The organism is Tractidigestivibacter sp. (assembly GCF_050946515.1).
GTDB lineage: Bacteria > Actinomycetota > Coriobacteriia > Coriobacteriales > Atopobiaceae > Tractidigestivibacter.
On the sequence record NZ_JBMNUX010000001.1, the window covers coordinates 57,672 to 115,040 of the forward strand.

General features: G+C 61.9%; 45 protein-coding genes and 7 tRNA genes (1 of these 52 cut by a window edge). 35 read left to right on the forward strand and 17 right to left on the reverse strand.

Going from position 1 to position 57,369, the window contains the following annotated elements; genetic code table 11:
* From ACOYJL_RS00245 to thrC, 3 genes are all read right to left on the reverse strand, one after another.
* Window positions 1-551, reverse strand: partial view of a hypothetical protein gene (locus tag ACOYJL_RS00245; RefSeq protein WP_433568190.1) — the 5' portion only. Its footprint begins 193 nt before the window's first position; 551 of the gene's 744 nt are visible here — the first part of the coding sequence; its start codon is at window positions 549-551; the stop codon falls past the left edge of the window.
* A 960-nt stretch (window positions 552-1,511) separates the two neighbouring features.
* Entirely contained in the window at window positions 1,512-2,597 is a 1,086-nt protein-coding gene (locus ACOYJL_RS00250) for a homoserine kinase (protein ID WP_433568191.1), read from the reverse strand.
* Window positions 2,594-4,078 (reverse strand): threonine synthase, encoded by a 1,485-nt coding sequence (gene thrC / locus ACOYJL_RS00255; RefSeq protein ID WP_433568192.1) that lies wholly within the window; start codon window positions 4,076-4,078, stop codon window positions 2,594-2,596. Before thrC ends, ACOYJL_RS00250 begins: the two co-directional genes overlap by 4 nt.
* 126 nt (window positions 4,079-4,204) lie before the next feature.
* Between thrC and ACOYJL_RS00260 the strand changes: the two genes are divergently transcribed.
* From ACOYJL_RS00260 to ACOYJL_RS00270, 3 genes are read left to right on the forward strand one after another with little or no spacing between them, the layout of a single operon-like run.
* Window positions 4,205-5,341: a homoserine dehydrogenase gene (locus ACOYJL_RS00260; RefSeq protein ID WP_433568193.1), complete on the forward strand. Its 1,137-nt coding sequence runs from the start codon at window positions 4,205-4,207 to the stop codon at window positions 5,339-5,341.
* Between the two features lie 12 nt (window positions 5,342-5,353).
* Window positions 5,354-6,697, forward strand: a complete 1,344-nt coding sequence (locus ACOYJL_RS00265) for an aspartate kinase (protein ID WP_433568194.1) — start codon at window positions 5,354-5,356, stop codon at window positions 6,695-6,697.
* On the forward strand, window positions 6,697-7,710 hold the full coding sequence (locus ACOYJL_RS00270) for an aspartate-semialdehyde dehydrogenase (protein ID WP_433568195.1): 1,014 nt from the start codon (window positions 6,697-6,699) through the stop codon (window positions 7,708-7,710). The genes ACOYJL_RS00265 and ACOYJL_RS00270 overlap by 1 nt, the downstream gene beginning before the upstream one ends.
* Before the next feature lie 142 nt (window positions 7,711-7,852).
* On the opposite strand, the gene ACOYJL_RS00275 is transcribed toward ACOYJL_RS00270, so the two are convergent.
* Entirely contained in the window at window positions 7,853-9,175 is a 1,323-nt protein-coding gene (locus ACOYJL_RS00275; RefSeq protein WP_433568196.1) for a CHAD domain-containing protein, read from the reverse strand.
* A 132-nt stretch (window positions 9,176-9,307) separates the two neighbouring features.
* Between ACOYJL_RS00275 and ACOYJL_RS00280 the strand changes: the two genes are divergently transcribed.
* Window positions 9,308-10,033, forward strand: a complete 726-nt coding sequence (locus ACOYJL_RS00280; protein ID WP_433568197.1) for a GyrI-like domain-containing protein — start codon at window positions 9,308-9,310, stop codon at window positions 10,031-10,033.
* 43 nt (window positions 10,034-10,076) lie between these two features.
* Here ACOYJL_RS00280 and ACOYJL_RS00285 read toward each other — a convergent pair whose 3' ends face one another.
* The 3 genes from ACOYJL_RS00285 to ACOYJL_RS00295 form a co-directional block, all read right to left on the reverse strand.
* Window positions 10,077-10,904 (reverse strand): amino acid ABC transporter ATP-binding protein, encoded by an 828-nt coding sequence (locus tag ACOYJL_RS00285; RefSeq protein ID WP_433568198.1) that lies wholly within the window; start codon window positions 10,902-10,904, stop codon window positions 10,077-10,079.
* Window positions 10,897-11,550, reverse strand: a complete 654-nt coding sequence (locus ACOYJL_RS00290) for an amino acid ABC transporter permease (RefSeq protein ID WP_433568199.1) — start codon at window positions 11,548-11,550, stop codon at window positions 10,897-10,899. Before ACOYJL_RS00290 ends, ACOYJL_RS00285 begins: the two co-directional genes overlap by 8 nt.
* A gap of 99 nt (window positions 11,551-11,649) precedes the next feature.
* Complete coding sequence (locus ACOYJL_RS00295; protein ID WP_433568200.1) at window positions 11,650-12,543, reverse strand: transporter substrate-binding domain-containing protein; 894 nt, start codon at window positions 12,541-12,543, stop codon at window positions 11,650-11,652.
* Window positions 12,544-12,769: 226 nt separating this feature from the next.
* On the opposite strand from ACOYJL_RS00295, the gene ACOYJL_RS00300 reads away from it, so the two are divergent.
* From ACOYJL_RS00300 to ptsP, 7 genes are all read left to right on the forward strand, one after another.
* A tRNA-His gene (locus ACOYJL_RS00300) sits at window positions 12,770-12,845 on the forward strand.
* Between the two features lie 15 nt (window positions 12,846-12,860).
* A tRNA-Lys gene (locus ACOYJL_RS00305) sits at window positions 12,861-12,936 on the forward strand.
* Between the two features lie 147 nt (window positions 12,937-13,083).
* The gene (locus tag ACOYJL_RS00310; protein WP_433568201.1) at window positions 13,084-13,317 is read left to right on the forward strand and encodes a hypothetical protein; all 234 of its coding nucleotides are present in this window, start codon (window positions 13,084-13,086) and stop codon (window positions 13,315-13,317) included.
* 898 nt (window positions 13,318-14,215) lie between these two features.
* Complete coding sequence (locus ACOYJL_RS00315; protein WP_433568202.1) at window positions 14,216-14,833, forward strand: NUDIX hydrolase; 618 nt, start codon at window positions 14,216-14,218, stop codon at window positions 14,831-14,833.
* A 116-nt stretch (window positions 14,834-14,949) separates the two neighbouring features.
* A tRNA-Arg gene (locus ACOYJL_RS00320) sits at window positions 14,950-15,026 on the forward strand.
* A 421-nt stretch (window positions 15,027-15,447) separates the two neighbouring features.
* Window positions 15,448-16,461 carry a 1-phosphofructokinase family hexose kinase gene (locus ACOYJL_RS00325; RefSeq protein WP_433568203.1) on the forward strand — a complete coding sequence of 338 codons (1,014 nt, stop codon included), beginning with the start codon at window positions 15,448-15,450 and terminating at the stop codon, window positions 16,459-16,461.
* A gap of 119 nt (window positions 16,462-16,580) precedes the next feature.
* Window positions 16,581-18,290: a phosphoenolpyruvate--protein phosphotransferase gene (ptsP, locus tag ACOYJL_RS00330; RefSeq protein WP_433568204.1), complete on the forward strand. Its 1,710-nt coding sequence runs from the start codon at window positions 16,581-16,583 to the stop codon at window positions 18,288-18,290.
* Window positions 18,291-18,536: 246 nt separating this feature from the next.
* Here the strand turns inward: ptsP and ACOYJL_RS00335 are convergent, their stop codons facing one another.
* The 3 genes from ACOYJL_RS00335 to ACOYJL_RS00345 form a co-directional block, all read right to left on the reverse strand.
* Window positions 18,537-19,469, reverse strand: coding sequence for a diacylglycerol/lipid kinase family protein (locus tag ACOYJL_RS00335; protein WP_433568205.1), 933 nt, complete (start codon window positions 19,467-19,469; stop codon window positions 18,537-18,539).
* Between the two features lie 69 nt (window positions 19,470-19,538).
* Window positions 19,539-19,614: transfer RNA gene (locus ACOYJL_RS00340), tRNA-Gly, on the reverse strand.
* A 3-nt stretch (window positions 19,615-19,617) separates the two neighbouring features.
* Window positions 19,618-19,694 (reverse strand) — tRNA-Pro (locus ACOYJL_RS00345).
* A gap of 324 nt (window positions 19,695-20,018) precedes the next feature.
* On the opposite strand from ACOYJL_RS00345, the gene gdhA reads away from it, so the two are divergent.
* The 4 genes from gdhA (at window position 20,019) to selB (ending at window position 28,337) form a co-directional block, all read left to right on the forward strand.
* Window positions 20,019-21,350: an NADP-specific glutamate dehydrogenase gene (gene gdhA / locus ACOYJL_RS00350; RefSeq protein WP_433568206.1), complete on the forward strand. Its 1,332-nt coding sequence runs from the start codon at window positions 20,019-20,021 to the stop codon at window positions 21,348-21,350.
* A gap of 340 nt (window positions 21,351-21,690) precedes the next feature.
* The gene (gene carA / locus ACOYJL_RS00355; RefSeq protein WP_433568207.1) at window positions 21,691-22,944 is read left to right on the forward strand and encodes a glutamine-hydrolyzing carbamoyl-phosphate synthase small subunit; all 1,254 of its coding nucleotides are present in this window, start codon (window positions 21,691-21,693) and stop codon (window positions 22,942-22,944) included.
* The gene (carB, locus tag ACOYJL_RS00360; RefSeq protein ID WP_433568208.1) at window positions 22,945-26,181 is read left to right on the forward strand and encodes a carbamoyl-phosphate synthase large subunit; all 3,237 of its coding nucleotides are present in this window, start codon (window positions 22,945-22,947) and stop codon (window positions 26,179-26,181) included.
* A gap of 221 nt (window positions 26,182-26,402) precedes the next feature.
* Window positions 26,403-28,337 carry a selenocysteine-specific translation elongation factor gene (gene selB / locus ACOYJL_RS00365; protein WP_433568209.1) on the forward strand — a complete coding sequence of 645 codons (1,935 nt, stop codon included), beginning with the start codon at window positions 26,403-26,405 and terminating at the stop codon, window positions 28,335-28,337.
* A gap of 18 nt (window positions 28,338-28,355) precedes the next feature.
* Here selB and ACOYJL_RS00370 read toward each other — a convergent pair whose 3' ends face one another.
* Window positions 28,356-29,123 (reverse strand): acyl-CoA dehydratase activase, encoded by a 768-nt coding sequence (locus ACOYJL_RS00370; RefSeq protein ID WP_433568210.1) that lies wholly within the window; start codon window positions 29,121-29,123, stop codon window positions 28,356-28,358.
* Window positions 29,124-29,327: 204 nt separating this feature from the next.
* Between ACOYJL_RS00370 and selD the strand changes: the two genes are divergently transcribed.
* The 3 genes from selD to ACOYJL_RS00385 all read left to right on the forward strand — a co-directional run bounded on the left by selD (window position 29,328) and on the right by ACOYJL_RS00385 (window position 31,738).
* The gene (selD, locus tag ACOYJL_RS00375; protein WP_433568211.1) at window positions 29,328-30,371 is read left to right on the forward strand and encodes a selenide, water dikinase SelD; all 1,044 of its coding nucleotides are present in this window, start codon (window positions 29,328-29,330) and stop codon (window positions 30,369-30,371) included.
* Window positions 30,372-30,379: 8 nt separating this feature from the next.
* Entirely contained in the window at window positions 30,380-31,582 is a 1,203-nt protein-coding gene (locus ACOYJL_RS00380) for a glycosyltransferase family 4 protein (protein ID WP_433568212.1), read from the forward strand.
* 57 nt (window positions 31,583-31,639) lie between these two features.
* A tRNA-Sec gene (locus tag ACOYJL_RS00385) sits at window positions 31,640-31,738 on the forward strand.
* Window positions 31,739-31,774: 36 nt separating this feature from the next.
* Here the strand turns inward: ACOYJL_RS00385 and ACOYJL_RS00390 are convergent.
* Window positions 31,775-32,437, reverse strand: coding sequence for a TetR/AcrR family transcriptional regulator (locus ACOYJL_RS00390; RefSeq protein ID WP_433568213.1), 663 nt, complete (start codon window positions 32,435-32,437; stop codon window positions 31,775-31,777).
* A gap of 181 nt (window positions 32,438-32,618) precedes the next feature.
* On the opposite strand from ACOYJL_RS00390, the gene ACOYJL_RS00395 reads away from it, so the two are divergent.
* The 10 genes from ACOYJL_RS00395 (at window position 32,619) to clpX (ending at window position 42,467) form a co-directional block, all read left to right on the forward strand.
* Window positions 32,619-33,527 carry a selenium metabolism-associated LysR family transcriptional regulator gene (locus tag ACOYJL_RS00395; protein ID WP_433568214.1) on the forward strand — a complete coding sequence of 303 codons (909 nt, stop codon included), beginning with the start codon at window positions 32,619-32,621 and terminating at the stop codon, window positions 33,525-33,527.
* Between the two features lie 224 nt (window positions 33,528-33,751).
* Entirely contained in the window at window positions 33,752-35,056 is a 1,305-nt protein-coding gene (locus ACOYJL_RS00400; protein WP_433568215.1) for a double-cubane-cluster-containing anaerobic reductase, read from the forward strand.
* 127 nt (window positions 35,057-35,183) lie between these two features.
* Window positions 35,184-36,674, forward strand: a complete 1,491-nt coding sequence (gene selA, locus ACOYJL_RS00405; protein WP_433568216.1) for an L-seryl-tRNA(Sec) selenium transferase — start codon at window positions 35,184-35,186, stop codon at window positions 36,672-36,674.
* Between the two features lie 28 nt (window positions 36,675-36,702).
* Window positions 36,703-37,323, forward strand: a complete 621-nt coding sequence (yedF, locus tag ACOYJL_RS00410) for a sulfurtransferase-like selenium metabolism protein YedF (RefSeq protein WP_433568217.1) — start codon at window positions 36,703-36,705, stop codon at window positions 37,321-37,323.
* 9 nt (window positions 37,324-37,332) lie between these two features.
* Entirely contained in the window at window positions 37,333-37,572 is a 240-nt protein-coding gene (locus tag ACOYJL_RS00415; RefSeq protein ID WP_433568218.1) for a DUF3343 domain-containing protein, read from the forward strand.
* 22 nt (window positions 37,573-37,594) lie between these two features.
* A complete protein-coding gene (locus ACOYJL_RS00420; protein ID WP_433568219.1) occupies window positions 37,595-38,740 on the forward strand; it encodes an aminotransferase class V-fold PLP-dependent enzyme in 1,146 nt (381 codons plus the stop codon).
* Window positions 38,741-38,924: 184 nt separating this feature from the next.
* Window positions 38,925-39,011: transfer RNA gene (locus ACOYJL_RS00425), tRNA-Leu, on the forward strand.
* Window positions 39,012-39,077: 66 nt separating this feature from the next.
* A complete protein-coding gene (gene tig, locus ACOYJL_RS00430) occupies window positions 39,078-40,448 on the forward strand; it encodes a trigger factor (protein WP_433568220.1) in 1,371 nt (456 codons plus the stop codon).
* A gap of 84 nt (window positions 40,449-40,532) precedes the next feature.
* Window positions 40,533-41,153 (forward strand): ATP-dependent Clp protease proteolytic subunit, encoded by a 621-nt coding sequence (locus ACOYJL_RS00435; RefSeq protein ID WP_433568221.1) that lies wholly within the window; start codon window positions 40,533-40,535, stop codon window positions 41,151-41,153.
* 3 nt (window positions 41,154-41,156) lie between these two features.
* Window positions 41,157-42,467 carry an ATP-dependent Clp protease ATP-binding subunit ClpX gene (gene clpX, locus ACOYJL_RS00440; RefSeq protein ID WP_433568222.1) on the forward strand — a complete coding sequence of 437 codons (1,311 nt, stop codon included), beginning with the start codon at window positions 41,157-41,159 and terminating at the stop codon, window positions 42,465-42,467.
* Between the two features lie 134 nt (window positions 42,468-42,601).
* Here the strand turns inward: clpX and ACOYJL_RS00445 are convergent, their stop codons facing one another.
* The 3 genes from ACOYJL_RS00445 to ACOYJL_RS00455 all read right to left on the reverse strand — a co-directional run bounded on the left by ACOYJL_RS00445 (window position 42,602) and on the right by ACOYJL_RS00455 (window position 45,451).
* Complete coding sequence (locus ACOYJL_RS00445) at window positions 42,602-43,726, reverse strand: glycosyltransferase family 8 protein (RefSeq protein ID WP_433568223.1); 1,125 nt, start codon at window positions 43,724-43,726, stop codon at window positions 42,602-42,604.
* Window positions 43,727-43,913: 187 nt separating this feature from the next.
* Window positions 43,914-44,684: a TatD family hydrolase gene (locus ACOYJL_RS00450; protein ID WP_433568224.1), complete on the reverse strand. Its 771-nt coding sequence runs from the start codon at window positions 44,682-44,684 to the stop codon at window positions 43,914-43,916.
* On the reverse strand, window positions 44,681-45,451 hold the full coding sequence (locus ACOYJL_RS00455; RefSeq protein ID WP_433568225.1) for a tRNA threonylcarbamoyladenosine dehydratase: 771 nt from the start codon (window positions 45,449-45,451) through the stop codon (window positions 44,681-44,683). Before ACOYJL_RS00455 ends, ACOYJL_RS00450 begins: the two co-directional genes overlap by 4 nt.
* Window positions 45,452-45,579: 128 nt before the next feature.
* Between ACOYJL_RS00455 and ACOYJL_RS00460 the strand changes: the two genes are divergently transcribed.
* The 3 genes from ACOYJL_RS00460 (at window position 45,580) to ACOYJL_RS00470 (ending at window position 50,099) form a co-directional block, all read left to right on the forward strand.
* Window positions 45,580-46,854: a glutamate-cysteine ligase family protein gene (locus ACOYJL_RS00460; RefSeq protein WP_433568226.1), complete on the forward strand. Its 1,275-nt coding sequence runs from the start codon at window positions 45,580-45,582 to the stop codon at window positions 46,852-46,854.
* Between the two features lie 46 nt (window positions 46,855-46,900).
* Window positions 46,901-47,230: a putative quinol monooxygenase gene (locus tag ACOYJL_RS00465; protein ID WP_433568227.1), complete on the forward strand. Its 330-nt coding sequence runs from the start codon at window positions 46,901-46,903 to the stop codon at window positions 47,228-47,230.
* Between the two features lie 181 nt (window positions 47,231-47,411).
* The gene (locus ACOYJL_RS00470; RefSeq protein ID WP_433568228.1) at window positions 47,412-50,099 is read left to right on the forward strand and encodes a valine--tRNA ligase; all 2,688 of its coding nucleotides are present in this window, start codon (window positions 47,412-47,414) and stop codon (window positions 50,097-50,099) included.
* Window positions 50,100-50,254: 155 nt separating this feature from the next.
* Here ACOYJL_RS00470 and ACOYJL_RS00475 read toward each other — a convergent pair whose 3' ends face one another.
* Window positions 50,255-51,259, reverse strand: coding sequence for an aldo/keto reductase (locus tag ACOYJL_RS00475; RefSeq protein ID WP_433568229.1), 1,005 nt, complete (start codon window positions 51,257-51,259; stop codon window positions 50,255-50,257).
* Between the two features lie 244 nt (window positions 51,260-51,503).
* On the opposite strand from ACOYJL_RS00475, the gene ACOYJL_RS00480 reads away from it, so the two are divergent.
* Together ACOYJL_RS00480 and ACOYJL_RS00485 are read left to right on the forward strand one after the other, a co-directional pair.
* Window positions 51,504-52,952, forward strand: coding sequence for a PTS transporter subunit EIIC (locus ACOYJL_RS00480; RefSeq protein ID WP_433568230.1), 1,449 nt, complete (start codon window positions 51,504-51,506; stop codon window positions 52,950-52,952).
* 28 nt (window positions 52,953-52,980) lie between these two features.
* Window positions 52,981-53,751, forward strand: a complete 771-nt coding sequence (locus ACOYJL_RS00485) for a ChbG/HpnK family deacetylase (RefSeq protein WP_433568231.1) — start codon at window positions 52,981-52,983, stop codon at window positions 53,749-53,751.
* An 88-nt stretch (window positions 53,752-53,839) separates the two neighbouring features.
* On the opposite strand, the gene ACOYJL_RS00490 is transcribed toward ACOYJL_RS00485, so the two are convergent.
* Window positions 53,840-54,730, reverse strand: a complete 891-nt coding sequence (locus tag ACOYJL_RS00490) for a LysR family transcriptional regulator (protein WP_433568232.1) — start codon at window positions 54,728-54,730, stop codon at window positions 53,840-53,842.
* 201 nt (window positions 54,731-54,931) lie between these two features.
* Here ACOYJL_RS00490 and iorA point away from each other — a divergent pair, with 201 nt between their 5' ends.
* The gene (iorA, locus tag ACOYJL_RS00495) at window positions 54,932-56,764 is read left to right on the forward strand and encodes an indolepyruvate ferredoxin oxidoreductase subunit alpha (RefSeq protein WP_433568233.1); all 1,833 of its coding nucleotides are present in this window, start codon (window positions 54,932-54,934) and stop codon (window positions 56,762-56,764) included.
* Window positions 56,764-57,351, forward strand: a complete 588-nt coding sequence (locus tag ACOYJL_RS00500) for an indolepyruvate oxidoreductase subunit beta (protein WP_433568234.1) — start codon at window positions 56,764-56,766, stop codon at window positions 57,349-57,351. The genes iorA and ACOYJL_RS00500 overlap by 1 nt, the downstream gene beginning before the upstream one ends.
* The last annotated feature ends 18 nt before the right edge of the window (window positions 57,352-57,369 follow it).

Genomic DNA, 57,369 nt, shown 5'->3' on the forward strand with positions numbered 1-57,369 from the left:
CCAAGCTTCCTGTTTACGGTCTTCGCTACGGCAGCCAGCTGCTTCTGGTTGTAGACTTGCTGCTTTACAAGCGGCAGCGTCTCGCCCCCATCATGCCTGATGGCGAGGTCACGGACGGTGTCTCGCTGAAGATCATCGTGAAATCCTGAGCCGAGATACTCATAGCCAAACAGGGCTCGCTCCCAGAAAACATCGATGAGGCAATAGGGCATCCCTGCGATTTGGGCCGCCTCTTGGCTAAAGTCCCACCGTTTGTTAAGAACCGGGCGCTCGATTCCGTAGCCGCCTCTCCTCTTGGGAAGGGTCAGCAACAGTGCGAGCCTTGTCTCCATCGGCGATCGAGAGCCATCGATTACCTGCGCAATTGCCCTCTTTGCCTTCCTCAGTCCATACGCATGATTCGGCACCCGAGACAGGTAGCGCTGGACGCGCTCGACGCTGGTTATCGGCTTATGCGATATGAATCCCTTTTCTATGGTTGCCGGGATGTACTCCCCGCAAAGCGCGTATCCGAGAAGGGTCAGGTCGAGCTGGGACAGCGAGCCCGCCATTTGCAGAAAGCAGAACTCCGGGCTCGAGAGATAGAGGCTGTCAGCAAGTCGCATGAACGAGTGCGATGGGACCTCGCTCGACCAGCAATGCGGACAGGCTCCTCTTGAGGTCCGACGATTGGAAATCTCTCGAGCGAGAAGATCGACCTCTCCGCTTGGGAGGCTGCTCCCAAGGATTGCGGACAGCGAAGAGCGGATTTCTGAGACTGAGCATGAACCGGGGCTGGGGACTTTGGCAAGTCGCAATGGCCGTGAAGTGAGGGGCTGCTGCTCTGCGAGGGCAACCAATATCCATAACGCCGTGGTATGTGAGATGAATGCGTTCATGGCTCGTATTGTGGCATTGGGCCCTTTCGGCATTTTCTCTGCTGGCTTTCGGCTATCTATCACGAGTCTTTCCGGTTGAGGCCTGCGCGCAGGTAGAAGTCGCGGCTCCTGAAGCGAGACGCGAATCTTTGTCATGGTCGGTTACGAAGGCTCCACAATTGCCTTCCGCAATGGGGCGTCGAGTTCAGAAGAAAATGCTGGTTGAGGGGCTGGGGGAGAAGGACGAGCCCCACGGCGCGCAAGAACGAACCCCTGAAACCCGCGCGTTTGTGCGCTGCCAGGTTGCGCGACTTTTGCAGCATCAGAAGTCGCATAACTTGGCAGGCACGGCATCAGAAGTCGCGCAAGTTGGCAAAACCAGCATCAGAAGTCGCGCAAGTTGGCAGGGGCGAGCATCAGAAGTCGCGCAAGTTGGCTCAGCCCATCGTGTGGGCATCAGAAGTCGCGCAAGTTGGCTCAGCCCATCGTGTGGGCATCAGAAGTCGCGCAAGTTGGCAGGGGCGAGCATCAGAAGTCGCGGAAGTTGGCAGGGGCGGGCATCAGAAGTCGCGGAAGTTGGCGCAGCCCGTTGTGTGGTCATCAGAGGTCGCGCAACCTGGCAGCGGGGGGCTCGGCGCCCCAACGCGCGGCTTGCTACACGAGGCGCTTAACGGCGACGCCTTGGGGCTCGGAGCGCAAAACACGTACCCAAAGCGTTGGCATGAGCTCTTGAACGGCGTCAGCGACGCGGCTTGCGACCTCCTCGCCCCTTGCGATGGCAAGCATCGTTGCTCCGGAGCCGGAGATTAAGAACGCACAGGCGCCAGCCTCAAGAGAACGCGCGCGCAGCCGCTCGTAATCCGCGATGAGCTTTGCGCGATACGGCTCATGCACGCGGTCGTTGCAGCAGCTTGCAATGGCTTCCTCGTCGCCCGACTCAAGCGCACGGACAAGCGCGAGGCAGCGTCCGACCTGCCAAGAGACCACTTGCAGGGGGACTTCTTTGGGCAGCGCCTCGCGCGCTTCGCTCGTAAGCACGCGATAGGGGGGAGCCATACAGACAAACCGCAGGTCATCGGAGACGTTCCAGCTGAGCGAATGCACCTGCATGCCACCACTGCGGCCCTCGCCTTTCTCGATGAACGAGCTCACGAGCCCGCCGAGTATGGCAGGGGCCACGTTGTCAGGGTGCCCTTCGATTGCCGCGGCAACGGACAGCATGGTCTTCCTGTCAGCCTCGATCGGGGTCGGCTCGTCCGGAATTGGGCCGTTGCGCGGGGTCAGCCTGTCTCCTGCGGCAGGCATGCTTTGGCCGGACAGTGCCTGAGCGGCGCAGATGCCAGCGACAACGCAAGCCGAGCTTGACCCCATCCCTCCCGACATGGGGATGGGGCAGTCCTCGACAATATGAAGCACGTGCGCGGGAAGGCCAAGCTGCTTTGTCGCAGCAAGGTAGCTCGTCCACACAAGATTGTCTTCGCCGGCAAACTGAGCAGGGCATCCGTCAATCTGCAGCCTGTCGGCAACCTCGAACCTGAAGTTCGCGCGCAGGCTAAGCGCCATTCCCAGCACGTCAAAGCCTACCCCAAGGTTGGCCGTCGTTGCCGGGACGCTCACCGTGATGACCCTGGGGGCGTTGGAGCTGGGCTCACCTGCGCCGCCAACCGTTGCGGTCGGGTCGGATGCCCCCCTTGACAGGTCGGTCGCGCTGGTCCCGGTTGCTGAGGGCTCGCCGCTCACAGGAAGATCCTCGCGCAGGCGGACTCGACAAAGGCGCCCATTTTGTCTTGGTCGCAAACGTCGTCGTGGATGACCTCCCCCTCGCGCAGGCTCGAAAGCTGCTTCGGGGCTTGGGTTCCGGTGACATGCTCCAGGGCATCCATGCAGGCGAAGCCGTTCATGCCAGAGGTGTCGGTGTCAAGCGCTCCCAGCACATCGGCCGGGAACTTGTAGGGGCTTGCGGTGGAAAGGCAGACGCGCTGGGTGCCGTCTTTCGGCAACTGGTCAAGGACGTGCTTTGCGACGGCGGTGTGCGGGTCGATGACCTTGTGGCAGTCCTGCCAGGTCTCGCGAATCGTCTCGCGCGCGTCGTCGTCATCGGCGCGGCCGCAGCCAAAGAGCTCCGTTATGCGAGAGAAGACGCTCGCGGGGACCGTGTACTCGCCCTTCTCGGCAAGGTCGCCCATCAGACGAGAAACAAGCTCGCAGTCTCCGTCGGAGGCGTAGTACAGCAGGCGCTCCAGGTTGGAGGAGACGAGGATGTCCATCGAAGGAGAGATGGTCTTCACAAACGGGCGCTTGCGGTTGTAGCGACCCGTGGTCAAAAACTCGGTCAGCACGTCGTTGGCGTTTGACGCAACGACAAGGCGGCGCACGGGGAGCCCGAGGCGCTTGGCGAAGTAGCCAGCGAGCACGTCGCCAAAGTTGCCGGTGGGAACCACGAAGGTGACCTCGTCGCCCATCCGAACGGCACCGGAGCGCACCAGCTGCGCATACGAGTCGAAGTAGTAGGTGACCTGAGGCGCCAGGCGACCGACGTTGATGGAGTTGGCACTCGAGAGGCGAACGTTGCGCGCAACGAGCCGCTTGCCGAGCTCAGGGTCGGAGAAGATCCTCTTGACCTCTGACTGGGCGTCGTCAAAGTTGCCGCGGATGGCGCAGACGGCAACGTTGCCACCAATCTGCGTGACCATCTGGAGGCGCTGGATGTCTGAGACCTTTCCCCACGGGTAGAACACGCACACTCCGCACCCCTCGACGTCAGAAAATCCGTCAAGGGCGGCCTTTCCCGTGTCGCCCGAAGTGGCCGTCACGATCATCACGTTGCGGCCGTCACCAGCGCGTGCCACGCTCATGAGCTGAGGCAGCATCTGCAGCGCCACGTCTTTGAAGGCGCAGGTGGGGCCGTGGAACAGCTCGAGCAGCCAGTCGTTTCCAAGCGGGGTGACCGGGCAGATTGCGGGGGAGTCCCACTGGGGGCCATAGGCGTTCTTCACACAGGCATCGATCTCGCTAGCCGTGTAATCATCGAGGAGCGTGCCCAGCACGAGCTTCGCGGTCTCTTGGAAACTCTGGCCACAAACAGTCTTCAGGTCGAGTGTTGTCTCTCCGAGCTGATCTGAGACGTAAAGGCCGCCATCGGGCGCGAGGCCCGTCATGATAGCTTGCTTACTTGTTACCAAATCCGCGTTCGAGCGGGTGCTGTGGTAGAACGTTTGCACAGTTGGCTCCTTGCCGGTTGCCGGTAGATATTGCCTCATGCAGGTATGATAACGGCAGCGTGGGCTTTGGGCCCAGCTCGAAACAGAGTTGACAGACATTGGACTCGAGAGATTGGATTTCTACCGATGAAGATCGCCATCCTCGGGTACGGAACGGTTGGTCGCGGGGTAGACCGAATCATCACGGAGCGGGTGCCCTCCGTAGAGGTCGCTCGCATTCTTGAGCTGCCCGACCGTATTACCGACCCTCGCATGACGGCAAGCTACGACGACATAGTCTCCGACCCAGACATCGACCTTGTCGTTGAGTGCATGGGAGGCCTTGAGCCCTCGCACACTTACATCCTTTCCGCGCTCAACGCGGGCAAGCATGTCGTGACCTCCAACAAGGCGGTCGTCGCCGCCTATTTCAACGAGTTCGCGACCGCGGCGACGAAGACCGGGGTCGCGTTCCTGATCGAGGCCACAACGGGCGGCGGCATTCCGTGGATCGCCGGCATCGAGAAGGTCCGCCGCATCGAGGACGTCAACTCCTTCTATGGCATCATGAACGGCACGACCAACTACATCGTCTATTCGATGCTGAAGGACGGCTCTGACTTTGGGGAGTCGCTTAGCAAGGCGCAGGAGCTTGGCTATGCCGAGCGCGACCCCTCGGCCGACATCGATGGCATCGACGTGCGCAACAAGACGATCATCTCCGCAACGGTCGCGTTCGACGTCGCATGCACGCAGGACCTTCCTGTGACCGGCATCCGCACGCTCACGAAGTACGACCTCGACCTCTTTGGCAGCCGCGACATGACGGTAAAGCTCATCGGTCGCGGGGTGCAGAAGGACGGTCGCTACGCCGTGGCCGTCGAGCCCATGGCGCTTCCGACGGCGTCCCTGGAGGCAAACGTGCCCACCAACTTCAACCTGGTCACGCTTGACGCGCCCTCAATCGGCACGCTCAAGTACTACGGCCAGGGCGCGGGCAGCCTCCCCACCGGCAACGCCATCGTCCAGGACATCATTGACTGCGAGCAGGGCCGCCGCCCCGTCTACGACTTCTCGCGCGGCCTTGCCTATGACCCTGACCTGCTTCGCTCGGACTACGTCTTTCGTACCGACGCCAGCGTCTCCGGCGCGTCGTTCTACGAGCCAGGAGCAGTCGTTGTCAAAGGCCTCACGGCCGTGGAGGCCAGAGCCAAGTTTGAGGAAGCGCTCAAGGCCGACCCAACCACGTTTATGGCAGCCCTCGTTGCGGGCCAAGAGAGCTAGGAGCAAATCCCTATGATCAAAATCGCAAAGTTTGGCGGGTCGAGCGTCGCCTCTGCCGAGCAGTTCAAGAAGGTTAAGAAGATCGTCGAGGCAGATCCCGACCGCCGCTTCATCGTTGTCTCCGCGGCGGGCAAGCGCTTTCCGGACGACAACAAGATCACGGACCTTTTGCTGCTCGTTAACGCCCACGTGCAGTATCACGTCGATTGCACCGCCCTTCTCGCCGACATCGAGCAGCGCTTTGTGGACATAGCCGACGAGCTGGGCGTCGAGTGGCCCGTGGCCGAGAAGTTCGAGACCTTCGCCTCCAACATCAAGAAGCACTCGCCCGAGTACGTGGTATCGCGCGGCGAGTGGTTCACGGCTCACATCATGGCCGAGTACCTGGGAATCCCCTTCGTGGACGCAGCCGATGTGATCGTGTTCCACCACGACGGCACCGTCGACATGGAGCGCACCTCCGCGCGCATCAAGGAGACCGTCGTTCGCCACGGCGCTTTCGTGCTGCCCGGCTTCTATGGGGCGACGGTCGATGGGGCAATCAAGCTCTTCCAGCGTGGCGGCGGCGACATCACGGGGGCAATAGTCGCGCGCTGCCTGGACGCCAACGTCTACGAGAACTGGACCGACGTCTCGGGCTTCCTCTCCGCAGACCCGCGCATCGTCGAGAACCCGCGCTCCATCCGCCGCATCACCTTCGACGAGATGCGCGAGCTCTCCTACATGGGCGCGTCGGTCCTGCAGGAGGAGGCAATCTTCCCCGTGCGCGAGGCCAACATCCCCATCCAGATCAAGAACACCAACCGTCCCGACGATCCCGGCACCACCATTCGCGAGACCGCTGAGGGCTCGGAGGACGAGCACCTGATCACGGGCATCGCGGGTCGCAAGGACTTCATGGCGGTGCACGTCAAGAAGGCCCACATGTCCAACATGGTCGGCGTCGTTTCGCGCGCCCTGTCGATCTTCGAGCGCTATGGCGTGTCTATCGAGCACATCCCCACGGGCGTCGACTCCTTTGGCGTCGTCGTCTCGTCGGCCGACGTCAAGGACACCATCTACTCGATCGTCAACGACATCCGCCGCGAGATCAAGCCTGATGACATCTCCATGGTGGACAAGCTGGCGCTCATCTCCGTCGTCGGCCGCAACATGTCCAAGCGCTCCGGCACCTCTGGCAAGATCTTCGGAGCGCTCGGCGACGCGGGCATCAACATTCGCATGATTACGCAGAGCTCCGAGGAGATCTCCATCATCGTGGGCGTGGACAATGCGGACTTCGACCGCGCCATTCAGGTGATTTACGAGCGCTTCGTTCGCAACGAGATGGTCAGCACTGGAAAGGAAGGCAAGTAATGTCCGAGAAGGTCGTAGCAATCCTGGGCGCGACGGGCGTCGTCGGCACCCAGATGATCCAGTGCCTCGAGGAGAGGGACTTTCCCGTCAAGCGCCTGGTCCCGCTTGCCAGCGCCCGCTCTGCCGGCAAGACCGTCGAGTTCAAGGGCGAGAAGGTCGTCGTCCAGGAGGCGCGTCCCGAGGCCTTCGAGGGCGTCGACATCGTGCTGGGCGCAGCGGGAGACGACATCGCCAAGGCGCTTCTGCCCGAGGCGGCGGCGCGTGGGGCCGTCTGCGTGGACAACAGCCACGCCTTTCGCCTTGACCCCGATGTCCCGCTCGTAATCCCCGAGATCAATGCGGCAGACATCGCCAATCACCCCAGAAACATCATCGCAAACCCCAACTGCGCGACGATCATCGGCCTTGTGCCCACCTGGCCGCTTCACCAGAAGGCGGGCCTTACGCGCATGATCGTCTCGACGTACCAGGCGGCCTCGGGAGCCGGCATGCCCGGCCTTCGCGAGCTACAGCGCGAGATGGGCGTCGTGGCAAACGGGGGAGAGATGGGCGACACCTCGCCCTTTGCCTACCAGCTGGCGGCAAACCTCATCCCGCAGATTGGCTCCTTCAAGGACGAGGCATACACCTCCGAGGAGTGGAAGATGCAGAACGAGGGTCGCAAGATCATGCACCTTCCCGAGGTGCGCGTGAACTGCACCTGCGTGCGCGTGCCTGTGATGCGCAGCCACTCCGAGTCGATCACTGCCGAGTTCGAGCGCCCCATCTCGCCTGACGAGGCGCGCGAGGCCCTTGCGGCGGCCCCAGGGGTGAAGGTCGTCGACGACCCTGAGAGCCTGCGCTATCCCATGCCGCTCGACACCTCTGACCAGGACCTCGTCTACGTCGGCCGAATCCGTCGCGACCTCTCTGCTCCGGACGGAACGAACGCGCTGACGTTCTTCTGCTGCGGTGACCAGATTCGCAAGGGCGCGGCCACCAACGCCGTGCAGATTGCGGAGTATTTGGTATAAGGCCCCACGGACGCATGGCTTCTGGCGCCCTTCTCGACGGCTTGCGACCATCGAGAAGGGCGCGTGCTTTTTGAATGGCTTGGCCGGATGAATGCCTAGCTACTTGCTGCTCCCGGATGCGTCGAGCCGGCGCCTTGGCGCCTTACGAGCGCTTCTTCAGCTGCTTCAGGATTTCCTTCTCGCGGGCACGCTCGGCGTGAGCATAGCTAGCCTTTTTATTGGTGCCGCCCTTCTCGGGCTTTCCCTGCAGCTTCGCCGCGAGCTCGAGATTTACGCGCGCATCGCAAAGCTCCCCCAAGAGCTCTTGCGCCTCTCTGGCCTCGTCTCCAGTCTTGACGCAGTCTTCGCCGAGGATTGCCCCCAGCTCGCGGGCTATGTAGCGCTGCTGCTTGGAGCGCTTGCGGACGGCGTGGGTCGCCTCGGCGTCGCCGAAGTCGCACGCCGCCAGCTCGTCGCGGTATTGGGCCGCGAGCTCAAAATAGCGCCCGCGAAGCTCTTCGACAGAAAGGCCACGCCCCTCGATGACCCCGCGCCACCGAACCGACTTCAGCAGCCTCACGATGCTCCCGAGCTGACGCTTCGTGCGCCGCTTTCCAAACTCCGAGAAGAACCTCTTTCTCACGGCGTCGCGTTGGGCCGCGCAGGAGTCAAGGAGCTCCTGCTGGTCTGACCAAGCAGGCCCGTCCGCGTCCTCGCCCTCCGCGCTGGCAGAGCTCAGCTGCCCAAAGATCACGTCGTACTCCCGAAGCTCAGAGGTTGGGGCCTGAAGCTCGCGCAGGTCCTCGCTTGCCTCGGCCCAGACCTCCTTGCGAAGGTACGGCTTTGCAAACGTGACGAGCGAGCGCGCCACGCGAAGAGAGATTCGGTACTGGTGGAGCGCCTCCACATCGTCGGGATTGTTGCGCAGCTGCTTGGCTCGCCTCGAGACCTGCTCTCCTGCGTGGGCAAAGGCCTTCTCAAGCTGGATCATCGTCTCCCAGCGCTCTGGGGGAGGTCCCTGCAAGAACCAGGCGAGGTCGTAGCCCTCCTGCCCGTCCTCCCTTGGCACCAGGCACGCTATGGCAGCCTTGCCAAAGTGCAGCTGGTCTCCACACATCTGCTGAGTGAGCGCCTCCACAAAAGGACCCCGGGCGACTGCCACGACGGCTCCTTCGGTTGCCTCGATCTTCTCGAGCAGCGCCTCTGCGTTTTCGTCAGAGAGTGCGTCGACCACCTTGACCCTGTCTGCGTCTATCTCCAAGGCGTCTGCAGCCATCTCCGCCGTCTGGTAGGCGCGGGTCGCTGTGCTTGACCAGATGCTTACCGCGTCCGGATCCACGAATCCGCCGAGAAGCGAGGCCATTCTCCTCATGGCGGCACGGCCCGCGCGCTTTCCTGCCGTGCTGAGCTTGCGCCTTTCCTCGCTGGATGCGCTCGATGCTCCCTTTGCCTTTGCGTGGCGGATAAGAAGTATGCAGCTTGCCATGGTGGCGCTCCTCAGCTCGATGCTCTCCTTCAGCCCTATTATGCCAAGCCTCTGGGGGCTCAATGCCTAGGCAGCGCAATTTGTCCCCGTTCGTGTTGTCGCCTGACGCGCTGCGCTCTTTCGGATTCGCTCATGGCAGCGTTCGAAGGTATTATCAATGCATCCGGCCGAGCGCTTCTCGCGAGCAGCCGTTGCTATGCCATCGATAAAGGTGAGGCGGTCGCTGTGGCATTTGACTTCAAGAAGGAGTACAAGGACCTTTACCATGCAACCAGCCGTCCGAGCATCGTGGACGTGCCTCCTATGACCTACATCGCCGTGCGCGGGAGCGGTGACCCAAACGAGGAGGGCGGCGCCTACCAGGCCTCCATCGGCGTTCTCTATGCCTTGGCGTACACCATCAAGATGAGCAAAAGGGGAGACCATGTGATTGATGGCTACTTCGACTTCGTAGTGCCGCCGCTTGAGGGCTTCTGGTGGCAAGAGGGTGTCCGTGGGGTCAGCTACGCCGACAAGGCCTCATTCCAGTGGGTCTCGGCCATCCGCGTTCCCGATTTCGTGACTCCTGCGGAGCTTGGCTGGGCCGCGGGCGCGGCCGCGAAGAAGAAGGGCCTTGACTGCTCGTCTGCCCACCTCGTGCAAATGGAGGAGGGACTCTGCGTGCAGGCGTTGCACGTGGGCCCCTTTGACGACGAGCCGGCAACCGTGACCCAGATGGACGAGTTCCTCGCACGCGAGGGCTACGAGAACGACTTCTCCGAGTCCCGCCGCCATCACGAGATCTATCTCTCAGACGCTCGCCGCGTCGCGCCCGAGAAATGGAGGACAATCATCCGCCATCCCGTTAGAAAGGCATAGCGTCGCCCCAGCTTCCGGCACCGGCCTTATCCGCAGCCTTGCCTTAGTCTTCCGCCTTTGAGAGAAACGCACGCGTGCGCTCGTCGGTGGGGTTGTTGATGACCTCCTCCGGGGTGCCTTCCTCGACGATCTTTCCGTCGAAGAGGAACGCCACGCGGTCAGAGACGTCGCGCGCAAAGCCCATCTCGTGGGTCACGATGCCAATGGCCATCCCGTCTCCGGCGAGCTCGCGAATGAGGTCGTGCATGTCGGCGGTGAGCTTTGGGTCAAGCGCCGAGGTCGCCTCGTCGAAGTAGAGGACCTTTGGCTTCATGGCAAGCGCGCGGGCGATGGCCACGCGCTGCTGCTGGCCGCCGGAGAGCTGGTTGGGCACCTTGTCGGCATGCTCAGCCATGCCCAGGCGCTCGAGGAGCTCTCTCGCCTCCTTTTCCACGCGATCGGGATCTCGGCCCTGCACGACGATGGGCGCGTCGCAGACGTTTTTCAGCACCGTGTAGTGCGGAAACAAGTTGTAGTTCTGGAAGACGATGCCAAACTGCATGCGGGCGCGGCGGACCGAGTCCTTGTCGTAGGTTGCCCTGCCGTCATCTGCCTCGCGCGTGACCTGCGTGCTTCCATAGGCAAACTGCCCCGCGTCAAAGGTGTCCAGCAGCGTCAGGCAGCGTAGAAGCGTCGTCTTTCCGGCGCCAGAGGGGCCGATGAGCGAGACGACCTCTCCGCGGTTGATTTGGAAGTCGATGCCGCGTAGCACTTCTCGGTCCCCAAAAGACTTCCTTGCGCCGCGCACGAAGACGGCGGGCAGCTCGAGGGCGGTCGAGAGGCTTACGTCGGGAGTCGGGATCTGCATCTTTGAGCCTTTTGCGCTAGTCATGGTAGTAGTCCAGCTTCTTTTCGAGCTTGCGGAGGATGAACTCGATGACCAGGCAGGTCACCCAGTAGAAGAGCGCGGCAAGGGCAAAGCCCACCATGTCGCGCTGCGAGTTGACGATCGAGCGGCTTTGGCTGAAGAGCTCGAGCACGCCGAGCGAGAAGGCTAGAGACGTGTCCTTCACCAGCGTGACCACCTCGTTTCCCATGGCAGGAAGGATTCGCTTGATCACCTGCGGGAGGACGATTCTGAAGAAGGTCTGGCGGCTGGAGTAGCCAAGCACCTGCGCGGCCTCGTACTGACCTCGGGGGATGGACTGGATTCCCGACCGATAAATCTCGGCAAAGTATGCGGCGTAGTTGATTACGAACGCTATGCAGACGGCAACGAAGGTGTAGCCGCTGCCCATCGAGATGCCAAAGACGTAGTAGGGGACAAACGCAACGGCGAACATCTGGAGCATCAGCGGCGTGCCACGCAGAAGCGAGATGATCAGCTGCATGAGAAGGGAGAGCGGCTTGAAGCGCGAGAGCCTTCCCAGCGCGATGGGGATTCCCAGGGGAACGCCCAGCACGAGCGTGATCGCGAAGATTTCGAGCGTCGTGCCGTAGCCTTGGAAGAGCATGCCGAGCATAGTTTGAAGTGTCACGGGTCAGATTCCTTGCCTTGTGGTCAGATTGGGCGGCAGAAGGCGCGAAGAGCGCCTCCGCTGCCGCCGCTTGCGATGCGAGTCCTTCTCGAGGGTCCGTTATGCCTGGGGCAGGCACCAGAGGTCGTAGCTGACGCCCTGGTCTGCGTACTTCTCGCAAATCTCCTTGACGGTTCCGTCCGCGTCGAGCTGCTGGAGGTCGGCCTCGACCTTGGAGGCGAGCTCCTCGCCCTGGTCGGTCTTGGCGAAGCCGACGGCGAAGTGCTCGGAGTTGAGCGCCTCGTCAAGGATCGTGAAGACGTCGGTCTTGTCGCCGATGTTGTATACCGCGACGGGGTAGTCGACGGCGATTGCGTCAACCTGGCCGCTCTCGAGCATCGTGAAGGCGGTGTTGTAGTTGTCAATCGTCTGGAACTGGCCGAAGCTCGCGCCGAGCTCGGCTTGGTCGCCGTCTTCGGAGAGAAGGTCGTAGGCTGCGGAATCGGCCTGCGTGATCACGTTCTTTCCGGAAAGCCCGGCGAGATCGGTGATTCCGGAGTCGGCGCGAACGACTACGACCTGGCGGTTCTCCATGTAGGGGTCGGTGAAGGCATAGTCATCCTCGCGGCCCTCGATGGTGAATCCGTTCCAGATGCAGGTGATCTGGCCGGAGTTGAGCATGGCGTCCTTGGCGTCCCAGCTGATGGGGGTGGGGGTATAGGTCCAGCCCTCCATGTCGCAGACTTCCTTTGCGAGGTCGAGGTCGAAGCCGGTGTATTCGCCGTCGTCGCCTACGTAGCCATAGGGAGGAAAGTCTTGGTCGAAGCCGATGATGAAGTTGCCGTCGAAGCTCGACCCGGAGTCTGAGCTGGTGGTAGACGAGCTAGAGCTGCTGTCTGAAGAGCTTGACGTGCTTGAGCCACAGCCAGCCAGTCCAAAGGCGGCAAACGTTCCAAAGAGTGCGGCGGAACCGGTCAGGAACTGGCGACGGTTGAGGTTTGAGCGGGTTTGCATGATGACTCCGATCGATTGGAGCTAATTGACTCATACACTTTAGCGCGATGGAGTACTTTGTTGGTTTCCAAGTTGTTGCGGATGACAAATGAAAGATTTTTTCTGCATTAATGCAGGTAGATGGCTCGTTTCGGAGCGTCCGAGAAAAAATTTGAGATTTGGGGTTGAACCTTCCAAATCTTTTGGCATAATTACTAACTGCTTCGTGACGAGGTGGGTCCAGATGGTGGGTGTAGCTCAGTTGGAAGAGCGACGGACCGTGGCTCCGTAGGTCGAGGGTTCGAGCCCCTCTACCCACCCCATTTAAAAGTGAATATGGGTCGTTAGCTCAGTTGGTAGAGCAGGGGACTCTTAATCCCAAGGTCGAGGGTTCGACCCCCTCACGACCCACCACGTAAGTTCGCAGGTCATCGGTTGTTTCCGGTGACCTGCTTTTTTGTTTGCATCTAGCCAAGTAGCGCACGTGGAAGTGCAAAAGTAGTGCAAGGATTAATCGTAGACAGAAAATGCCCTGTTGGCGTGCGTGCTGGATGGAGAAGGATGATCAAGACTAGCGACTTCCACGAGGCGCGCAATCTGCCCTTCGAGAAGAAGGTCGGCGCATTCACGATGTCGGATGGCGCGATAGCGACGGGCTCTTTCCTGAACTTCGAAAGCGAGTACGACTCGCCCGACGGCGTTCCATGCCTCTGCCTTCGCACGACGGAAAGCGCGGCGGTTTGTATAACGGAGGACGAGTTCGAGAGTGCGACTTTCCCCGACGAGGATGCCTAGCCATGCTCTTTCAGGGTCGTTCGTCAGGCGATTCCCTCATGCGGCGCCATCCGAGGCAATCATGCGGGTTGCCGGCCAAGCCGTCTCTCACATACGGGATGCTGCCTATCAGAAGAGCCGCCCCGGAGGACGGCTCTCTAAAATGCGAGCGGGATTACTTTTTCTCCTTCGTGCCTCTGGGAGAAGGACTCTTCATCATGTTTCTCGGAGAAGGGCCATAGGGCTCGTCAAGCATGAATTCCTCGCCGCTCTTCACAAGCCTCTCGAACTCGTCGGGGGACAAGTTCTCTTTAATTCGCTTGGCCTTCTTGATGGCTCTCTTTTTCTCGTTCGTTTTAGCCTTCCCTCGGTCTTTCCCTCTTTATATCTAAACACCCTGCGACAATAGGCCTCCCGATTTGCCATTATCCACTCGATCGCCCATGCATCGGCAGGGGGCTTCAGAGCAATCACTATTGGCGTGAATAGGCACGCTGCGGTTGCCTCGTTACGTTGTCCGGTCGCTGCCACTGCACTGTCTTTGGCGACGAGGTCACCCTTGCTCTTCGCTACGCCTATCGTCGCCCTTTGCCTTTGGCTTGCAGCCGTCCGTCTTTTGCTCAGGGGCGACCTTCTTCTCGTCGGCAACTTCGCTTGCCTTGCGAATCATCGCCATTCCCTCTGCGGTCTGCCCCCAGCGGCTGTAATCTGCCTTCTCTGTCGTACGAGCACCTCTTACCACACGCTTACATCGACATTACTCGTCCTTCTCGCTTGCCCGCCTCCGCGCCATAATGACTGCCGTGTGCATAGCTTCGTCTCGACGTGATTCGGTCCCTGCAATAATGTGTGTGCTAGGTGACGTCTGCTGGCAACCTCGCGTCAGCTTTTCTCGCACCAGTCAAACAGGGGAGCTCATATGGATTCAGAACCGCAATCGCCCAAGAGCTTTGGCAACGCGACGCCGTTCCCAGAGGTGACAGCAGCCCTCGAGGACGACCCTCTTCTCTTCGAGCGCGTCGTGGCTAGCGAAGAGCAGTGGCGGGGCAAAATCTTTTCGGTTGAGCTCATGGACGTTGAGCTCTCGGACGGCACGCACGGCCGGCGCGAAATCGTTCGCCATCACGGGGGCGCCGGCGTGGTGGCAATTCGTGACGGTCGCGTCTGCCTTGTTCGCCAGTATCGAGTGGCTCAGGGTCGAGTGACGCTCGAGATTCCAGCGGGAAAGCTCGAGGGCGGAGAGAAGGGCGAGGCATGCGCTGCTCGCGAGCTTTCCGAAGAGACGGGGCTCGTGGCCGAGGAGCTCGTGCCCCTAGCCAACGTGCTGGGATCTCCTGGCTTTACCGACGAGCACACTGAGGTGTTTCTCGCTCGCGGGCTGCGCGCGGGCGAGTCAAGTCCCGACGAAGGCGAGCTGGTCAAAGTCGTGTGGCTTCCGGTGGAGCAGGTCCTCTCAGCAATTCGCGCTGGGTTAATCAGGGATGGAAAGACTGTTGCCGGGGTCATGGCAGCACGTCTTCTGGAGCTTGAGGGGTAAGGGTGCAAGCGAAAGGCGCGCGGGAGCTCAGCGTAGCCAACGCTACATTTTCTGCATCCCACGTGAAAAATGCTGTAGAATGTGCCCGCTGCCACACGCTGTGGCGCCAATATCAAGCTCCCTTAACTCAGCTGGATAGAGTAGCGGACTTCTAATCCGAATGTCGAGGGTTCGAATCCCCCAGGGAGCACCAGAGAATCGCAGGTGGGGACACGGGCTGCCCTCACCTGATTTTTTTGGTCAAAAGAGGGGCGCGGTCGGGAGGGCCGCTTCCGCACTATCAGGCTCCTGAAATCGCTTCGCGTGCAAAGGGGCTGACCTTTTCCCTCGAGGAGCAAAGTCAGCGAGCCTCTTTGCCTGCCTGCGTCCAATACGCTCTCGCGCTTGTCCGCAAGGTCGCTTTTCGGGGGTCCGGGCGCCTTCAAATTGCCGCTCGAGCCCCCGCCCGCCAAATTGGGGGAGCCAAACTGCCCGACCCAGAGCGGTTTTTAGCCCGTTGGACGTAACGGATACGTTACACTAAGGCTTGCGTGGGACTCTTAATCCCGAGCTTTCCAAGGCGCGACCTTGGTCGCGCATATGTCCCGGAGGCATTCCGCTGGAAGGAGCTGGCGTTGATCTACACGATGACCCTGAACCCTGCCCTTGATTACGTTATGCACCCGCTTACGTTGGACATGGGATACACAAACCGCTCTTCAAGCGAGGAGCTCTATTGCGGCGGAAACGGCATCAACGTCTCCACGCTGCTCAATGAGCTCGACGTCGTCAACGTCGCAATGGGCATCGTTGCCGGCTTCACGGGCGACTATCTTATCAACGAGCTCCAAGCGGCCGGCATTGCCAGCAACTTCGTCAAGCTCGACCGTGGCTACACCCGCATCAACATCAAGCTCAACGGCATCGTTATGACGATGGTCAATGGCATGGGCCCCAAGATCCCCAGCAAGAAGGTCGACGAGCTCCTCGGCCGCATGGACGTCGTCGAGTCCGGCGACACGCTGGTCCTCACGGGCTCCATCCCCAACTCGCTTCCCGAGGACATGTACAACCAGATCATGCATCGCCTCGCCGGTCGTGGCATCCAGTTTGTGGTTGACGCTCCGGGCCAGCTCCTCATGGAGTCCATCAAGGCCCACCCGTTCCTCATCAAGCCGAACAACCACGAGGTAGGCCGCATCTTCAAGGCAGACCCGATGCCCGAGACGCCCGAGGAGTGCATCCCCTATGCCAAGAAGCTCCAGGAGGGCGGCGCCCGCAATGTCATCGTCTCTTGTGGCGGCAACGGCTCCCTGCTTCTCGACGAGTATGGCGACGAGCACATCGTCCCTACGGCCCGCGTCCACCTCGTGAACGCCACGGGCGCCGGCGACTCCATGGTCGCAGGCTTCCTCGCCAAGGTCACGCACGGCTTTGACTACGAGACCTCCCTCATCTACGCATCTGCTTGCGGCACTGCCACGGCGGCAAGCAAGGGCATAGCAAAGCGCTCCACCATCGACCGCGTCGTCACGGCCCTCTACAAGAAGATGGGCCGCGAGATGCCCGCAGCCATCGCCGAGGACATCAAGAACGAGAAGGTCAAGAACGAGGCCAAGGCTCTTGAGGCCAATAAGGACAAGGAATAAGGTGGCGCCCGTTCGCTAGGCACTGCAGAGCGTTGCTTATGGCACCAAGGGCGCCCTTTGGAGAAGGGCGCCTGGCAATAAGGTAAGGCTGGTTCGTTTCCGTGAACGAGGGGGGAACAATGCAGTTCTTTGAGGGAGTCAACGCATCTGATGGCATTGGAATCGGTGTTGCACGAGTAGCCGTGGAGCCCGATCTTTCCTTTACGCCCCATGCGCCTGAGGATGCCGCGGCGGAGAAGGCGCGCTTCGATGCCGCCGTCGCCAAGTTCGTCGACCAGACGAACGCCCAGATCGAGCGCATGAAGCAGACCGTGGGCGATGATGCCGCCGCAATCATGGGCGCTCACATCGAGTTCGCCGAGGACGAGGGCATCCACGACATGGTCAACGACGCTATCGACTCTGGCATGTGCGCCGAGCAGGCTGTGAGCGATGCGTTCGACACGTACTACACGATGTTCTCGCAGATGGAGGACGAGCTGTTCCGCGAGCGCGCCGCCGACGTCGCCGACGTCCGCACTGGTCTTCTCGCAGACCTGCTTGGCAAGGAGGTCGTCGACCTCTCCACGCTGCCCGAAAACTCCATCGTCGTCGTGCGCGAGCTCACCCCGTCCATGACTGCCGACATCGACAAGGACAACGTTGCCGGCATCGTCACCGAGACCGGCGGACGCACCTCTCACTCTGCGATCATCGCTCGCGCGCTCGAGATCCCTGCCGTCCTTTCCGTCGCCGACGCCACCACCAACATCAAGAATGGCGACATGGTCGTCGTCAGCGGCACCGAGGGCAAGGTCTTCGACAAGCCCGACGAGCCCACCCTTACCTACTATCGCGACCAGGCAAAGAAGTATGCCGAGGAGAAGGCCGCCCTCGAGGCGTATCGCGGCAAGGAGACCGTCAACGCCGACGGCAAGAAGTACCTGCTCGTTGCCAACATCGGCAACCCCGATGACGCAAACGCCGCCCTCGAGCATGACGCGGAGGGCGTCGGCCTGTTCCGCTCTGAGTTCCTGTTCATGGACTCCAAGGAGCTCCCGTCCGAGGACGAGCAGTTCGCGGCGTACCAGAAGGTTGCCCTTCGCATGAAGGACAAGCCGGTCATCATCCGCACGCTGGACGTGGGCGGCGATAAGGACATCCCGTACATGCACATGCAGCATGAGGACAACCCGTTCATGGGCTTCCGCGCCGTTCGGTACTGCCTGAACAACCCTGACCAGTACAAGGTGCAGCTCACTGCTTTGCTGCGCGCCTCCGCGTTTGGCGACATCAAGATCATGCTGCCGCTGGTCACCTGCATCGACGAGGTTCGCCAGGCAAAGGACCTCATCGAGGAGTGCAAGCACGACCTCGACGAGCGTGGCGTCGCCTACAACAAGGACATCCAGGTTGGCACCATGATCGAGACTCCGTCCGCGTCGCTGATCGCTGACCAGCTGGCCAAGGAGTGCGACTTCTTCTCGATCGGCACCAACGACCTCATCGGCTACACCATGTGCGCCGACCGCGGCAACGACCGGGTCTCTTACCTCTATGAGGTCTACCAGCCGTCCGTTCTGCGCTCCCTCCAGCGCATCATTGGCGAGGCCAACAAGGCCGGTATCATGTGCGGCATGTGCGGCGAGGTTGCTGCCGACCCGCTGATGGTCCCGATGCTGATCTCGTTCGGTCTGGACGAGTTCTCCGTCAGCTCGCCGTCCATCCTGCGCACGCGCCGCATCATCTCGCTGTGGTCCAAGGAGGAGGCGGACGCCCTGGCCGAGAAGGTCATGAAGCTCGAGACCGCCACCGAGGTCAAGGCGATGCTCCAGAAGGCCGCCAAGTAGCGTAGCCGGCAGCGATTTTCCTGCCAGACTGGCAGCGGGGCGCTCGGAATCCTTCCGAGCGCCCCGCTTTTTTCGCCTTTGGCGAAGGTCGCTGCAAGAAATCTGCGGTTGTAGGTCATTTTTTGCGGGTTGCCCGAGTACGCGTCAGTTAACTCTCTAAAGATCCGCTGGTAGAAAAATGGCACTTCAGGGGTGATACTTGGCAGTTCCGCTTAAAAAGACCTACAACCGCAGATTTCTTGCAGCCTATGCGCGCGGCATGACAACAGAGAGCGCCTTTGGGACGACGTCCACGACAAATCGCTTCGCAACGAGCCGCTCTCCATCCATCTGGCAAGGGGGCTCCGACTCAAACGTAAGGTCGGCGTGAGAGAACCTGCGCATCTTGACGCAGCTCGAATGCGTATGCAGGCCAAAGCGGGCGCTTCCCACAAGCGCCAGCGTCCATGCCGCGGGCGGGTTCTTCACGTTGTAGCAGGTGTCGAGAAGCCCGTCAGTGGGGGAGGCATCGGGGCAGATCTTGAACCCTCCGCCATAAGTGGGACCAACCTGCATGGCAAAGATGATGCTCCTGAGCTGCTCGATCTTCCCGCCGTCAAAGCTCGCGTTGCAGCGCCAGCCCTTTGAGCTCCGAGAGAAGATCTTGAGGCACGACGTAATGAAGAGCTCCTCGCCCTCTTGGGAGGTCTTTGCCTGGCGGCGGTCGACCGTGTCAAGCGCTACGGCGGCGTCAAGGCCAAACGAGAGCGTCTGCATGAAGTAGCTTTGGTTGACGCGGCCCACCTCTACCTGCTCGATGCGCCCTGATACAAGCTGGGAGAGCGAAGCGGAGGGATTGTTCATCTCCATGCCCAGCGTGCGGGCGTAGTCATTTCCGGAGCCCATGGGGATGATGGCAAGGTTGGGGCGGTCGGCCCTTGGCCGCTCCATAAGGCCATTCACAACCTCGTGGATCACGCCGTCTCCGCCGAGCGCCACCACAGTGTCGACCCCTCTTGCCTCCCGCGCCAGCCTGACGGCGTCAAGGGGTCCCTGCGTGTATATGAGCTTATGGGCGCGCGTTGCGGCGGGGTAGGCATCCAAGAATCGACCGACGAACTCGGCTGCTTGTGCGCCCTTTCCGCTGCTGGCGGCGGGATTGGCTATGACAAGCGTTCGTCCGAGCGGAGACTGCTCCATCTCGCCCTCCTTGGGTGCCATGAAATGCGAAGGGCCCACGGCGAAGTTCGCCATGGGCCCGAGCGGTCGTGGAGCGGCGGACGGGACTCGAACCCGCAACAATCAGCTTGGAAGGCTGACGCTCTACCAATTGAACTACCGCCGCACGTGGTCGGGGTGACTGGATTCGAACCAGCGACCCTCTGCTCCCAAAGCAGATGCGCTACCAAGCTGCGCCACACCCCGGAGCCGCCAACTGAGTATAGGGGAGCGAAGGCTCTACGGCAACTTTGAATCCGCGATTCATCTTAAACCTCACGGTTTTCGGTCTGCGCGCGACTGCATTGCGACGATTTCGGTCACCTGACTGGAGACATTTGTGGAGAGCACGGCTAAAAGAATGCAGACAGTTATCGTGCGTGTGTCGGTCATGTTTCTATTAACTCAGGCGAAAATTGCTGGAAATATCATCTTCCATGCGCAGAGGATAGCTCCGTTCGGGCGGGCTGTTCTCAGCTGTTTGCGCAACCAAGAGGGGTTCTCCCCATACAACGGACATCGGAGGTACACGTGAACTATTCAGAGAGGGTCATTGCGGATCTTGAGTCCCGCTATGCCGACCAGCCTGAGTTCATCCAGGCTGCTCGCGAGGTTCTTACCACGCTGCAGCCGGCACTCGACAAGCACCCGGAGTACGAGGAGGCCGCCCTTCTCGAGCGCCTCGTCGAGCCCGAGCGCACCATCATGTTCCGCGTGCCTTGGGTGGACGACAACGGCAAGGTCCAGGTCAACCACGGCTATCGCGTCGAGTTCAACTCGGCGATTGGTCCCTACAAGGGCGGCCTGCGCTTCCACCCGTCCGTGAACCTCTCCATCCTCAAGTTTTTGGGCTTCGAGCAGATCTTCAAGAACTCTCTGACGACCCTCCCCATGGGCGGCGCCAAGGGCGGTGCTGACTTTGACCCCAAGGGCAAGTCCGACCGCGAGGTCATGGCCTTCTGCCAGAGCTTCATGACCGAGCTCTGCCGCTACATCGGACCTGACACCGACGTCCCCGCCGGCGACATCGGCGTCGGCGGCCGCGAGATCGGCTACCTGTTTGGCCAGTACAAGCGCATCCGCAACGAGTGGTCCGGCGTCCTTACCGGCAAGGGGCTCTCCTATGGCGGCTCGCTCGCCCGCACTGAGGCCACCGGCTACGGCGCTGTCTACTTCCTGACCCACATGGTCGCCGAGAAGGGCGAGGAGCTCGCCGGCAAGACCGTCTGCGTCTCCGGTGCCGGCAACGTCGCCCAGTACGCCATCCAGAAGCTCGAGCAGCTCGGCGCCAAGCCCGTCACCGCCTCCGACTCCAACGGCTACGTCTATGACCCCGCCGGCATCGACTTCGACCTGCTCTGCCAGATCAAGCAGGTCGAGCGCGGCCGCATCAAGGAGTACGCCGATCGCAAGCCCGGCGCCGCCTACCACGAGGGCGAGCGTCCTTGGGGCGAGAAGTGCGACATCGCCATGCCGTGCGCCACGCAGAACGAGCTCGAGCTCGCTGATGCCGAGAAGCTCGTCAAGAACGGCGTCCGCTTCGTGGTCGAGGGCGCCAACATGCCGACGTCCACCGAGGCTACCGAGTACCTCATCAACAACGGCGTCTTCTTTGCGCCCGGCAAGGCCGCAAACGCCGGCGGCGTCGCCACGTCCGGCCTTGAGATGAGCCAGAACGCCGGTCACATCTCCTGGCCGTTCGACGAGGTAGACGGCAGGCTCAAGGGCATCATGGCCAGCATCTACGAGGCTGCCTCCAGCGCGGCCAGGGAGTACGGCCACGAGGGCAACCTCGTCTTTGGCGCCAACATCGCCGGCTTCCTGAAGGTCGCCGACGCCATGATGGCGCAGGGCATCTGCTAACCCTTCTCGCTCTCTTCGCCTCGCGCAGCGCCACGTCCCAAGTCTCTTAGGGACGCGGCGCTTTTGCGTCTTGAGGGGTCTTCCTGCCATTATTGAAGGTCGCCTAACGTTTGGGCAGCTATGTGACCATTCCATTGCCAGAGCATGGAGGGGGCCTTTCCGGCCAAAGCGCTCCGCTACAATGCTTGCTGACCTTTAAGAGCGGTACCGAGATACCGACAAGGAGATGCTGGTGAAGCAGGCCTCATGAACTTTTACGGGAGCAGCGTCGCTAGGCGGCGGTGCTCCCGTTTTTCTGACGAGGCAGCTGCCAGCCAATGGACGAAGGGACGGTGTGACCGTGAATCTTCTCGTAGACGAAGGCAAGCATCCTGAGGCGCTTCTGGCCCTCGAGAACGGCATGACCTTCAAGGGCCGAAGCTTTGGGGCCGAGGGCGAGGTCTTCGGCGAGGTCGTCTTCAACACCTCGATGGTCGGCTATCAAGAGATTGTCTCTGACCCATCCTACGCGGGCCAGATTGTTACGTTTACCTATCCCCAGCTGGGAAATTATGGCATCAACGAGAAGGACATGCAGGCATCCGAGCTGAGCCTCAAGGGCGTCGTCTGCCATGACGCATGCTATGAGCCCAGCAACTGGCAGTCGGTCATCAGCCTGCCTGACTTCCTCGCCAAGCGAGGCGTCGTGGGCATCGAGGACGTCGACACCCGCGCGCTCACGCTGGCGATTCGCGAGGGCGGTGCGATGCGTGCGGCAATCTCCACCACCGACACCGACCCCGTGAGCCTCGTGCGCCGCGTGCGCGAGAGCCCGCACATCTCGGAGCACAACTACGTGGCAGACGTCTCGTGCAAGGAGCCGCAGGTCATAAAGCCTGCGCAGGAGGTCCGTCACCGCGTCGTGGCCGTCGACTGCGGCGAGAAGGCAGGCATCGTGCAGCGCATGGCCAACGTGGGAATCGAGGTCACCGTCGTGCCTTGGGACACGCCCGCCGAGAAGATCCTCTCCTACGATCCCGACGGCGTCTTCTTCTCCAACGGCCCCGGCGACCCCGAGACCGTGCCCGGGGTGCCTGACACCGTGCGCGCCATCTTGGGGAAGCTCCCCGTCTTTGGCATCTGCCTGGGCAACCAGATGATCACCCTTGCCACGGGCGCCAAGGTCGAGAAGCTCCCGTACGGCCACCACGGCGGAAACGAGCCCGTGATGAACCTGCTTACCGGCAAGGTGGAGATCACGGCCCAAAACCACAACTACGGCCCGGTGTTCCCCACGTTCGGCCCGCTCGTGCCCGAGCTTTCCGGCGGCATCTCCGAGCACCCCGACGACTTGCTTGAGTGGAGCCGCATGCGCGTGGCGCCGGTCGTGAAAAACGAGCGCTACGGTCGCATCCGGCTGACGCACGTGAACCTCAACGATGGCACTCCTGAAGGAATCCAGTTCCTGGACGTCCCGGCCTTCTCGATGCAGTACCACCCGGAGGCCAAGCCCGGCCCCAACGACTCGGCATACATGTTCGAGTCGTTCTCGCGCCTGATGGACGGGCGCGACGACTACCTTGCCATCGACGTCCGCGAGGGGAGGCGCTTCTAGATGCCCAAGCGTACCGACATCAAGAAGATTCTCATCATCGGCTCTGGCCCCATCGTCATCGGCCAGGCCTGCGAGTTTGACTATTCCGGCACCCAGGCCTGCAAGGCGCTGCGCCAAGAGGGCTACGAGGTCGTGCTCGTGAACTCCAACCCGGCAACGATCATGACCGACCCCGAGACGGCCGACCGCACCTACGTGGAGCCCATCACCGCGGCGTCCGTGGCCAAGGTCATCGAGAAGGAGCGCCCGGACGCGCTTCTGCCCAACATGGGAGGGCAGACCGGCCTCAACTGCGCCGTCGCGCTTGCCGAGCAGGGCGTCCTCGACAAGTACGGGGTAGAGGTCATCGGCTGCGACATCAACTCGATCCAGACTGGCGAGGACCGCCAGCTCTTTGCCGACGCCATGCGCGACATCGGCCTTGAGGTGGCGCGCTCCGAGACCGCGCACACGCTCGAGGAGTGCGAGCGCGCCGCAGAGGATATCGGATACCCCGTGGTCATCCGCCCGGCCTACACGCTTGGCGGCGCAGGCGGCGGCATGGCCTACGACCACGACGACCTGGTGCGCATCGCTCGCGAGGGCCTAGCCCTCTCTGCCAACTCCGAGGTGCTTATCGAGCAGAGCCTCGAGGGCTGGAAAGAGATCGAGATGGAGGTCATGCGCGACTCCGCCGGCAACGGCATCGTGGTCTGCGGCATCGAGAACCTCGATCCCATGGGCGTCCACACCGGCGACTCCATTACCGTGGCCCCTTGCCAGACGCTCACCGACTTCGAGATGCAGCGCCTGAGGGACTACTCGCTTGCCGTGCTCGAGCGCGTGGGCGTTGCCTGCGGCGGCTCCAACGTGCAGTTCGCCGTGAACCCCAACGACGGCCGCGTGATCGTGATCGAGATGAACCCGCGCGTCAGCCGCTCCTCGGCGCTCGCGTCCAAGGCCACGGGCTTCCCGATCGCCAAGGAGGCCGCCCTTCTCGCCGTCGGCTACACCCTCGACGAGATCACCAACGACATCACTCAGGCGACTCCTGCCTGCTTCGAGCCCTCGATTGACTACTGCGTGGTCAAGATCCCGCGCTTTGCCTTCGAGAAGTTCAAGGGCGCCGACTCCACGCTCACCACGCGCATGAAGGCCGTGGGCGAGGTCATGGCCATTGGCTCCACCTTCGAGGAGGCGCTCCAGAAGGCCATGCGCTCGCTCGAGCAGGGCCACGCCGGCCTGGGCGCTGACGGCAACGACGACTTCGACGAGGAGAACTTCGAGGAGCGCGTCGCGACTCCCACGCCGCAGCGAATCCTCTATGTGGCGGAGGCGCTTCGCCGTGGATGGAGCGTGGAGCGCGTGTTTGAGCTCACGCACATCGACCCGTGGTTCTTGCATCGCATCGACGACATCGTGACTGCCGAGAAGAAGATTTCCGAGCTTGGCCTTACCGGCCTTGACCACGACCACATGCTGGCTGCCAAGCAGCTGGGATTCTCGGACAAGCAGATTGCCTTCCTTACGCACACGAGCGAGGAGGTCGTGCGCGCCGTGCGCGAGGTCGTGGGCGTGAAGCCGCTCGTGAAGACCGTCGACACCTGCGCGGGCGAGTTTGCCGCGCGCACGAGCTACCACTACTTCACCTACGAGCCCGGCGGCGCGAGCGAGCACACCGACGCAGAGAGGCCGCGCGTGGTGATCCTCTCCGCCGGCCCCAACCGCATCGGGCAGGGCATCGAGTTCGACTACTGCTGCGTCCACGCTGCCTACGCGCTCGAGGACAAGGGCTACGAGACGGTCATGGTCAATTGCAACCCCGAGACCGTCTCGACCGACTACGACACCTCCGACCGCCTGTACTTCGAGCCGCTGACCTTCGAGGACGTCATGAACGTAATCGAGGTCGAGCGCCCCGTCGGCGTCATCGTGACGTTGGGAGGCCAGACCCCCATCAACTTAGCGAGCCGCCTCAAGGCGGCGGGCGTCCCCATCATGGGAACCCAGCCCGAGGCCATCGACCTTGCCGAGGACCGCGACCGCTTCGCCGGGCTTCTGGACAAGCTCCAGATTGCCTACCCGCCCTCGTCGACCGCCGAGACCATGGAAGACGCAACCTCCGTCGCGCGCCGCATCGGCTACCCGCTTCTGGTCCGTCCGAGCTACGTGCTGGGCGGTCGCGGCATGGCGATCGTCTACGACCATGACGACCTTCGCAAATACATGGCCGAGGCCACGCGCGTCTCTCCTGACCACCCGGTCTACCTCGACTCCTTCCTCGAGGACGCCATCGAGCTGGACGTCGACGCGCTCTGCGACGGCGAGCAGTGCTACGTGGGGTCGGTGCTCGAGCACATCGAGGAGTGCGGCATCCATTCCGGCGACTCCGCATGCTGCTGGCCACCGTTCTCGCTTTCCGACTCCATCGTGGAGCGCGTGCGCGAGACCACGCGCAAACTGGCGCTCGCCTGCGACATCCACGGCCTCCTGAACATCCAGTACGCCGTGCGCGACGAGCAGGTCTTCGTTATCGAGCTGAACCCGCGCGCAAGCCGCACGGTGCCCTTCTCGTCCAAGGCGACGGGCGTGTCGCTCGCTCGCTGTGCGGCTCGCATCATGTCTGGCGAGAAGATCTCTGATCTGGGACTTCCGCCCGAGGACCGCGAGGTCGGTCACTACGCGGTCAAGGAGGCCGTCATGCCCTGGAGCCGCTTCCCCGGCGCCGACGTGCAGCTTGGGCCCGAGATGAAGTCGACCGGCGAGGTCATGGGGCTGGACACCACGTTCCCCAAGGCTTACGCAAAGACGCGCGAGGCCATCGACTACGAGATTCCCATGTCGGGCAAGGTGTTCGTCTCAGTGTGCGACCGCGACAAGCGATCGATTGCGCCCGTCGCGCTGTCGCTTTCCAATCTGGGATACACGCTCGTCTCCACGCGAGGAACCGCAAAGACGCTGCGCGCCGCCGGGATTGACTGCGAGGTCGTGCGGCCCATCTCCGAGGGCAGTCCGAACATCCTCGACATGATGGCGGCGGGGGAGATTTCCTTCCTGATCAACACGCCGCGCGGCGGGAGCTCTCGCGGAGACGGCGCAAAGATCAGGAGCGAGGCCGTCAACCGCGGAATCGACATGGCAACGACGATGTCTGGCGCAACGGCGCTGATTCAGGCCATCGCCGCGCTGCGCAAGGGCCCTCTCGACGTCTACGCGCTGCAAGACCTTGACAAGCTGGACGCACACGTGCAGCACTAAGAGGTTCGTGACAGCCGACTGAGGCTGGACTGGCGCCTGGTTCCCAACATGTGGAAGCGGGCGCCTGTTTCTTCTGACCTCTCGAATTGCACACCGCAAACGACCCCGGTCAGAGACTCTCTGGTCCCTGCCGACGAGGCTCGAGTTTTCGCTTACCATGGCAAGCGTAATTTTGGTTGCTGGCTTTCATTGTGGAATGGGCGGCGAGGACTTTGCGGCACGTGGTCATTGGGACGGCCGGTCATGTCGACCATGGGAAAACCGAGCTCACGCGAGCCTTGACTGGCGTCAATACTGACCGATGGGCTGCTGAGCAAGAGCGCGGCATCACGCTTGACCTTGGGTTTGCCCCGCTCGTCTTGCCGAGCGGCCGGACGGCGAGCGTCGTCGACGTGCCCGGTCATGAGCGGCTGATTGACAACATGCTCGCTGGGGCAACGGGATTTGACACCGTTCTCTTCGTCGTCGCTGCAGACGAGGGCTTTATGCCCCAGAGCCAGGAGCATCTTGACATACTGACGCTTCTCGACGTGAAAAGCGGCATTATCGTGATCACCAAGAAAGACTTGGTCGATGGCGAGTGGCTCTCGCTTGTCGAGGAGGACGTTCGCAAGCGCGTGAAGGGGACGTTCCTTGAGGACGCTCCCCTGGTCTCCGTCTCCTCTCTTACGGGAGAGGGGATACCCGAGCTGCTCGCCCTGATAGACCATATGGTAGAAATGAGCTCTCCTGCCCTGGTCGACCGTCCCTTTCGTCTTCCTGTGGACCGTGCCTTTTCTGTTCGTGGAGCGGGGACGGTCGTCACCGGCACCATGACCGAGGGGAAGCTGCGGCAAGGGGAGGGGCTCGTCGCGTTTCCTTCGGAAAGGCCGCTGCGTGCTCGCGAGCTTCAGTTCTTTGGAAAAGACGTTGGCTCCGCTCAGGCTGGGATGCGCGTCGCTATCAACGTTCCCAATGCCACGACAGAAGACGTAGCCCGCGGAACGACGCTCGCCGCCCCTGATAGCGTTATGGTGTCGCGCCGGGCGACGGTCAGGTTGCATTTGATGGGCGACGCCCCCTTCTCGGTCAAGAATGCCTCCCAGCTTCACTTCTATCTGGGGACGCAGCAGCTGATTTGCCGGGTCAGGCTCTTCTCTTGTGACGAGCTGACGGCGGGCGAGACGGACTTCGCGCAGCTTTCCTTTGCAGATGACCTCGTCGCAAGGCCGGGCGACCGCTTTGTCGTGCGGTTCTTCTCTCCTTTGGCTACGGTGGGCGGCGGCGTGGTGCTTGAGCTGGGTGGGCGCCGGATGAAGCGCCACGACGAGACAGCTGTCTTGCGCCTGCGCCACCTCTCCGGCGAAGCCAGCGAGCGCGTGCGGCAAGTCGTCGTCGACTCCCGCTGCTCGCTCGTCGATGCCGAAGCGGTCGCGCTTCTGTGCGGGCTCTCTTGCGAAGAGGCAAGGGCTGAGCTCGATGCAATGGTCGAGCAGAAGGAGGCTCTTCGGGCCGACCGCGGTTACGTATCTTCCTCTGCGCTCGAGGGGCTAGCCAAAAAGCTGGGGGAATGCCTTGCCGACTACCATCGCGCGCACCCCCTGCGTGATGGGATGGGGCTTGGAGAGCTCCGCGAGCGCATCTCGTCGCTACACGTAGGGGCATCTGGCCAAAAGACCGAGGACTCCCTGATAGGCCTGCTTGCACGAGAGGGAATGCTCGAGGTGCGGGAAGGCGTGGCGTCGCTTCCAGGACACGAGGCCAGCTACCCCCCAGAAGACGCCGCTCTTCGTATGTCCATACTGAGGGCGCTCGACGCGGCAGGCTTCCAGCCGCCTTCGAAAGATTCCCTTTTCGACAGCGTCACGACAGACCGGAAGTCATTCGATCGAGTGGTGGCCCGGATGAGCCGTGACGGCGAGATTATCCCGCTCTCTCAAACGACGCTTTGCACAGGCAAGTGCTATGACCGCGCCAAGTCTGTTTTCGTCGCGATGTTCGACGAGCGAGAGTCCGTCACGCTTGCGCAGTATAAGGAGCGGCTTGGCGTCTCGCGAAAGTTTGCGCAGCTCTTCCTCGAGTCATTCGACCGCGCTGGAATCTCTCGACTTGCCGATGGCAGCCGTTTTCTCCGTAATCGCGATAAGGACAAGAGCGAAGGCGAACGCTCGGGCTAGCCAGACAGAAGCATAGGGCTAGCACGTTGCGAGGAGCGCCGCCCCGATGGCTCCGGCGTAGCGTGCGTCGGTGCAGGTCTCCACGGGATTTCCTATCGCCTTGCCAAGGCGCTCCACCACGTATCCGTTGTCGCAAAGCCCGCCCGTCAGGAAGAAGGGGGCGCCAACCGACTGGCCAGCAAGCGCGGCGACGCGACCGACGACCGACTCGATGATCGCGAAGGCGATGTTCTCGCGAGGCTCTCCCTGCCCTACGAGCGAGATGACCTCCGACTCGGCAAAGACGGTGCACATGCTTGAGATGCTGGTGTTCCCGCCCCTGGCGGCAAGCGCCGAGAGCTCCTCTTGGCTCACCCCAAGCCTGTCTGCCATTACCTCGAGGAAGCGTCCCGTTCCTGCGGCGCACTTGTCGTTCATGGCGAATTTGACCACTCGACCGCCGCGGAGGCTGATGACCTTGGTGTCTTGGCCTCCCACGTCTATCACGGTGCCATCTTTTCCAAAGAGCCAGCTAGCGCCCTTGCCATGGCAGGTGATTTCTGTCACGCAGCGCACTGCGTAGGGGACGGCAATTCTGCCGTAGCCCGTTGCGACGACGGAGCACGCGGGGTCATCCACGTCGATCCCTCGCTCGAGAAGCTCTTCTTTCGCCCGCCTCGCCGCGTCTATGCTGCTGTAGCCGGTTGGGATGAGGATGCGCTGCGTGATGCCGCCCTCCGCATCCATCACGATGGCCTTTGTGGCGGTGGACCCGATGTCGATCCCGACGCCTCTCGCACCTTCCATCCCGATGCCCCTCCCGTGTTCCCCTCGCCTTGATATCGCCCGCACCTTTGCTTGGCAAGCATGGAAGAGCATATATGCTAATCGCGTTTATTATTAATGGGAATTGCAGATGAATGGCGAATGGCCCGCCTCGCTTGGCCTATGGTAGGCTTTCAAAGGATTCACCATTCAATTCTTCATCCCAAGACGCGATTGGAGGGACGAATGAGCAGCGAGGACATACGCCTCACGCAGATGACGACCGCCTCTGGTTGAGCTGCCAAATTGGCGCCTGACGCCCTCGCGCAGGTTCTGCGCGAGCTTCCAAACATAAAAAACGATCGCGTCCTCGTTGGCTATGACACCTCTGACGACGCGTGCGTCTACAAGGTGAGCGACGATGTGGCGCTGATCAACACCGTCGACTTCTTCCCGCCGATGGTCGATGACCCCTTCACTTTTGGCCAGATTGCCGCCGCGAACGCTCTTTCGGACGTGTGGGCAATGGGAGGCAAGCCTACCTTGGCGATGAACCTCTTGTGCTTCCCCAGCTGCCTGGACGTCTCGGTCGCAAACCAAATTCTTGCCGGCGGGGCCGACAAGGCGATGGAGGCCGGGTGCACAATCGTCGGTGGCCATACCATTGCGGATGACGAGCCAAAGTACGGGATGTGCGTCACGGGGTTCGCTCGTCCAGAGGAGATTCTTGCCAACAGCACCGCAAAGGCGGGCGACGCCCTGGTCTTGACGAAGCCTCTTGGGACCGGCGTCATCAACACGGCAATTAAGGGAGAGGTTCTCGACGACAAGCGTGCCGAGCGCATGGCCATCGACACGATGCGCCTTCTGAACAAGTATGCTGCCGAGGCTGCGCACGGCCTTGACGTTCACGCTTGCACTGACGTGACGGGCTTTGGCCTTATCGGACACCTATGCGAGATGGCAGAAGGCTCCGGCGTCTGCATTGAGCTGCGAGCCTCGTCGGTGCCGCTTCTTCCCAAGGCTCGTGAGATGGCTGCAATGGGCGTGATTCCCGCGGGAGCTTATCGTAACCGCGATTATTTCGGAACTCGGGTCTCCATTGCCGACGGCGTGCATGACGACGTCTCTGACCTGCTCTACGACCCCCAGACCTCTGGCGGGCTCATCTTTGCCCTTCCTCAGGCTGATGCCATCAAGCTTGTCTCTCGGCTTGAGGGCCAAGGCCATGTGGGAGCAATCGTCGGGCGCGTCCTCGACAAGGCTGACGTCTCCTTGAAAGTTGTCTGATCGCGGCCATGCGCATTCTGAACATCTCGGCCCAGCGGCCTGACTCGACGGGAAGCGGGGTGTACCTGACACAACTTGTGCATGGGCAGCTCGCCCGAGGAAACGAGGCCTGCGTTCTTTGTGGTCTTCCCTCGGGCGAGCCTTTTCCGTCCTCTCTTTCCCCTTCAGAGGTCCGAGCCGTGAGGTTCGACTCCGAAGAGCTTCCCTTCCATGTGTGCGGGATGTCAGACTCCATGCCTTACCCAGCAACGCGCTATCGCGACCTGTCAGATGGCCAGCTTCAGGCATTCGCCGGCGCGTTCAAGAGGGAGATAGCCAAGGCGGTCGACGAGTTCAATCCCGACGTCGTCGTCTCTCATCATCTCTATATCGTGACGGCCATCGCGGCCAGCATCATTCGCGATAGACCAGTCGTCGGCGTGTGCCACTCAACGGGTCTTCGCCAACTTGCCCGAAATGGTCCCGAGCGCGATTTCGTCATAAAGGGAATCGGCAACCTTGACATGGTCCTCTGCTTGCATGACGCGCAGCGCGAGGAGGTCGAGCGCGTCTTCTCGCTCCCTCCCGAGCGAACGATGGCCGTGGGCGTTGGCTTTGACAGCTCGGTCTTCCATCCTGGAGATCCATCCGAACGCATCCCAAGGCACGTTCTCTATGCGGGAAAGATCTGTCGTGCGAAAGGCGTCGAGTCGCTCTTGCGCGCCTGCGAGCTGCTAAAAGATGACCAATCGTGCGATCCGTTTTCCTTGGAGCTTGCCGGAGGGGGAGAGGGAGAGGAATTCGCTGACCTCGTTCAGCGTTCATGCGCCCTTCCTTTTTCTCGCTATGTTGGAAAGCTAGACCAGGGCTCGCTTGCGGCTCGCTATCGTCAAGCCCAGGTGTATGTGCTTCCATCCTTCTTCGAGGGGCTTCCTCTTACCGTCGTTGAGGCGCTGGCTTCCGGGTGCGTCGTCGTATGCACCGACCTTCCGGGGATTCGCTCCTGGATTTGCGGGCGCGTTCCCAATGCTCCTGTCACCTGGGTGAAGCCGCCTCGGATGGCCGGGGTTGGCGTGCCGGTGGAAGAGGACCTTCCTGCCTTCGAGCGTCGTCTGGCGCAGGCAATGAGACAGGCGCTGCTTGTTCGTCCGACGTGCGTTGACGCATCGGCAGCCTCATGGTCTTCCGTCAGCGACCTTGTGTGCGAGGTGCTCGCTCGTCTCGTACAATAGGACCTCGAGCCGCGATACTCACATATCGCGCTAAGGCAATTTGAGCTCGAAGGTCAGGAGAGCAGAAGGGTGGCTGGTGTGCCCTCTGGTCCTCAAAACCAGTACGAGCGGCCTCGCGGTCGCTCGGGTGGGTTCGATTCCCACCTGCTCTCGCCATGCCCCTCCTTGATGCGAGGAGCTTGAGATGACGCCTTAGCCCCGATCTTTGGTGACGAAGCAAGCGACCTCCAAGAACTCCTTCGCGAGCGCTGTGGCATCTTCCTCGCTGTGGCCGCGCCCGCGCAGCTCGAGGAGCATGCAGCGATAGTGGTCAATCGCGATAATGTTTGCGATCTCACGGTCGTGGTCGCTCATATGCAGCTCGTCCGCTCGGGGGGCGAGGGCATTGCTTCCGCGCTCCTCGATGTCCCCCTGCATAAGTATCGTGAGCGCCCCGGGATCGACCTTGTTGAGCTCTTCGGGAAAGACGCTGTAGTAGCGCTGCACCACGTTGGTTATCTCTACTCGATGCGTTCCGAAGAAGAGGCTGTAGAAGAGGTCGGGGTCTCGGAAGCTGTACTCGCATGTTATGCGCCAGGCGCGCTCGTAGCGCTCCTCTGCGCTCATGCGTTTGTCGGTCTCGGCAGCAAGCTCCTCGCACATCTTGGTGAGCGGCTGGATTCCCACGTACATCAAAAGCTCGTCCACGTCGGCAAAGTAGAGGTAGAGCGTTGCGCTGCTATAGCCCGTCTGACGGGAGATCTCGCGAATCGACACGGCGCGTGCGCCCTTCTCGATAACGATCTTGCGCGTTGCCTCCACGAAGGTGTGGACGACGGTCCGGCGCTCCTCGTCTGTGTACCTGACTCTTCCCATCTGCTTGGCGGGTCTCAGCCCGCCTTCCCCCTCTCGGCAGGTCATTTTATGGACGAATTCCATAGTAATTAAAAATCCCAATATGTAGGTAAACTACTCTATAGATGGTGCTAGGCATGCGGAAAACGCAGTCCCAAGCAAGCGCCATTGCTTGGGACTTGAAAAAGGGCGGGGAGCGTACATGGACTTCAAGCAGCTTCGGTCATTCGTCACGGTCGTCGAATGCGGGAGCTTTACCGGGGCGGCCAGCCTTCTGGGCGTCTCGCAGCCAACGGTGTCGACCCATGTGCGCATGCTGGAGGAGGAGCTCGGGGTTCCGCTGGTGCTTCGCACGGCAAAGCGCGTCGAGCTCACGCCCAAAGGCGAGCGCATCTACGACCAGGCCGTCGACATGCTCACGATGTATGACCACATCATTGGCGCAGCGAGGGAGCGCGACTCCAAGACGATATATCTGGGCGCCTCGTCCATTCCGTCCGCCTACATCCTTCCCACGGTGCTCTCGGAGTTCTCCCAAGAGTACCCCGACGTCAAATTCGTTATCTATCAGGACGATAGTCAAGGCGTGCTCTCAAGCCTCAAGGAGGGGCTCTTCGACCTGGGCGTCATTGGGATGTCTCCCGAAGACCCAACGATTGAGAGCGTGCCCATCTGCAAGGACCGCCTCGTCTTGGTTACGGCAGCGACCAAGCAGCTTGTCGCTGAGAGCAAAAGGCCCTCGAGGACGACGATTGCGTACATCTTGACGGAAAACCCGATTATCGAACGGCGCGAGGGAAGCGCCTCTCGCGGGGTCATGGACCAGATCTTCGTGGAGGAAGGCATCGCGAGCGAAAGCCTGAACATCGTCGCGCGCATCAATGACCAAGAGGCCATCAAGAACCTGGTGGAGACGGGGCTCGGCGTCAGCGTCATGTCCTATAGGGCGGTCAAGGACCGCGTCAAGGAGGGGCGGCTTGTCGCGTTTGACTTCAACTGTCCATCCGCCACACGAAACCTGTATGCCATACATCGTTCGTCCTCTCAGATGGACGAGAAGACGCAGCAGTTCCTTACGTTCCTACGCCTTCGCTGCGCTACCGAACAATAGAAGGAGAGCCTCGCCAGCGTTCAGCTTTCCTGAGGCTTATCGGCATAGCTTCTTACAAGAGAGAGGGGCGGTCGTTTCGACGGCTGCCCTCTCTCTTTCTTGCCGCCTGCCGATTGGGCTCAATAAAAGAAAGACGTTTTTAATAATCACGATTACAGTATTTTAGACAGGACCGGGAAGGGGTCCCTCATTACGTAGGAACGAGCAAGAGGAAAGGAATTTCGATGAGCGAGAGCAGCGAGAACTCTCAGACAGCCGAAGTCGACTACCACCCCATGTGGTCGGAGCTCGGCATGGACGTCCAAGCCCACGACGGCCTTCTTGGAGCCGTTGGGCAGATGTATCAGGAAAGCTATCTCTCCCAGAAGAATCGTCCAGAGTCGACCTCGTACCTTGACGGGGTTGCGATGAACATCCACTCCGGCCGCATCAAGGAGATGGTTGATGCCAAGCACGCTGAGGGAAAGAAGGTCGTCGGCTCTTTCTGCCTCTACGTTCCCGAGGAAATCATCACCGCGGCAGGCGGAACCTCGGTGGGCCTTTGCTCTGGCGCCGACTGGGACACTGCCAAGGTTGAGGAGCATCTGCCCCGCAACACCTGCCCTCTCATCAAGAGCTTTACGGGCTTCAAGCTTGGTCGCGTGTGCCCTTATATCGAGTCGAGCGACCTCGTGGTGGGCGAGAACACCTGCGACGGCAAGAAGAAGGCCTATGAGTTCTTCGGAACCCAGAAGCCAATGTTCATCATGGACGTTCCCAACGTGAAGACCGACGAGACAAAGCAGCACTTCAGAAACGAGGTGCGCCGACTCGCCAAGCGCGTCGAGCAGGAGACTGGAAACACGATTGCTTACGAGGGCCTCAAGGCGGCAATCAAGCAGGCGAACGACAAGCGCCGCGCGCTCCAGCGACTCTACAAGACGCGCTCTGCCGATCCGGCTCCCATCTCTGGCCTCGATAGTCTGCTGGCCGTGCAGGCGGCCTTCATGGACGACCCCGTCAGGCTTACTGCGGCAATCAACAAGATGTCGGAGGAGTGCGAGAGGCGTGTGCATGACGGCGTCGGCGTGAGCGAGAAGGGAGCAAAGCGCATCCTCTACACCGGCACGCCCATGGCCGTACCTTACTGGAAGATCTTCACGATCATCGAGCAGGCAGGCGCCGTAATCGTGGGAGAGGAGTGCTGCACGGGCAGCCGCTACTACAAGGACCTCGTCGACGAGGGCGGCCAGACGCTCGACGAGCTTTACGACGCCATTGCCGACCGCTACTTCAACATCAATTGCGCAATCTATACGCCTAACCCCGGCCGCATCGAGGACGTGCTCAAGATGGCAAAGGAGCAGCATGCCGACGGCATCATTGACTGCTCGCTGCAGTTCTGCACCATCTATGACATGGAGTCCTTCGGCATGGAGAAGGCAGCGCAGGAGGCTGGCATCCCCTACATGCACATCACTACTGATTACTCCAGCGAAGACTCTGGTCAGCTGAAGACCCGCGTCGAGGCGTTCCTCGAGATGCTCTAAGAGGTCCGTTTGCATGGGCGTCCCCTCGCTGAGGCGGGCGCCTTCTGCTGCCTCTCAAGCCGGTCGGATGCGTTGGTATGGAAGTTTTTCCTAAACGCGATTAATATTCTTTGCGATGGATTATGGCATGGCGATTGGAATTGGAGGATGCGTGTCTGACACGTCGCTTCTCCGCCTAATACCAAAGGTGGACGTGCTTCTCTCAAGCCCTGCGTTGGATGACGCCTGCTCGCGTTTCCCATATGAGCAGGTACGGGAGTATGCACGCGACTATCTCGAGGTCCTTCGCAAGAACGTCCTCACTGGCAAGATGGCCTCAGTTCCCTCTGTCGACGAAATCGCGGCAGATATTTTGGATGGCCTCGATTTGGGCGAAAACTACAGCCTTCGCCGCGTCATCAATGCGACGGGCATCGTGCTCCACACCAACCTCGGGCGTGCCCCTTTGGGCGAAGAGGTGTCGCGCCATGTGGCCGAAGTCGCCGCTGGGTACTCGAACCTCGAGTACGACCTCGCCGACGGGAATCGTGGCAGTCGCTATTCCCATGTGGAGCGTCTCCTCTGCAAGCTTTCTGGCGCAGAGTCGGCGATGGTCGTGAACAACAACGCCAGTGCGGTGCTGCTCGTGCTCGACACGCTTTGCCGGAACAAGAAGGTTGCCATCTCTCGTGGCGAGCTCGTCGAGATTGGCGGCTCCTTCCGCGTGCCAGACATCATGGAGCGAGGGGGAGCCGAGCTTCTCGAGGTAGGGACCACCAACAAGACGCATCCTTATGACTACGAGCGAGCCCTTGGCCAAGGCGCCGAGGCTCTTCTGAAAGTGCATGCCAGCAACTTCGTCATGAAAGGATTTACCGAATCCGTCTCTGCGGGCGACCTTGCGAAAATGGCACACCAGCACGGAGCCATAGCGATCTTTGATGCCGGCTCTGCCACGCTCTTTCCGTCCGAGCTCTTGGGCATCCCCGAGGCGGTGGACGTCCGCGCCGCAATCCGGGACGGGGTTGACCTCGCGTGCTTTTCCGGCGACAAGCTCCTGGGGTCTGCCCAGGCAGGCATCATACTCGGTCGCAAGGGCCTTGTTGACCGCCTCAAGCGAAATCCCCTCTCTCGCGCCCTTCGCATCGACAAGCTCTCTCTTGCTGCGCTGGAGGGAACGCTCCAGCTTTGCCTCAGCCCAAAGGAGGCCATCTCTCGCGTGCCCACGCTCCGCATGCTCGCCATGAGCCGGGAGGATTGCGCTGATCGCGCCAAGCTCCTTCTCGACGCGATCAGCTCAGAAGGGCAAGGCGTCGACGCGCGCCTCCAAGACGTGGAAGACGAGGCCGGCGGCGGCTCTCTTCCTGGGGTCACGCTGCCGGGCTGCGCCGTGTCGCTTGGCGCAGGCGACCTCGGCGCGCGCGGGCTTGAGAGACGCCTTCGCCAGTCAGCTGTGCCAATAGTGAGCCGCGTCCATGATGGCCGCGTTCTCTTGAGCGCGAGAACCATTGCGGAAGACGAAATCTCGCTAATCGCGTCAGCGGTAATTCTCGCGATGACGGAATCCCCCGGCAACGGCTGGCAAGGCGGAGGCGGCTACGTCACTTCTCAGCGCGGTCACATCAATTCTCAGCAATAGCTGCATCCGATAGCGGAAGGAAGCAATCATGGAAAACATCGTTAAGGTAGACGCAATGGGAAAGGCCTGCCCCATCCCCGTGGTCATGACGCTCAAGGCCATCAAGGGCATGGAGAGCGCAGGCACCGTCGTGACTTTGGTCGACAACGGAACCGCTGTCCAGAACCTGCAGAAGCTTGCTGCCGACAGGGGGCTCTCTGCGACCGTCGAGACCAAGGGAGACAACAGCTACGAGGTCAGCATTGCGGTTCCCGAGGGGCTCACTGTCTCCTCTGACGAGATCGACAACGCTACCTGCCTGGTTCCGCAGAAGAAAAACGTGGTCGTGCAGATCAGCTCAGACGCGATGGGCTCGGGAGACGACAAGCTTGGCCGCCAGCTCATGAAGGCCTTCATCTACTCGCTCACCCAGCAGGACGAGCTGCCGCAGACCGTGATTTTCTATAACGGCGGCGCTCACCTCACCTGCGAGGGCTCGCTCTCGCTCGAGGACATCCAGGCCATGGCGGATGCTGGCGTCGACATCATGACCTGCGGCACCTGCCTGAACTATTACGGCATCACCGACCAGCTCAAGGTTGGTCGAGTCTCCAACATGTACGAGATCGTGGATAAGCTCGAGGGCGCCACGCTGGTTGTCCGTCCGTAGGGACGAGCCATGGCCCTTCCGAAACGCCCCGCCGTCGTTATCTCTTTCGACAGCACCACTGCGGCCATGGAGGCCGAGGAGCTCTTTCTCTCGAAGGGGCTCCCCGGCCGCATCATCCCGCTGCCCCGCGAGATCTCGGCTGGCTGCGGCCTTTCTTGGAAGGCCGCGCCAGGAGACGAGAAGGTGCTTCTCCCGGCTCTGGACGAGGCGGGAATAGAGCACTCCGGAGTCTACAGCCTTGTCATCTAAGCAAACCTGCATAGGAAGCGCAATGATTTACCTCGATAATGCCGCGACGACGATGAAGAAGCCCGACTGCGTGGTCGAAGCCGTGGCGAGGGCCCTCACGACGATGGGGAACGCCTCGCGCGGCGCGCACTCGGGCTCCCTTGCGGCATCCCGAGTGGACCTCGCCTGCAGGCAGAAGGCTGCCCGCCTCTTTGGGTGCTGGCGCCCCGACCATGTCTGCTTTGCCTCAAACTCCACCGAGGCGCTCAACATTGCCCTCATGGGAATTCTCAATGAAGGCGATCATGCTATTTCGACCGACCTCGAGCACAACTCCGTCCTGCGTCCGCTCTATCGACTTCAGGCTGAACGCGGTCTGCAAGTAGACTTTGTGCCAGCAGACCGCTTGGGGATGATCGACTATGACGACTTCGAGCGCCTGATCAAGCCGAACACGCGGCTTATCGTGGCGAATCACGCCTCAAACGTGACCGGAAACCTCGTTGACGTGGCCCGCATCGGCAAGATTGCCCACGAGCACGACCTGATTTTTGTCGTAGACGCCTCTCAGACTGCGGGATGCGTTCCCATAGACATGCAGGCCATGGGCATCGACGTCCTCTGCTTCACCGGTCACAAGGGACTCTATGGTCCTCAGGGGACAGGGGGCTTGTGCGTGGGCAAGGGAGTCGAGATTCGTCCCTGGAAGGTGGGCGGAACTGGCGTCCAGTCATACTCGAAGGCGCAGCCCGCAGACTACCCAACGCGCCTCGAGGCAGGAACGCTCAACAGCCATGGGCTGGCCGGTCTCTCCGCAGCGTTCGACTTTGTCGAGGACATTGGCGTGACCGCGATCAGCCATCATGAGCGAATCCTGATGCAGCGCTTCTACGAGGGCGTCCATAACGTCGATGGCGTCAAGGTCTATGGCGACATCACGCTGGAGGACGGCCGCGAGAGAACCGCGATTGTCTCCATCAACATCCGCGACTACGATTCGGGCGCCGTGTCCGACGCGCTCGCCGAGGGCTACGGCATCGCGACAAGGCCGGGCGCCCACTGCGCTCCTCGCATGCACCAGGCGCTTGGGACGGTCGACCAGGGCGTCGTCCGCTTCAGCTTCTCGTATTTCAACACGGCAGCTGAGGTGGACGCCGCAATCGCTGCAGTCCGCGAGATCGCCGGATAGACAAGGCTTTATCAAGAGCCGCTACGGAAACAACGAGGAGCGCGCTCTTGCCATGGCCCGGTGAATAGGCTCGCTCAAAAAAGCTCGGCTGCGCTCGTCCTGCGGACTTTATTGGAATTGATGCGCCGGCGCGTGGGTACACTGGCAACGTTTTTGCTATGATTGCAAGGCTATGTGTGTCAATGCGGGCGTGGCGGAACTGGTAGACGCGCTGGATTTAGGTTCCAGTGGGGGAAACTCCGTGAAGGTTCGAGTCCTTTCGCCCGCACCACATACATACAGCCGAAGCAAGCTCGGCGGGGCACATCCTGCCGAGGCACGAGACACTGGAGGAACGTTGAAGATCACTGTCACTGCCGAAGAGCCGCAGGACAACAAGGTTGCCGCGAAGCTCACCATTCCCGCCGCTGACGTTGACGCGGCTATCGCGAAGACCTACAAGGACATCGCGCACAAGTACAACTTCCAGGGCTTCCGTCGCGGTCATGCCCCGCGCCCGGTGATCGATGGCATCATCGGCAAGGAGTCGGTCCGCGCTCAGGCTACCAATGACCTCCTGAACGACGCCGAGCCTCTGATGCTTGACGAGCTCGACATCGTGCCCATCGGCCAGGTTGACTTCGGCTCTGACGTTAAGCCTGCCGTCGATGACACTGACTACGTCATCGACGTCACGATCAACGTGCGTCCTGCCGCCGAGCTCAGCTCCTATGACGCTCCCGAGATCAACATGCCTCCCGAGGACGTCACCGACGCCGAGGTCGAACAGCAGGTCAAGCGCTATCTGACCTACCAGACCACCTATGAGGACCTTCCCGAGGACCAGGTCGCCGAGAAGGGCGACGTCGTGAAGGTCGACGTCGAGAACGTGGAGGGCGCCGAGAAGCTCGCTGGCAACGACCAGTCCCTCACCCTTGAGGACGACAGGGTGCCCGCCGAGGTGCTCGATGCGCTCGTTGGCACCAAGGCCGGCGACGAGAAGGAGGTCGCTTGGACCGTGTCACACGGCGAGGGCGACGACGCGCACGAGGACAGCTACAAGGCCAAGTTCACGGTCAAGGGCGTCCGTCGCCCGCACGTCCCCGAGCTCACCGACGAGTATGCCAAGAAGGGCTTCGGCTATGACACCGTCGATGCCTTCAAGGACGCCGTCCGCGACGAGATCGCTGAGGACAAGAAGGTCAGCCTTCCCGGCCTCAAGGAGGACCGAGTGGTCGAGGCCGTGGGCGAGCGACTGACCCTCGACGAGATTCCCGAGAACTACCAGAACGAGGTCTTCAACGAGCTCGGCCAGGAGGTCCTCGGCCAGATGCAGCGCCAGGGCATCAGCCTTGACATGTACCTTCAGGCCCGCGGCATCCCCGTGGACGACTTCATCGCCGACCTGCACGAGCAGGCCGAGGAGCGCGCTCGCCAGTCGCTGGCCCTCGACGCCATCGTTCGCCAGCTTGGGCTTGAGGCCACCGAGGAGGACGTCCGCTCCGAGTTCGAGAAGGCCGGCGTCAAGGACGTCGACGCCTCCATCGAGCAGTGGCGCTCCGAGGGCAGGCTTCCTGCCATTCGCGACTCCATTAAGCGCACCAAGGCCCTTGACTGGCTGGTCGAGAACGCCAAGGTGACCGTGGTCGACGAGGCTGCGGAGGCAGCCAAGGCCGACGAGGCTTCTGATGACGCTGAGGCCGAGGCAAAGGACTCTGCGGAAGAGTAGCCCCTAACTTGGGTATAACCTTCTCGCCCCGGGTTCGCCTTGGCGTCCCCGGGGCGACCGTGTACCTAGAGGAAGGAACTCGTAATGCAAACACCAAAGGACATCCCGCTCATCCCATACGTGGTTGAGCAGACCCCGCGCGGCGAGCGCAGCTATGACATCTATTCGCGCTTGCTGAACGACCGCATCGTCTTTCTCGGCGAGGAGGTCACGCGCGAGTCCGCGAACCTCGTGATCGCGCAGCTGTTGCACCTCGAGAGCCAAGATCCCGACAAGGACATCTCGCTCTACATCGACTCTCCTGGCGGCGACGTCTACTCGGGCCTGGGCATCATCGACACGATGAACTTTATCAAGCCCGACGTCTCCACCATTTGCGTGGGCATGGCCGCCTCGATGGGCGCTATGATTCTTGCTGCTGGCACCAAGGGCAAGCGCCTGGCGCTGCCCAACTCGATGATCCTCATCCACCAGGTGTCGAGCGGCACGCAGGGCCAGCAGACAGACATCCAGATTCAGGCAAACGAGACCAAGTGGATCCGTGAGCACATGGACCAGATGCTCTCTGACTACACCGGTCAGCCAGTCGAGAAGGTCCACGCCGACACCGAGCGCGACAACTACATGCGCGCGCAGGAGGCGCTTGATTACGGTCTTATCGACAAGGTCATCACATCGCGCGCCGAGCAGAGCAACCAGGAGTAGCGAATGGCAGAGAATGGCAGAGGCAGGGGCGACGACGGACGAGAGATGCGCTGCTCCTTCTGTGGGAAGACCCGCAGCCAGGTAGACAAGCTCATCCAGGGTCCGGGCGGTGTCTTCATCTGTGACGAGTGCGTTCACGCCTGCGCAGAGATGATTGACGAGGCGGACGCAAGCTCCGAAGATGAGGAGATCGATGCTTCCTCCCTTCCCATCAAGGAGGTGCCGACCCCACACGAAATCTACGACGAGCTGTCGCAGTACGTGATGGGCCAAGAGGCAGCAAAGCGCGCCATGAGCGTGGCCGTCTATAACCATTACCGCCGCATCCTCTCTGGAAACGACGAGGTGCCCGAGGGCGAGGAGGACGTTGAGATCGCAAAGAGCAACATCCTCCTGCTTGGTCCCACGGGCACGGGCAAGACGCTTCTTGCCCAGACGCTCGCTCGCTTTCTCGAGGTGCCGTTCGCGATTGCCGATGCCACGACTCTGACCGAGGCCGGATACGTGGGCGAGGACGTCGAGAACATCCTGCTCAAGCTCATCACGGCTGCCGACGGGGACGTCTCGCGGGCCGAGATTGGCATCGTCTACATCGACGAGATCGACAAGATCGCGCGCAAGGCGGAGAACCTCTCGATTACGCGCGACGTCTCCGGCGAGGGAGTCCAGCAGGCGCTCCTCAAGATCCTTGAGGGCACAGACGCAAGCGTGCCGCCCCAGGGCGGCCGCAAGCACCCCCAGCAGGAGCTCATCCACATCAACACGAGGAACATACTGTTCATCTGCGGCGGCGCGTTCGTCGGTCTGGACAAGATTGTCGCCGACCGCATTGGAAAGAAGGGAGTCGGCTTCAATGCCGAGATCTCCCGCGGCAACGACGCCGACGAAGACGAGCTCATGGCGCAGGTCATGCCTCAGGACCTCCACAAGTTTGGCATGATTCCCGAGTTCATCGGCCGAATCCCCGTGATTTGCTCCACCAAGGAGCTGACCGAGGACGACTTCGTCCAGATTCTGACGCAGCCGAGAAACGCGCTCGTGAAGCAGTACCGTCGCATGTTCGAGATCGAGGGCGTCGACCTCGAGTTCACCGACGCGGCTCTCCGCGAGATCGCCCACCAGGCAATCGAGCGCGGGACGGGAGCCCGCGGCCTTCGCGCCATCTGCGAGTCCACGCTCGAGCAGACCATGTTTGACTTGCCGAGCGACCTCGACATCACGAAGGTCATCGTGACGGCAGAGAGCGTTGGCGGGAAAGAGCCCCCCGAAATCATTCGCCAGGAGCCCCTCTTGGGAAAGCACCGTGCCAGCTAGTCTCGCTTCCTAGATTGAGGGAGCTCTAGTTAGGGGGAGCTCCTACAAGCACGCAGCAAAGGCGGCCGCGGTCCAAGGCATCAGGACCGTAGCCGCCTTTTTGTTCCGCCGCGCTTCTCGTCTGTCCGGGGTCGTTAGCCCGTCGTTCCGCCAAGGAACATGTAGCCTTTGATGATGTTCTCGCGACGCTTCGAGCCGCCGGGGCAGGTGTAGTCGAAGGCGCGCATCACGCCGTGGTAGATGGCTACGGACCATGCGCGGCGGAAGAGCCCCGCGGCCGTCGAGCGTGACTCTGCAAGACGTCCGCGCAGCTCGTCGAGATAGGGGGAGCCTGCGGCATAGTACCAGAAGAGCTCGGCCAGGTCAGAGTCTGGGTAGAGCCAAGGCCTGTTGTCCGGTCCCGCGTAGTGTACGATGCAGCGCTCTTCTCTGGCCTCGTCGTACTCAAGCTGCACGTCGATTGGAGCCTGGCGCACGATGTGGGTGCGCCTCATGTGCTGCCAGTCCACCAGATAGTTCCATTTCATGTGGACTCGGCGATAGCGGCCGTTGACAACCTTGTTGAGGACGTCCTGGTCAAGCCAGCGCCACTCGCGCTCGGTTGCCAGGTGAAGGATTTGGGGCGCGCTTATCGTCTGGCGGAACTTCTCCAGGTTCATGAGAAGGACGCCCGCTTGGAAGTAGTCGTGAGGGTCATCCATCCCAAGCTCGTTTTTCAGATACGGTTCGACGGTCGCATCGTAGCCGTCGATCTGGCCGATCGTGTCGGCGTCTCGCGTTGCCGCCAAGAGGTAGCCGTCCACGTCGGTGTCAAAGAGGGGAGAGACGTCCTTGCAGACCACAAGGTCGGAATCTAGGTAGATTGCCTTCTTCACGTTGGGAAGCAGCGTCGGCGCAAGAAGGCGGAAGTACGTCTCGGGGCGGAAGTGCCCGTGATGCGGGAGCTCCAGGTCGCCAAGCGCGGCGTCCACGTCCAGAAAGCCGACATCCACGTTGTCCTTGGTGGCCTGCTCGGTCAGCGTGATCATCGAGGTGGGGGAGATGTCGCGTGTCAGCACAATGATGTCGTAATGGCGCTCGGGCGAGACGTTCTCGATGATCGACTCGATGGCAACCGACATGTATGGGACGAAGTATTCGTTGCAGGCGAAGACGATAACGACGTCGTCGAGGCGAAGAGGCAGCTCGTTCGACGAGGTGGCGAGCATTGTTCTTGAACGGGGCTCCCCGAGGGGAGTGGCTTTGCGCAGTGGCTTCATGTGCCCTTTTCTTCCATAGGGCCGGCGGGGCCCAAAATTCCTAGGCGTCTCCGCAACGCTTGGAAGAGACGCTAACTTTTGGCATTGCTTGACTCTAGCATGATGGCTACCAGCGCAAGCGCGCAGGCCTCTAGCTCTTGAAACCCACAGAACAGGCGTCAGCTGTAGCTCTCTGGCCATCTTTGCGCTAGGCGAGGAGCGCTCGCGCGTTCTCAACCATGAGCTCCTGAATCTCGCCTTCCTCGCACTTCCGTGCCGTGGCGAGGCCTGCGAGCGCGCGCCGCAGGGACTCGACGACCTCTTCCGCAGAGCCGGGCGCGCTCTCTCGCGGAGGGTAGTCCGTCTCGGTAAGCAAGCGATCCTTCGGCACGAGCTTTGCGTATTCTCGTCCCTTGCCGGTCGCGAGAGAGCGCTCGCCGAGCGAGAACCAGCATCCGTCGCGGACGGCGCGCCACAGCTCGTCGGTCGAGCCAGAGAACCAGTGGAAGACGCAGCGGCACGCGCTCGTTGCCCCTTCGCGCTCAAGCAGGTCCAGCACGGTCGTTGCCGCGCGCACGGAGTGGATCGACAAGACTTTTGGATGTGAAGGGTCACTTGTCTCAACGCAGGCAGATACGATGCGAGAAAAAGCCTCCATCTGCGCGCCTCTTGACCCGGGGCGCACGTGCTTGGGCGAGAAGTCAAGCCCAACCTCGCCCACAAGGCGCGTTGTGGCGAGCATCTCGACAAGCGAGTCGATGTCGGCCCCGCTCACGCGGCCGTCGGCAACCCACCACGGGTGGGCTCCTAGCGCAACGTGAATGTCCTCGGCCTTTGCCAGCTCTTGCATCGCGGGCGCATAGCCAGCGGGCTCCACGGTGCACGAGAGCGCCCCGAGCCCCAGTCCTTGGGCCTGGCTTGCCACCTCGGCGGCATTCGTCATCAGGTCGAGGTGCACGTGAGCGTCAAAGTACCTCATGGCTGCGCCTTCTGGCGTTCGTTGTGCTCGCCTCTTTTTGCAAGGCCTGTGAGCGAGAGGATCACGTCGCCAGCGAGCATCTGCCCCATGATGGGCGGGAAGTATGACATCGTGCCCAGAAGGCGCGTGCCTTCGGGCGCTCCGCCGGGGGAGCTTGCCGAGACCGGATGCTCAGGCGAGTACAGCACGCGCAGCTTGCGGATGCCTCGCTTGCGCCCCTCCTTGCGGATAATCCTTGCGAGCGGGTCGTCGTGCGTCTGGTTGATGTCAGCAAAGCGCAGAAGCTCGGGATGAAGCTTGTTGGCCCCTCCCATGCTCGAGACGAGCGGCACTTCGTTCTCTTGGCACCAGAGCGCTACCGAGAGCTTGGCAGTCACGTTGTCGATTGCGTCGACAACGTAGTCGGGCCGGCGGGGAAAAGAGGCCATGAGCTGCCCGATGTTGTCGCGCGTGAGAAAAGACCTCACAGCTATGGCATTGACTTCTGGGTTGATGTCTCTCGCCATCTCGGCCATGACCTCGACCTTCGGACGCCCGATGGTGGAGAAGTACGCTACAGCCTGGCGGTTGATGTTGCTTGGCTCCACCACATCCCTGTCAACGAAGGCAAGCGTGCCGACGCCGCCTCTGGCAAGCGCCTCTGCGCAGTTGGAGCCCACGCCGCCGATGCCCAGCACGACGACGAACGACTTTGCAAGGCGCTCTACGCCATCCTTTCCCAAGATGAGCTCGAGCCGCGAAGTTGATGCCTCTGTCGCCTCTGCCATGCCTGCCCCTCTTCCGAGCCGTCTCGATACTCGTTTGATGATAGCTGTGATGATGGCCGACGTGGCCGTGGCGGATGGGTATACTGAACTCCTACTAACTGACTTCTATTTCATAGAGGCGATATCGCGTGCCCGAGACCACGAAAGATGCTATTTATGCCGAGAACAAGCGGCGTGTGATCAGCTATTGGGAGAGGGGCTTCCACCAGGGGCCCGAGTATGGCCTTTTGGGCCTTGAAGTGGAGCACCAAGTCCTCAGCGACGACGGGAGGCCCGCAACCTACGAGCCTCGCGATGGCGTGGCAGGCGTTCGTGAGGTCTTGGAGGAGCTGCGCCCCTCGTTTGAGGGAGAGACGCTTGGCGCCGACGGCGACCTCATCGGCCTTTCGAGCTCCTCCGCGGACATCTCGCTTGAGCCTGCGGGCCAAATCGAGGTCAGCGTCGCGCCTCACCACAACGTGAGCGTCGTGATGGAGGGCTACGACGAGTTCCGTGCGGCCTTCGACCCCGTGCTCGCCCGGCATGGCCTTCACCTTGAGGCCGTCGGCTACAACCCCGCGGCAAAGGCGCTCGACCTCCCGCTCATCCCCAAGCGCCGCTACCACTACATGGACGCCTACTTCCACTCCATCGGGACCCATGCCGAGCGCATGATGCGCACGACGGCGTCCACTCAGGTCTCGATCGACTACCGCAACGAGAAGGACGCCATCCGCAAGCTTCGCGTGGCGGTTGCCATGACGCCCATCCTCACCGCGATGATGGACAACACCCGCACCTTCGAGGGCGAGCCAAACCACCTGCCGCTTCGCCGCCTTTCTGTCTGGGCGGACGTCGACGATGCCCGCTGCGGAATACAGCCAGGCCTCTTCGAGGACGGCTATGGGTTCTCGCAGATGGCCGACTGGGTGCTCGCAACGCCGCCGATCTTTGTGACAGCGCCCACCCTGAAGGCTACGGGAGGCGCCCCCGCGCGCGAGGTCTACGGATCTTCTCCCATGAGCGAGGCCGACGTGGAGCACCTGCTCTCGATGTTCTGGCCCCATGCGCGCCTGAAGCGCGTCGTGGAGGTGCGCCCGGCAGACTCCGTGCCACGTGACGTTATCGCAGGGTATGTGGCGCTTCTGAAGGGCGTCTTCTACTCCGATGACGCGCTCCAGGAGATTGAGGAGGCGCTGGGCGTCCACGACGGAAGCTGGCCGGTTGGCCAGGAGGACGTCGAGGCCGCAATCAGGGAGGTCCAGGCGCACGGCAAGCAGTCCGAGCCCTATGGGATTCCCCTCTATGAGTGGGAGCTGACGCTTCTTGACTGCGCGCGCGACTCCCTGTCCGATGAGGAATGCGCCTACCTCGGCCCGCTCGAGTCGTTTGCCGCCGACAAGCCCTGGTGGCAGGCGGAATAGCATACATACGCTGCCAGCCAGGCGGCGTGCGAAGACAGGAGAGCCCATGAGCCTCGTTGTGAACCTCTACTACCACGGAACCAACGGAAGCGCCCGCCGCTTTGCGGCCGAGATGGAGTCGAGCGGCATCGCCGACGCCATTCGCGCGGAGGAGGGAAACGAGCGCTATCAGTACTTCCTTCCGCTGGACGACCCCGAGACCGTCCTTCTCATCGACGCATGGAAAGACCAGGCGGCGATTGATGCCCACCACGCCTCGCCGATGATGGCCCAGCTCGCGGAGCTGCGCGAGAAGTACGACCTCCATATGGACGTGGAGCGCTACGTGAGCGACGACTCGCAGCCGCCATCGGACGAGCGCTTCATCAGGAGGTAGCAAAGGCTCGCGCGACGGCCTTTCGCTTCCCGGAGCATCGACCTTCCATGAACCGTGAAAGTTTTCGCGCGCGACGGCTCGCCGCGCCGCCGCGCGGCGTATCTGCGCGTGCCTGTGCTAAGCTGATGAGCTGCAATTTGTGTGCCCCGCACCGACGGGGCAGTTTTGAGAGGAACGCACTGTGGAAGAGATGCCTAAGACCTACGACCCGCAAGAGGCCGAGCCCAAGCTCATTCAGAAGTGGATTGACGCCGGCTGCTATCAGCGCAGCAAGGGCGTTGGCGACTGCACCGTCGTAATCCCGCCGCCAAACGTCACGGGCATCCTCCACATGGGCCACGCGATGGACGACTCCATCCAGGACACGTTCATCCGCTACAACCGCATGCGCGGCCGCTCAACGCGCTGGATCTTGGGCACCGACCACGCCGGCATCGCCACGCAGACCAAGGTTGACAAGAAGCTCAAGAGCGAGGGCATCTCTCGCCTTGAGATGGGCCGCGACAAGTTCATCGACGCCTGCTGGGACTGGACGCACGAATACGGCGGCACCATCGTCAGCCAGATCAAGCGCATGGGCTGCTCCATCGACTTCTCCGACGAGAAGTTCACGATGTCGCCCGAGTTCTCCAAGGCCGTGCGCAAGGTCTTCTGCGACTGGTACCATGACGGCCTGATCTACCGCGGCAAGCGCATCGTCAACTGGTGCCCCAACTGCCGCACCGCCATCTCCGATGACGAGGCGGAGTATCACGACGAGCATGGCCACCTCTGGTACCTGCGCTATCCGCTCGTGGAGCCCGTCGACGGCATCGAGTACGTAACCGTGGCGACCACCCGCCCCGAGACGATGCTCGGCGACACCGGCGTCGCCGTCTCGCCTCAGGACCCCGAGAAGGCAAAGCTCGTGGGCGCCAAGGTCATGCTGCCCATCGTCAACCGCGAGATCCCGATCTTCTCCGACTGGCATGTCGACAAGAACTTCGGCACCGGCTTCGTGAAGGTCACGCCCGCGCATGACCCCAACGACTTTGCCATGGGCGAGACCCACGGCCTGGACAAGATCAACATCTTCGACGAGACCGCCCACGTGGTCGAGGGCTATGGTGAGTTCTCTGGCATGAGCCGAGACGAGGCGCGCGAGGCCATCGTCAAGTGGTTTGACGAGCACGGCCTTCTCGATCACGTCGAGGACCTCGACCACTCGGTCATGCACTGCTATCGCTGCGACACGGCCCTTGAGCCCTGGCTCTCCGAGCAGTGGTTCGTTGCCGTCGACAAGCTGAAGGGCCCCGCAACCAAGGCCGTGACCTCAGGCGAGGTCAAGTTCTATCCCGAGCGCTGGACGCAGACCTACCTCACCTGGATGGAGAACCTCAAGGACTGGTGCATCTCTCGCCAGCTCTGGTGGGGTCACCGCATCCCTGTCTTCTACTGCGACGACTGCGGCTGGGAAGACGCGCTCATGGAGGACACCGACGTGTGCCCCAAGTGCGGAGGGCATCACGTGCATCAGGACGAGAACGTGCTGGACACTTGGTTCTCGAGCCAGCTGTGGACCTTCGCCACGCAGGGCTGGCCCGACCATCCCGAGCAGATGGAGGGACACCATCCCACCAAGGTGCTGGTGACGGCGCGCGACATCATCGCCCTGTGGGTCGCCCGCATGATCATGAGCTCGCTGTACTTCACGGGCGAGGTGCCGTTCCACGACGTCTACATCTACGCAACGATCCTGGCCAAGGACGGCAGCCGCATGTCCAAGTCAAAGGGCAACGGCGTCGACCCCATGGACCTCATCGAGAAGTACGGCGCGGACGCCATGCGCTACAACCTGCTGACGCTCGTCACCAACAACCAAGACGTCAAGTTCGACGCCAACATCGACAAGAAGACCAAGAAGCTCATCGACAGCCCCCGCACCGAGCAGGCAAAGAGCTTCGTCACCAAGATCTGGAACGCGAGCCGCTTCGTGCAGATGAACCTCGACGGCTACACGCCCGGCGCCCCCAAGGCCGAGACCGCCGAGGACGCCTGGATGCTCTCGCGCCTCGCCCGCACCGTGGCGTCGGCAACCGAGCAGCTTGAGCACTACGAGTTTGGCGACTACGCGCGCGGAATGCAGTCGTTCTTCTGGAACGAGGTCTGCGACTGGTACATCGAGCTGTGCAAGAGCCGCCTTCTTGACGGCACTCCCGAGGAGCGCCTGCAGGTCCAGCGCAACCTCGTCTACGTGCTCGACGTCTCCATGCGCCTTCTGCACCCCGTGATGCCGTTCGTCACCGAGAGCGTGTGGGACGCCCTTCCCGCCAGCGGGCTGGACGACCACTCCTCCAAGTTCCTCATGACCGCCGCATGGCCCGAGCCCGACGCGCTTGCCGGCTTCGTGAACGACAAGGCCGAGCATGACTTCGAGCTTGCTCGCCGCGTCGTCTCTGCCGTGCGCTCCACGCGCGCTCGCTACCGCCTGTCCCCGAAGGCCGAGCTGGACGTCTGCGTGCGCGCCGCGCAGGAGGACGTCGCCGTGCTCGAGGCCCAGCGCGAGTTCATCTGCAGCGTCGGCCATGTCGACCAGCTAGCTCTTGGCGCCGAGCAGGAGAAGCCCGCGGGATCCGTCTCGGTTGCCGACTCCGGCCTTGAGATCTTCGTCGTCGTGGGCGGCCTGGTTGACCTCGCCGCCGAGGGCGCGCGCCTCAACAAGGAGCTCGCCAAGGCGCAGAAGGAGCTCGACGGCGTCAACCGCACGCTCTCCAACCAGGGCTTCCTCTCCAAGGCGGCCCCTGAGGTCGTGCAGAAGAAGCGCGACAGCGCAGAGGAGCTCAAGCAGACGATTGACCAGCTCAAAGGCCAGATCGAGGACTTCTCGTAGAGGCATTGGCGATAGCCGAGCTACTCTCTGCTGGCGGCTCTTCACAGGATTGAAGCTCAGAAGATGAATCGGGCGTGCGAGCAATGTACTCGCACGCCCGATGTCTTATTAGGGATGGTCCTTGCTCAGAGCTGGCTTCTTTAAGAGCCTTGCTCCTATCGCTTCTCGCCAAACACGCCTGACATGGGAATCTCGTCCAAGGCAGCGTCAATCGCAGAGACCTCGTCGAAGCTCAGCTCGATCTCCGACGCGGCGGCGTTCTCGCGCATGCGCTCGACCTTGCGGGTGCCAGGAATGGGCACGATGCCCGGCTTGAAGTTCCGGCACATCATCCATGCGAGCGATATCTGCGCGTCGGTCGCGTTGTGCTCCTCTGCAGTCTTGTGCACAAGGTCCAGGAGCTGCTGGTTCTTCTCCATGGCCTCGTCGGTGAACTGCGGCATGGCGCTGCGATAGTCGTACTTCTTGTCGAAGGTCATTCCCTTGCCGTACTTGCCGCTCAGAAGGCCGTTGGCAAGCGGGCTGAAGGCCACGAGGCTCACGCCGAGCTCCTCGAGGGCGGGGAAGAGCGGCTCGTAGGCGCGGGCCATCATGGAGTAGCGGTTCTCGACGGCCGTGACCGGGCAGACTGCGTGCGCGCGGCGCAGGTAATCCTCGTCCACCTGCGAGATGCCCCAGTGCAGTATCTTTCCTTCCTTGATGAGGTCGGCCATCACTCCGGCAACCACCTCGGGCTCGGTGTTGGGGTCGATGCGGTGCTGGTAGTAGAGGTCGATGTGGTCGGTGCGCAGGCGCTTGAGCGAGCCCTCGACGGACTCACGGATGCGCTCGGGGGTGGAGTTCATCACGATGGGGTAGGGAGTGGTGCCGCTTGAGGTGTCAAAGCGGATGCCGAACTTGGTCGCGATCTTCACCTTGTCGCGGATGGGCTCGAAGGCCTTTCCCACCAGCCGCTCGTTCATGTACGGGTCATCAGGGGTGCCATACATCTCCGCCGTGTCGAAGAAGGTGTAGCCAATCTCGACTGCCTCGCGCAGGCGGTCGATGCCCTCCTTCTCGTCGGTAGGGGCTCCATAGGCATGGGAGAGGCCCATGCATCCAAAGCCAACCGCCGAAACCTCCATTGCTGCAGAACCGGTGCCGATAACGCGCTTCTTCATTTCGTCCGCCTTCCATTGGGTTGCTAGCCTGTGGCTTTCGCCTTGCTGGCATCAGTGTCTTCCGAGTGCCCTTGTCAATGAAGTCTCCTTTAGGACAGACGATTGAACCTAAAGGTTATAGCACCTGTACAGAGCGGAACTTCCGCAACGAGCTGCCCCCTGCAAGAATTCAAGCCAACAGGAGGGCCAGGAAGGCTGACGCCTTTCGGCCAATGGCAAATCTAGCAGCGAAGGGAAGGGCGTTATGGAAGACAATGATCGCAGAATCGCGACCGAAGTCCTTGACGCTATCGGAGGTCCAGAAAACGTTGCCTCTGCGGCGCATTGCATGACGAGGCTACGTTTGAACCTCAGGGATCAGGACAAGGCAGATCTCGAGAAGGTCAAGGGCATCAAGGGCGTGCTGGGCGTCATGGAGGTCGGCAAGCAGACTCAGATTATCATTGGCCAGAACGTGCCGAAGGTCTACGACGCGTTCTGCGCCATCGGCGGCATCGCTCGTCAGGACGCCATCGACGAGAACCTCGACGAGGCTCCCAAGAAGCGCGACCACTCTCCCAAGGCCATTGGCGGGGCTATTCTCGACTACATGTCAAGCTGCATGACCCCGCTCATCCCGGTCATGATCACGGCGGCAATGTTCCGCACCGTGATGATGTTCTGCGGGCCCACGATGCTCAACCTCATCCAAGAGGGGACCGACCTCTACACGACGCTGAGCTTCCTGTACGACTCGTTCTTCTACTTCCTGCCCATCTACACGGGCTACACAGCCGCCAAGAAGGTCGGGGTAAACCCGCTTCTGGGCATGTACGCAGGGGCCATGCTGGTGGTCCCTGGCTTCGTCACCGTCGTCGAGAATGGCGAGCCCTTCACCATCTTTGGCATCCCCTGCATGCTCAACGACTACTCGCAGACCATTCTGCCTGCGATCATCTCCGTATGGATCATGGGCTATGTCTATCGCTTCGTCAACAAGATCATGCCTGAGGTCCTCTCGACCATCTTCACCCCGTTCGTGACCATGGTTATCATGGTGCCCATCGAGTTCTGCGCCATCGCTCCCATCGGATCTGTCCTCGGCAACCTCATCGGCGCCCTGTTCATCGCCGCAAGCGGCATGGGCGGCATCGGCAATGCCATCGTGGTCGTTATCGTCTCCGGACTCTGGACCTTCCTCGTGCTGTCCGGCATGCACCTCGTCCTCGCCGTCTTCACCATGAACAACCTGCTCACCGTCGGCGTCGACTTCGGCGTCATGATTGGCGCGACGGGCGCCACCTGGGGCGCATACGGCCTTGCCCTCGGCGCCTTCCTGCGCCTGCGCAACAAGGACGACAAGGCCCTGGCGCTTGGCTACTTCATCTCTGGCTTCGTGGGCGGCGTCACCGAGCCTACGCTCTATGGCATCGCATTCAAGTATCGTCGCTGCCTGCTCACGCTCATCCTTGGCGGCGCCATCGGCGGCCTTTACGGCGCGCTCACCCACGTCGGCTTCTACCTGCTCGGGCCTTCCGGATTCCTCTCCATCGTGAGCTTCATCTCGGATGACCCCATGAACCTCGTCAACGGCGTCATCACCTGCGTCATCTCCATGCTTGCCACGGCCGCGCTCACCTACTTCTTCGGCTTCACCAAGGAAGAGATCGAGGGCGCTCCCGAGCAGGGCGCAGCGGCCATCGCCGAGGCATAGGATCTAGGAAAGAGGAGGAGTTCCTATCATGAAGCGCATCATCGTGAGGGCAGACGACCTTGGATACAGCGAGGCGGTAAACCTTGGCATCGCCAAGACCGTGAAGGACGGTATCATCGGCAGCGTTGGGGTTATGCCCAACATGCCCACCGTAAAGATGGGGCTTGCCCTGCTTGACGGCACGGGCGTCTGCCTCGGTCAGCATACCAACGTCTGCCTCGGCAAGCCGTGCGCTGACCCCAAGCTGATCCCCTCGCTCGTGGACGAGCAAGGCAACCTTAAGAGCAGCCGCACCTATCGAGAGGCCTTTGCAAAGGGCGAGGAGTTTGCCAGCCTGGATGAGATGGTGATCGAGATCGAGGCTCAGTACCAGCGCTTTGTCGAGCTCGTCGGGCACGACCCCAGCTACTTCGAGGGGCACGCCGTCATGAGCTGGAACCTTGACAAGGCCTTGGGCATCGTGGCCGAGCGCCATGGGCTGCGCTACAACCGCGTGGTGCTCCCGTCCATGGAGTGCACCTTCGACGGAAAGCCCATGAGCATCTGCGCTTCCGGCTGCATGCTCCCGTTTGAGCAGTACGATGCCCGCGAGTGGTTCCGCCGCGGGGTGAGCGAGGCGCGCGAGGACATGCCCAACACCTACGTCTGCCACCCCGGCTACGTCGACGCCTACCTCTTGTCCCACTCGAGCCTCACGCTCAACAGGGCCAAAGAGGTGGAGATGGCAACCGACCCCCAGATTCGCGCGTGGGTCGAGTCGCAAGGCGACGTGCAGCTCATCACCTACGACGAGGCTTAGGGCTTCTCGAGGAGCGCTCGACTTCGCAAGGCCGACCGTCCAGAACGTGGGCGGCCGGCCTTCTTTTAATCTCGATCTGACTGTCGCGCTACTCGAAGTAGCGCTTGAACGAATCCAGGCACTTCTCGATTGTCGGAGAAGGCTGCTTTGCGTGGAGGATGCCGAAGCCAAGCGCGAAGTCCCACCTTACCGGCATGATGCGAAGCAGGGGGTTGATGTCTTCCCATGCCTGGACGGCAACGATCGCCCGGCCGCTGTTCTCCGCCGTGTTGAAGGCTTCGGTGTCGTAGAACGGGATGTCGACGATATGGGTGGTCGGGTGCTCTCGGCGCAGGTAGTTGCGGATGTCGTCCATCTGGCCCATGTAGCCGCGACGAAGCATCATGAGCTCCTGCCCGTCGAGGTCCGACGGCGCGAGCGAGTCAAGCTTTGCGAGCGGGTGGCCAAGGGGCACGGCAACGCAGGCGGGAACCGCCGTCAGGAGCGTCGCGGCACAGTTGTTGCGCTCGGTGATCACGTCGTCCAAGATGCCGGCGACGATATCGATGTTCTGTCCCAGGTGTCCAAGAATTTCTCGCGCGTTCTCCGGCGTGTTGTCAAAGGGGACGAACTGGAAGCGCATGCCGGGAAAGGCGTCTGCCATGTTCACGTGCAGGCGCGTGAAGAACGTTGCCGGCGTGGTGGGCGATACGCCTATCCGGACGACGTCGGAAACGTCCTGCGAGGCGCGACGCGCCCGCTCGACGGAGTCCTGGCAGTACTTCGTGATGTAGACGCTGTCGCGATAGAGCGAGCGTCCCGCGTCCGTAAGCACGATGCCCTGGTGCGTGCGCACGAAGAGCTTGACTCCAAGCCGCTGCTCCAGGTGGTTGATCTGCTTGATGACGGCCGTGGGGGTGATGTAGGACTCTTCGGCCGCCTTGGAGAAGCTTCCGAGCTCGGCCACCTTGATGAACGTGTCAAGCTGCGGGTTGTACATGGCGCTTGCCCCCTCAATTGATCCTTAGGCTTCTTGAGGCGATCCTTCTCGGTCCCCATGGGCATCCATTGCCGAAGGGCTCAGAAATCATTGTAGGCGCTTGCCGCCGCGCTTTCGTAACGGTCGCGCAACGACGCCGACGCGAGGCCCCTCTCGGTGGTAGGGTTTTCCTCATCGCATGCTTTCGTGAAGGGTGAGGTTATGCAGAAGAGATTCCTGATGGGCAACCAGGCCATTGGGCTTGGCGCCCTCGCGGCGGGGGTGAACGTTGTCGCGGGCTATCCCGGCACGCCGTCCACCGAGATCATCGAGACCATAGCGGCCGAGCATCCCAAGGACGTGCACGTGGAGTGGTCGGTCAACGAGAAGGCCGCCATGGAGGTGGCGGCTGGCGCCGCCTACGCGGGCGCCCGCTCGCTTGTGACCATGAAGTGCGTGGGGCTCAACGTAGCGGCAGACCCGCTCATGAGCTTGGAGTACGTGGGCGTCAAGGGCGGCATGGTGATCGTCGTCGCCGACGACCCGGGCCCCATCTCGAGCCAGACCGAGCAGGACACGCGCACCTTCGCGCGCTTCTCCAAGGTCCCCGTCTTTGACCCCTGCTCCGTCGAGGAGGCCTACCAGATGGTGGGGGAGGCGTTCGAGCTCTCCGAGCGCCTGAACTCGCCCGTCTTCCTGCGCGCGACGACGCGCATCGACCACGGCTACGAGGCCGTTGAGGTGGCAGAGCCGAGCGAGCGAGCGCGGCATGTGCCCGAGGGGTTCGTGCGCGACCCCAAGCGCTGGGTCATCTTCCCGGCGCTCTCGGTCAGAAGCCACGCGGCAATCGAGCAGCGCAACGCCCGCCTCTCTGACGAGCTCTCCGACTACCCTCGCAACCAGGTGGTCGAGCCCGCCTCTGGGGCAAAGCCCCGCCTGGGCATCGCGAGCCATGGCATCAACTGGCAGTACGCCCTTGAGAACGTCCGCCCGGACGACGACGTGCGCCTGATGCGCGTGGCCACGCCGTTCCCGTTTCCCGAGCGGCTGGCGCTCCAGTTTCTGGAGGGGCTGGACGAGGTGCTTTGCGTCGAGGAGCTTGACCCGGTGATCGAGCGCGCGCTGCTTGAGGTCTGCGGCCGCAACCACCTTGACGTGCGCATCCGCGGCAAGCTGACCGGCGACGTGAAGCCCTCAGGCGAGAACTCCGTCGCATACGTGGGGGAGGTCGTCTCGAAGTTCCTCGGCCGTAAGGACGTCGATGCATCCTCGGTCGCGCCTGCGGCAGACGACGCCCCTCAGCTTCCGGTGCGTCCGCCGGTGCTCTGCGCCGGGTGCCCGCACCGCGCCAGCTTCTACGCAGTCAAGGCGGCGATGCGCGGCAAGAAGTGCGTCTTCTGCGGAGACATAGGCTGCTACACGCTTGGCAACGCCGCGCCGCTCGACATGTGCGACACCTGCCTTTGCATGGGCGCAGGCATCACCGTTGCGCAGGGCCTCTGGCACGTCGAGCCCGACACGCACGCCTTTGCCTTCGTGGGAGACTCCACGTTCTTCGCGTCAGGCATCACGGGCGTCGTGAACGCGTTCTACAACCAGGCCGACCTCACGGTCTGCGTCCTCGACAACTCGACCACGGCCATGACCGGCCACCAGCCCCATCCCGGCACGGGACGCCTCGCCACGGGCGAGAAGGTCACGCCCGTCTCGATAGAGCGCGTGCTTCGCGCGATCGGCCTTGCCTGCGTCGAGACCGTCGACCCGCTCGACCATGCCGCTGCCGTCGAGGCCGTGCGACGCGTCGAGGCGCAGCCCGGCGTGAAGGCGATCATCTTCAAGAGCCCGTGCGTGTTCCTCGAGCACCCACGCCGCGAGCAGGCGCACGTGGACGCAGAGGTCTGCATCGGCTGCAAGCGCTGCGTCCGCGAGCTTGGCTGCCCGGCCCTGGTGCCGCAGCCTGACGGAAAGGTCGCCATCGACTCGTCCCAGTGCACGGGCTGCACCCTTTGCGAGCAGATTTGTCCCACGCATGCCATTTCGGGAGGTGAGCGCTGATGAGCACTGACATCGTCCTTTGCGGCGTCGGCGGGCAGGGCACCGTCCTTGCGTCCAAGCTCATCTCGGGCGCGGCCATGAGCGCCGGGATTGCCGTCAAGGCCGCCGAGACCATCGGCATGGCGCAGCGCGGCGGCTCGGTGATGAGCAACGTCCGCATAGGGGAGAACACCCACTCTCCGCTCATCGGCAACGGCTCGGCAGACCTCTTGATCTCGTTCGAGCCCGCCGAGGCGGTGCGCCGACTGCCGCTCCTTGGCAAGGACGGAACCGTCATCGTCGCAGACCGGCCGGTCGTGCCCGTGAGCGCCATGACGGGAGGGCCTGCCTATGACCTCGACGCAATCATGGCGTACCTGCGCAAGCGCGTCTCGTCCGACAGGCTTGTGGTCGTAGACGCTTCTGCCGCCGAGCGCGAGACGGGCTCGGCCAAGTTCTTGAACGTCGTCCTTCTTGGAGTGGCTGCAAGGACTGGCGCGCTCGGCCTTTCCGCGGACGCGCTCAAAGACCAGATTCGCGACCGCGTCTCAGAGCGCTTCGTCGAGGCCGACCTCAAGGCCTTCTCGTATGGCTTCGAGCGCGCCTAAGAGGCGCGTAGCCCTTCT

What these genes read in the sequence shown, in the direction of transcription:
- ACOYJL_RS00260 (WP_433568193.1), top strand. Translation starts at nt 4,205, where the DNA reads ATGAAGATCGCCATCCTCGGGTACGGAACGGTTGGTCGCGGGGTAGAC.
- ACOYJL_RS00265 (WP_433568194.1), top strand. Translation starts at nt 5,354, where the DNA reads ATGATCAAAATCGCAAAGTTTGGCGGGTCGAGCGTCGCCTCTGCCGAG.
- ACOYJL_RS00270 (WP_433568195.1), top strand. Translation starts at nt 6,697, where the DNA reads ATGTCCGAGAAGGTCGTAGCAATCCTGGGCGCGACGGGCGTCGTCGGC.
- ACOYJL_RS00275 (WP_433568196.1), bottom strand. Translation starts at nt 9,175, where the DNA reads ATGGCAAGCTGCATACTTCTTATCCGCCACGCAAAGGCAAAGGGAGCA.
- ACOYJL_RS00280 (WP_433568197.1), top strand. Translation starts at nt 9,308, where the DNA reads ATGGCAGCGTTCGAAGGTATTATCAATGCATCCGGCCGAGCGCTTCTC.
- ACOYJL_RS00285 (WP_433568198.1), bottom strand. Translation starts at nt 10,904, where the DNA reads ATGACTAGCGCAAAAGGCTCAAAGATGCAGATCCCGACTCCCGACGTA.
- ACOYJL_RS00295 (WP_433568200.1), bottom strand. Translation starts at nt 12,543, where the DNA reads ATGCAAACCCGCTCAAACCTCAACCGTCGCCAGTTCCTGACCGGTTCC.
- ACOYJL_RS00310 (WP_433568201.1), top strand. Translation starts at nt 13,084, where the DNA reads ATGATCAAGACTAGCGACTTCCACGAGGCGCGCAATCTGCCCTTCGAG.
- ACOYJL_RS00315 (WP_433568202.1), top strand. Translation starts at nt 14,216, where the DNA reads ATGGATTCAGAACCGCAATCGCCCAAGAGCTTTGGCAACGCGACGCCG.
- ptsP (WP_433568204.1), top strand. Translation starts at nt 16,581, where the DNA reads ATGCAGTTCTTTGAGGGAGTCAACGCATCTGATGGCATTGGAATCGGT.
- ACOYJL_RS00335 (WP_433568205.1), bottom strand. Translation starts at nt 19,469, where the DNA reads ATGGAGCAGTCTCCGCTCGGACGAACGCTTGTCATAGCCAATCCCGCC.
- carB (WP_433568208.1), top strand. Translation starts at nt 22,945, where the DNA reads ATGCCCAAGCGTACCGACATCAAGAAGATTCTCATCATCGGCTCTGGC.
- ACOYJL_RS00370 (WP_433568210.1), bottom strand. Translation starts at nt 29,123, where the DNA reads ATGGAAGGTGCGAGAGGCGTCGGGATCGACATCGGGTCCACCGCCACA.
- ACOYJL_RS00380 (WP_433568212.1), top strand. Translation starts at nt 30,380, where the DNA reads ATGCGCATTCTGAACATCTCGGCCCAGCGGCCTGACTCGACGGGAAGC.
- ACOYJL_RS00390 (WP_433568213.1), bottom strand. Translation starts at nt 32,437, where the DNA reads ATGGGAAGAGTCAGGTACACAGACGAGGAGCGCCGGACCGTCGTCCAC.
- ACOYJL_RS00395 (WP_433568214.1), top strand. Translation starts at nt 32,619, where the DNA reads ATGGACTTCAAGCAGCTTCGGTCATTCGTCACGGTCGTCGAATGCGGG.
- ACOYJL_RS00400 (WP_433568215.1), top strand. Translation starts at nt 33,752, where the DNA reads ATGAGCGAGAGCAGCGAGAACTCTCAGACAGCCGAAGTCGACTACCAC.
- selA (WP_433568216.1), top strand. Translation starts at nt 35,184, where the DNA reads ATGGCGATTGGAATTGGAGGATGCGTGTCTGACACGTCGCTTCTCCGC.
- yedF (WP_433568217.1), top strand. Translation starts at nt 36,703, where the DNA reads ATGGAAAACATCGTTAAGGTAGACGCAATGGGAAAGGCCTGCCCCATC.
- ACOYJL_RS00415 (WP_433568218.1), top strand. Translation starts at nt 37,333, where the DNA reads ATGGCCCTTCCGAAACGCCCCGCCGTCGTTATCTCTTTCGACAGCACC.
- ACOYJL_RS00420 (WP_433568219.1), top strand. Translation starts at nt 37,595, where the DNA reads ATGATTTACCTCGATAATGCCGCGACGACGATGAAGAAGCCCGACTGC.
- ACOYJL_RS00435 (WP_433568221.1), top strand. Translation starts at nt 40,533, where the DNA reads ATGCAAACACCAAAGGACATCCCGCTCATCCCATACGTGGTTGAGCAG.
- clpX (WP_433568222.1), top strand. Translation starts at nt 41,157, where the DNA reads ATGGCAGAGAATGGCAGAGGCAGGGGCGACGACGGACGAGAGATGCGC.
- ACOYJL_RS00445 (WP_433568223.1), bottom strand. Translation starts at nt 43,726, where the DNA reads ATGAAGCCACTGCGCAAAGCCACTCCCCTCGGGGAGCCCCGTTCAAGA.
- ACOYJL_RS00450 (WP_433568224.1), bottom strand. Translation starts at nt 44,684, where the DNA reads ATGAGGTACTTTGACGCTCACGTGCACCTCGACCTGATGACGAATGCC.
- ACOYJL_RS00455 (WP_433568225.1), bottom strand. Translation starts at nt 45,451, where the DNA reads ATGGCAGAGGCGACAGAGGCATCAACTTCGCGGCTCGAGCTCATCTTG.
- ACOYJL_RS00465 (WP_433568227.1), top strand. Translation starts at nt 46,901, where the DNA reads ATGAGCCTCGTTGTGAACCTCTACTACCACGGAACCAACGGAAGCGCC.
- ACOYJL_RS00475 (WP_433568229.1), bottom strand. Translation starts at nt 51,259, where the DNA reads ATGAAGAAGCGCGTTATCGGCACCGGTTCTGCAGCAATGGAGGTTTCG.
- ACOYJL_RS00480 (WP_433568230.1), top strand. Translation starts at nt 51,504, where the DNA reads ATGGAAGACAATGATCGCAGAATCGCGACCGAAGTCCTTGACGCTATC.
- ACOYJL_RS00485 (WP_433568231.1), top strand. Translation starts at nt 52,981, where the DNA reads ATGAAGCGCATCATCGTGAGGGCAGACGACCTTGGATACAGCGAGGCG.
- ACOYJL_RS00490 (WP_433568232.1), bottom strand. Translation starts at nt 54,730, where the DNA reads ATGTACAACCCGCAGCTTGACACGTTCATCAAGGTGGCCGAGCTCGGA.
- iorA (WP_433568233.1), top strand. Translation starts at nt 54,932, where the DNA reads ATGCAGAAGAGATTCCTGATGGGCAACCAGGCCATTGGGCTTGGCGCC.
- ACOYJL_RS00500 (WP_433568234.1), top strand. Translation starts at nt 56,764, where the DNA reads ATGAGCACTGACATCGTCCTTTGCGGCGTCGGCGGGCAGGGCACCGTC.